This window comes from Polynucleobacter brandtiae (assembly GCF_002797575.1).
GTDB classification, from domain to species: domain Bacteria; phylum Pseudomonadota; class Gammaproteobacteria; order Burkholderiales; family Burkholderiaceae; genus Polynucleobacter; species Polynucleobacter brandtiae.
Genome location: NZ_PGTX01000002.1, coordinates 56,431 through 110,389, shown reverse-complemented (window position 1 = coordinate 110,389; position 53,959 = coordinate 56,431). Strand labels below are relative to the sequence as shown.

General features: G+C 44.1%; 72 protein-coding genes and 1 tRNA gene (2 of these 73 running past the window's edge). 55 read left to right on the top strand and 18 right to left on the bottom strand.

Annotated features, from left to right (window positions below):
- Together B0G85_RS04605 and B0G85_RS04600 are read right to left on the bottom strand one after the other, a co-directional pair.
- On the bottom strand, positions 1-758 hold the 5' portion of the coding sequence (locus B0G85_RS04605) for a type II toxin-antitoxin system HipA family toxin (protein WP_100379292.1). 469 nt of this gene lie to the left of the window's left edge; 758 of the gene's 1,227 nt are visible here — the first part of the coding sequence; it begins with the start codon at positions 756-758; its stop codon lies off the left edge, out of view.
- Positions 755-1,096, bottom strand: coding sequence for a helix-turn-helix transcriptional regulator (locus tag B0G85_RS04600; RefSeq protein WP_100379291.1), 342 nt, complete (start codon positions 1,094-1,096; stop codon positions 755-757). Before B0G85_RS04600 ends, B0G85_RS04605 begins: the two co-directional genes overlap by 4 nt.
- Positions 1,097-1,370: 274 nt before the next feature.
- Between B0G85_RS04600 and B0G85_RS10250 the strand changes: the two genes are divergently transcribed.
- On the top strand, positions 1,371-1,526 hold the full coding sequence (locus tag B0G85_RS10250) for a hypothetical protein (protein ID WP_157799287.1): 156 nt from the start codon (positions 1,371-1,373) through the stop codon (positions 1,524-1,526).
- 66 nt (positions 1,527-1,592) lie between these two features.
- Here the strand turns inward: B0G85_RS10250 and B0G85_RS04595 are convergent.
- Positions 1,593-1,682: transfer RNA gene (locus B0G85_RS04595), tRNA-Ser, on the bottom strand.
- Between the two features lie 72 nt (positions 1,683-1,754).
- Between B0G85_RS04595 and xerD the strand changes: the two genes are divergently transcribed.
- The 11 genes from xerD (at position 1,755) to B0G85_RS04540 (ending at position 10,477) form a co-directional block, all read left to right on the top strand.
- Complete coding sequence (xerD, locus tag B0G85_RS04590) at positions 1,755-2,672, top strand: site-specific tyrosine recombinase XerD (protein WP_100379290.1); 918 nt, start codon at positions 1,755-1,757, stop codon at positions 2,670-2,672.
- A gap of 44 nt (positions 2,673-2,716) precedes the next feature.
- Positions 2,717-3,385, top strand: a complete 669-nt coding sequence (gene plsY / locus B0G85_RS04585; protein WP_100379289.1) for a glycerol-3-phosphate 1-O-acyltransferase PlsY — start codon at positions 2,717-2,719, stop codon at positions 3,383-3,385.
- Between the two features lie 44 nt (positions 3,386-3,429).
- Positions 3,430-3,801, top strand: coding sequence for an MAPEG family protein (locus B0G85_RS04580; RefSeq protein WP_100379288.1), 372 nt, complete (start codon positions 3,430-3,432; stop codon positions 3,799-3,801).
- A gap of 147 nt (positions 3,802-3,948) precedes the next feature.
- Positions 3,949-4,722, top strand: coding sequence for a GTP cyclohydrolase I (gene folE / locus B0G85_RS04575; protein WP_198508728.1), 774 nt, complete (start codon positions 3,949-3,951; stop codon positions 4,720-4,722).
- 26 nt (positions 4,723-4,748) lie between these two features.
- Positions 4,749-5,006 (top strand): hypothetical protein, encoded by a 258-nt coding sequence (locus tag B0G85_RS04570; RefSeq protein ID WP_232725944.1) that lies wholly within the window; start codon positions 4,749-4,751, stop codon positions 5,004-5,006.
- A gap of 153 nt (positions 5,007-5,159) precedes the next feature.
- Positions 5,160-5,471, top strand: coding sequence for a high-potential iron-sulfur protein (locus B0G85_RS04565; protein ID WP_100379287.1), 312 nt, complete (start codon positions 5,160-5,162; stop codon positions 5,469-5,471).
- A 255-nt stretch (positions 5,472-5,726) separates the two neighbouring features.
- The gene (gene pyrR / locus B0G85_RS04560) at positions 5,727-6,233 is read left to right on the top strand and encodes a bifunctional pyr operon transcriptional regulator/uracil phosphoribosyltransferase PyrR (RefSeq protein WP_100379286.1); all 507 of its coding nucleotides are present in this window, start codon (positions 5,727-5,729) and stop codon (positions 6,231-6,233) included.
- Complete coding sequence (locus B0G85_RS04555; RefSeq protein WP_100379285.1) at positions 6,230-7,198, top strand: aspartate carbamoyltransferase catalytic subunit; 969 nt, start codon at positions 6,230-6,232, stop codon at positions 7,196-7,198. The genes pyrR and B0G85_RS04555 overlap by 4 nt, the downstream gene beginning before the upstream one ends.
- A gap of 101 nt (positions 7,199-7,299) precedes the next feature.
- Positions 7,300-8,637, top strand: coding sequence for a glycosyltransferase (locus B0G85_RS04550; protein ID WP_100379284.1), 1,338 nt, complete (start codon positions 7,300-7,302; stop codon positions 8,635-8,637).
- Positions 8,634-9,536 (top strand): DUF6492 family protein, encoded by a 903-nt coding sequence (locus B0G85_RS04545; RefSeq protein ID WP_100379283.1) that lies wholly within the window; start codon positions 8,634-8,636, stop codon positions 9,534-9,536. The genes B0G85_RS04550 and B0G85_RS04545 overlap by 4 nt, the downstream gene beginning before the upstream one ends.
- 14 nt (positions 9,537-9,550) lie before the next feature.
- Positions 9,551-10,477, top strand: coding sequence for a glycosyltransferase family 2 protein (locus tag B0G85_RS04540; RefSeq protein ID WP_100379282.1), 927 nt, complete (start codon positions 9,551-9,553; stop codon positions 10,475-10,477).
- On the opposite strand, the gene B0G85_RS04535 is transcribed toward B0G85_RS04540, so the two are convergent.
- A complete protein-coding gene (locus tag B0G85_RS04535) occupies positions 10,474-11,364 on the bottom strand; it encodes an alpha-1,2-fucosyltransferase (RefSeq protein ID WP_100379281.1) in 891 nt (296 codons plus the stop codon). The genes B0G85_RS04540 and B0G85_RS04535 overlap by 4 nt on opposite strands.
- A 69-nt stretch (positions 11,365-11,433) precedes the next feature.
- On the opposite strand from B0G85_RS04535, the gene B0G85_RS04530 reads away from it, so the two are divergent.
- From B0G85_RS04530 to B0G85_RS04475, 12 genes are all read left to right on the top strand, one after another.
- A complete protein-coding gene (locus B0G85_RS04530; protein ID WP_100379280.1) occupies positions 11,434-12,492 on the top strand; it encodes a glycosyltransferase family 10 domain-containing protein in 1,059 nt (352 codons plus the stop codon).
- Positions 12,493-12,545: 53 nt separating this feature from the next.
- Complete coding sequence (rfbB, locus tag B0G85_RS04525; RefSeq protein ID WP_100379279.1) at positions 12,546-13,604, top strand: dTDP-glucose 4,6-dehydratase; 1,059 nt, start codon at positions 12,546-12,548, stop codon at positions 13,602-13,604.
- Positions 13,604-14,542: a dTDP-4-dehydrorhamnose reductase gene (gene rfbD, locus B0G85_RS04520; protein WP_369405930.1), complete on the top strand. Its 939-nt coding sequence runs from the start codon at positions 13,604-13,606 to the stop codon at positions 14,540-14,542. The genes rfbB and rfbD overlap by 1 nt, the downstream gene beginning before the upstream one ends.
- Entirely contained in the window at positions 14,539-15,444 is a 906-nt protein-coding gene (gene rfbA, locus B0G85_RS04515; RefSeq protein WP_100379277.1) for a glucose-1-phosphate thymidylyltransferase RfbA, read from the top strand. Before rfbD ends, rfbA begins: the two co-directional genes overlap by 4 nt.
- A complete protein-coding gene (rfbC, locus tag B0G85_RS04510) occupies positions 15,444-16,016 on the top strand; it encodes a dTDP-4-dehydrorhamnose 3,5-epimerase (RefSeq protein ID WP_100379276.1) in 573 nt (190 codons plus the stop codon). Before rfbA ends, rfbC begins: the two co-directional genes overlap by 1 nt.
- 236 nt (positions 16,017-16,252) lie before the next feature.
- Complete coding sequence (locus B0G85_RS04505) at positions 16,253-16,477, top strand: hypothetical protein (RefSeq protein ID WP_232725942.1); 225 nt, start codon at positions 16,253-16,255, stop codon at positions 16,475-16,477.
- A 91-nt stretch (positions 16,478-16,568) separates the two neighbouring features.
- Positions 16,569-17,201, top strand: a complete 633-nt coding sequence (locus B0G85_RS04500; protein WP_100379274.1) for a PI-PLC domain-containing protein — start codon at positions 16,569-16,571, stop codon at positions 17,199-17,201.
- Positions 17,194-17,829 (top strand): HAD family hydrolase, encoded by a 636-nt coding sequence (locus B0G85_RS04495; protein WP_100379273.1) that lies wholly within the window; start codon positions 17,194-17,196, stop codon positions 17,827-17,829. Before B0G85_RS04500 ends, B0G85_RS04495 begins: the two co-directional genes overlap by 8 nt.
- Positions 17,823-18,551 carry a glycosyltransferase family 2 protein gene (locus tag B0G85_RS04490; RefSeq protein WP_100379272.1) on the top strand — a complete coding sequence of 243 codons (729 nt, stop codon included), beginning with the start codon at positions 17,823-17,825 and terminating at the stop codon, positions 18,549-18,551. The genes B0G85_RS04495 and B0G85_RS04490 overlap by 7 nt, the downstream gene beginning before the upstream one ends.
- Before the next feature lie 19 nt (positions 18,552-18,570).
- Positions 18,571-18,900 carry a hypothetical protein gene (locus B0G85_RS04485; protein WP_100379271.1) on the top strand — a complete coding sequence of 110 codons (330 nt, stop codon included), beginning with the start codon at positions 18,571-18,573 and terminating at the stop codon, positions 18,898-18,900.
- Positions 18,897-19,619 carry a glycosyltransferase family 2 protein gene (locus tag B0G85_RS04480; RefSeq protein ID WP_100379270.1) on the top strand — a complete coding sequence of 241 codons (723 nt, stop codon included), beginning with the start codon at positions 18,897-18,899 and terminating at the stop codon, positions 19,617-19,619. Before B0G85_RS04485 ends, B0G85_RS04480 begins: the two co-directional genes overlap by 4 nt.
- Positions 19,620-19,882: 263 nt before the next feature.
- Complete coding sequence (locus B0G85_RS04475) at positions 19,883-20,422, top strand: hypothetical protein (protein WP_157799285.1); 540 nt, start codon at positions 19,883-19,885, stop codon at positions 20,420-20,422.
- A gap of 27 nt (positions 20,423-20,449) precedes the next feature.
- Here the strand turns inward: B0G85_RS04475 and B0G85_RS04470 are convergent, their stop codons facing one another.
- Both B0G85_RS04470 and B0G85_RS04465 read right to left on the bottom strand, forming a co-directional pair.
- Positions 20,450-22,381 (bottom strand): acyltransferase family protein, encoded by a 1,932-nt coding sequence (locus B0G85_RS04470; protein ID WP_100379268.1) that lies wholly within the window; start codon positions 22,379-22,381, stop codon positions 20,450-20,452.
- A gap of 75 nt (positions 22,382-22,456) precedes the next feature.
- Positions 22,457-23,302 carry a WavE lipopolysaccharide synthesis family protein gene (locus tag B0G85_RS04465; protein WP_100379267.1) on the bottom strand — a complete coding sequence of 282 codons (846 nt, stop codon included), beginning with the start codon at positions 23,300-23,302 and terminating at the stop codon, positions 22,457-22,459.
- A 169-nt stretch (positions 23,303-23,471) separates the two neighbouring features.
- On the opposite strand from B0G85_RS04465, the gene B0G85_RS04460 reads away from it, so the two are divergent.
- From B0G85_RS04460 to B0G85_RS10425, 5 genes are all read left to right on the top strand, one after another.
- Entirely contained in the window at positions 23,472-24,854 is a 1,383-nt protein-coding gene (locus B0G85_RS04460) for an O-antigen ligase family protein (protein WP_157799283.1), read from the top strand.
- A 169-nt stretch (positions 24,855-25,023) separates the two neighbouring features.
- Complete coding sequence (locus B0G85_RS04455) at positions 25,024-26,211, top strand: hypothetical protein (RefSeq protein WP_100379265.1); 1,188 nt, start codon at positions 25,024-25,026, stop codon at positions 26,209-26,211.
- Between the two features lie 138 nt (positions 26,212-26,349).
- Entirely contained in the window at positions 26,350-26,628 is a 279-nt protein-coding gene (locus B0G85_RS04450; RefSeq protein WP_100379264.1) for a type II toxin-antitoxin system RelE/ParE family toxin, read from the top strand.
- A gap of 11 nt (positions 26,629-26,639) precedes the next feature.
- On the top strand, positions 26,640-26,963 hold the full coding sequence (locus B0G85_RS04445; RefSeq protein WP_100379263.1) for a HigA family addiction module antitoxin: 324 nt from the start codon (positions 26,640-26,642) through the stop codon (positions 26,961-26,963).
- A 471-nt stretch (positions 26,964-27,434) separates the two neighbouring features.
- Positions 27,435-27,566 (top strand): hypothetical protein, encoded by a 132-nt coding sequence (locus B0G85_RS10425; protein ID WP_255408130.1) that lies wholly within the window; start codon positions 27,435-27,437, stop codon positions 27,564-27,566.
- Positions 27,567-27,584: 18 nt separating this feature from the next.
- Here the strand turns inward: B0G85_RS10425 and B0G85_RS04440 are convergent, their stop codons facing one another.
- Both B0G85_RS04440 and B0G85_RS10325 read right to left on the bottom strand, forming a co-directional pair.
- The gene (locus B0G85_RS04440) at positions 27,585-28,682 is read right to left on the bottom strand and encodes an MraY family glycosyltransferase (RefSeq protein WP_100379262.1); all 1,098 of its coding nucleotides are present in this window, start codon (positions 28,680-28,682) and stop codon (positions 27,585-27,587) included.
- Positions 28,683-28,773: 91 nt separating this feature from the next.
- Complete coding sequence (locus B0G85_RS10325) at positions 28,774-29,073, bottom strand: calcium:cation antiporter family protein (RefSeq protein WP_198508727.1); 300 nt, start codon at positions 29,071-29,073, stop codon at positions 28,774-28,776.
- Positions 29,074-29,124: 51 nt separating this feature from the next.
- Between B0G85_RS10325 and B0G85_RS04430 the strand changes: the two genes are divergently transcribed.
- Positions 29,125-29,976: a DUF3108 domain-containing protein gene (locus B0G85_RS04430; protein WP_100379261.1), complete on the top strand. Its 852-nt coding sequence runs from the start codon at positions 29,125-29,127 to the stop codon at positions 29,974-29,976.
- 69 nt (positions 29,977-30,045) lie between these two features.
- Entirely contained in the window at positions 30,046-30,294 is a 249-nt protein-coding gene (locus B0G85_RS04425) for a hypothetical protein (RefSeq protein ID WP_100379260.1), read from the top strand.
- Positions 30,295-30,530: 236 nt separating this feature from the next.
- Here the strand turns inward: B0G85_RS04425 and B0G85_RS10370 are convergent, their stop codons facing one another.
- The 3 genes from B0G85_RS10370 to B0G85_RS04415 all read right to left on the bottom strand — a co-directional run bounded on the left by B0G85_RS10370 (position 30,531) and on the right by B0G85_RS04415 (position 33,035).
- On the bottom strand, positions 30,531-31,190 hold the full coding sequence (locus B0G85_RS10370) for a Fic family protein (protein WP_232725941.1): 660 nt from the start codon (positions 31,188-31,190) through the stop codon (positions 30,531-30,533).
- A gap of 78 nt (positions 31,191-31,268) precedes the next feature.
- A complete protein-coding gene (locus tag B0G85_RS10365) occupies positions 31,269-31,727 on the bottom strand; it encodes a Fic family protein (protein WP_232725940.1) in 459 nt (152 codons plus the stop codon).
- A gap of 279 nt (positions 31,728-32,006) precedes the next feature.
- The gene (locus B0G85_RS04415; RefSeq protein ID WP_100379259.1) at positions 32,007-33,035 is read right to left on the bottom strand and encodes a calcium:cation antiporter; all 1,029 of its coding nucleotides are present in this window, start codon (positions 33,033-33,035) and stop codon (positions 32,007-32,009) included.
- A 344-nt stretch (positions 33,036-33,379) separates the two neighbouring features.
- Here B0G85_RS04415 and B0G85_RS04410 point away from each other — a divergent pair, with 344 nt between their 5' ends.
- Positions 33,380-33,856, top strand: coding sequence for a helix-turn-helix domain-containing protein (locus tag B0G85_RS04410; RefSeq protein WP_100379258.1), 477 nt, complete (start codon positions 33,380-33,382; stop codon positions 33,854-33,856).
- Between the two features lie 57 nt (positions 33,857-33,913).
- On the opposite strand, the gene B0G85_RS04405 is transcribed toward B0G85_RS04410, so the two are convergent.
- The 4 genes from B0G85_RS04405 to B0G85_RS04390 are packed head-to-tail and all read right to left on the bottom strand — an operon-like array spanning position 33,914 to position 36,530.
- The gene (locus B0G85_RS04405) at positions 33,914-34,285 is read right to left on the bottom strand and encodes a hypothetical protein (protein ID WP_100379257.1); all 372 of its coding nucleotides are present in this window, start codon (positions 34,283-34,285) and stop codon (positions 33,914-33,916) included.
- 22 nt (positions 34,286-34,307) lie between these two features.
- Positions 34,308-34,535 (bottom strand): hypothetical protein, encoded by a 228-nt coding sequence (locus B0G85_RS04400; RefSeq protein WP_100379256.1) that lies wholly within the window; start codon positions 34,533-34,535, stop codon positions 34,308-34,310.
- Between the two features lie 5 nt (positions 34,536-34,540).
- Entirely contained in the window at positions 34,541-35,539 is a 999-nt protein-coding gene (locus tag B0G85_RS04395) for an amidohydrolase family protein (protein WP_100379255.1), read from the bottom strand.
- Entirely contained in the window at positions 35,517-36,530 is a 1,014-nt protein-coding gene (locus B0G85_RS04390; RefSeq protein WP_100379254.1) for a Bug family tripartite tricarboxylate transporter substrate binding protein, read from the bottom strand. The genes B0G85_RS04395 and B0G85_RS04390 overlap by 23 nt, the downstream gene beginning before the upstream one ends.
- A 279-nt stretch (positions 36,531-36,809) precedes the next feature.
- On the opposite strand from B0G85_RS04390, the gene B0G85_RS04385 reads away from it, so the two are divergent.
- The 10 genes from B0G85_RS04385 to vapB all read left to right on the top strand — a co-directional run bounded on the left by B0G85_RS04385 (position 36,810) and on the right by vapB (position 40,978).
- The gene (locus B0G85_RS04385; protein ID WP_100379253.1) at positions 36,810-37,313 is read left to right on the top strand and encodes a type IV toxin-antitoxin system AbiEi family antitoxin domain-containing protein; all 504 of its coding nucleotides are present in this window, start codon (positions 36,810-36,812) and stop codon (positions 37,311-37,313) included.
- 140 nt (positions 37,314-37,453) lie between these two features.
- On the top strand, positions 37,454-37,747 hold the full coding sequence (locus B0G85_RS04380; RefSeq protein ID WP_100379252.1) for a HigA family addiction module antitoxin: 294 nt from the start codon (positions 37,454-37,456) through the stop codon (positions 37,745-37,747).
- A 220-nt stretch (positions 37,748-37,967) separates the two neighbouring features.
- The gene (locus B0G85_RS04375; protein WP_198508726.1) at positions 37,968-38,309 is read left to right on the top strand and encodes a toxin-antitoxin system TumE family protein; all 342 of its coding nucleotides are present in this window, start codon (positions 37,968-37,970) and stop codon (positions 38,307-38,309) included.
- Positions 38,306-38,680 (top strand): HVO_A0114 family putative DNA-binding protein, encoded by a 375-nt coding sequence (locus B0G85_RS04370; RefSeq protein WP_100379251.1) that lies wholly within the window; start codon positions 38,306-38,308, stop codon positions 38,678-38,680. Before B0G85_RS04375 ends, B0G85_RS04370 begins: the two co-directional genes overlap by 4 nt.
- A gap of 60 nt (positions 38,681-38,740) precedes the next feature.
- On the top strand, positions 38,741-39,112 hold the full coding sequence (locus B0G85_RS04365; protein ID WP_100379250.1) for a hypothetical protein: 372 nt from the start codon (positions 38,741-38,743) through the stop codon (positions 39,110-39,112).
- Positions 39,084-39,443, top strand: coding sequence for a helix-turn-helix domain-containing protein (locus B0G85_RS04360; protein ID WP_100379249.1), 360 nt, complete (start codon positions 39,084-39,086; stop codon positions 39,441-39,443). The genes B0G85_RS04365 and B0G85_RS04360 overlap by 29 nt, the downstream gene beginning before the upstream one ends.
- A 6-nt stretch (positions 39,444-39,449) precedes the next feature.
- Positions 39,450-39,617 (top strand): hypothetical protein, encoded by a 168-nt coding sequence (locus B0G85_RS10245; protein WP_157799282.1) that lies wholly within the window; start codon positions 39,450-39,452, stop codon positions 39,615-39,617.
- 255 nt (positions 39,618-39,872) lie between these two features.
- Entirely contained in the window at positions 39,873-40,127 is a 255-nt protein-coding gene (locus B0G85_RS04355) for an AbrB/MazE/SpoVT family DNA-binding domain-containing protein (protein WP_100379248.1), read from the top strand.
- The gene (locus tag B0G85_RS04350; RefSeq protein ID WP_100379247.1) at positions 40,127-40,453 is read left to right on the top strand and encodes a type II toxin-antitoxin system PemK/MazF family toxin; all 327 of its coding nucleotides are present in this window, start codon (positions 40,127-40,129) and stop codon (positions 40,451-40,453) included. The genes B0G85_RS04355 and B0G85_RS04350 overlap by 1 nt, the downstream gene beginning before the upstream one ends.
- Before the next feature lie 285 nt (positions 40,454-40,738).
- Complete coding sequence (gene vapB, locus B0G85_RS04345) at positions 40,739-40,978, top strand: type II toxin-antitoxin system VapB family antitoxin (protein ID WP_100379246.1); 240 nt, start codon at positions 40,739-40,741, stop codon at positions 40,976-40,978.
- 201 nt (positions 40,979-41,179) lie between these two features.
- On the opposite strand, the gene B0G85_RS04340 is transcribed toward vapB, so the two are convergent.
- Both B0G85_RS04340 and B0G85_RS04335 read right to left on the bottom strand, forming a co-directional pair.
- Complete coding sequence (locus B0G85_RS04340; RefSeq protein ID WP_100379245.1) at positions 41,180-42,361, bottom strand: type II toxin-antitoxin system HipA family toxin; 1,182 nt, start codon at positions 42,359-42,361, stop codon at positions 41,180-41,182.
- A complete protein-coding gene (locus tag B0G85_RS04335) occupies positions 42,351-42,605 on the bottom strand; it encodes a helix-turn-helix domain-containing protein (protein WP_100379553.1) in 255 nt (84 codons plus the stop codon). The genes B0G85_RS04340 and B0G85_RS04335 overlap by 11 nt, the downstream gene beginning before the upstream one ends.
- A 575-nt stretch (positions 42,606-43,180) precedes the next feature.
- On the opposite strand from B0G85_RS04335, the gene B0G85_RS04330 reads away from it, so the two are divergent.
- From B0G85_RS04330 to B0G85_RS04300, 8 genes are all read left to right on the top strand, one after another.
- Positions 43,181-43,534, top strand: a complete 354-nt coding sequence (locus B0G85_RS04330) for a helix-turn-helix domain-containing transcriptional regulator (RefSeq protein WP_100379244.1) — start codon at positions 43,181-43,183, stop codon at positions 43,532-43,534.
- Positions 43,535-43,612: 78 nt separating this feature from the next.
- Entirely contained in the window at positions 43,613-43,831 is a 219-nt protein-coding gene (locus tag B0G85_RS04325) for a hypothetical protein (protein WP_500796510.1), read from the top strand.
- Positions 43,832-44,005: 174 nt separating this feature from the next.
- Positions 44,006-44,284: a type II toxin-antitoxin system RelE/ParE family toxin gene (locus B0G85_RS04320; protein ID WP_100379552.1), complete on the top strand. Its 279-nt coding sequence runs from the start codon at positions 44,006-44,008 to the stop codon at positions 44,282-44,284.
- Between the two features lie 11 nt (positions 44,285-44,295).
- A complete protein-coding gene (locus B0G85_RS04315; protein ID WP_100379242.1) occupies positions 44,296-44,619 on the top strand; it encodes a HigA family addiction module antitoxin in 324 nt (107 codons plus the stop codon).
- A gap of 572 nt (positions 44,620-45,191) precedes the next feature.
- Entirely contained in the window at positions 45,192-46,028 is an 837-nt protein-coding gene (pcaD, locus tag B0G85_RS04310) for a 3-oxoadipate enol-lactonase (protein WP_100379241.1), read from the top strand.
- 16 nt (positions 46,029-46,044) lie between these two features.
- Complete coding sequence (locus B0G85_RS04305) at positions 46,045-46,635, top strand: HdeD family acid-resistance protein (RefSeq protein WP_100379240.1); 591 nt, start codon at positions 46,045-46,047, stop codon at positions 46,633-46,635.
- Positions 46,636-46,672: 37 nt separating this feature from the next.
- Positions 46,673-46,846, top strand: a complete 174-nt coding sequence (locus tag B0G85_RS10240; RefSeq protein WP_157799281.1) for a hypothetical protein — start codon at positions 46,673-46,675, stop codon at positions 46,844-46,846.
- 126 nt (positions 46,847-46,972) lie between these two features.
- Positions 46,973-48,073 carry an acyltransferase family protein gene (locus B0G85_RS04300; protein ID WP_100379239.1) on the top strand — a complete coding sequence of 367 codons (1,101 nt, stop codon included), beginning with the start codon at positions 46,973-46,975 and terminating at the stop codon, positions 48,071-48,073.
- On the opposite strand, the gene yjgA is transcribed toward B0G85_RS04300, so the two are convergent.
- A complete protein-coding gene (gene yjgA, locus B0G85_RS04295; protein ID WP_100379238.1) occupies positions 48,070-48,597 on the bottom strand; it encodes a ribosome biogenesis factor YjgA in 528 nt (175 codons plus the stop codon). The two genes, B0G85_RS04300 and yjgA, sit on opposite strands and share 4 nt — an antisense overlap.
- A gap of 94 nt (positions 48,598-48,691) precedes the next feature.
- Between yjgA and B0G85_RS04290 the strand changes: the two genes are divergently transcribed.
- The 5 genes from B0G85_RS04290 to B0G85_RS04270 all read left to right on the top strand — a co-directional run.
- Positions 48,692-50,326 (top strand): GMC family oxidoreductase, encoded by a 1,635-nt coding sequence (locus tag B0G85_RS04290; protein ID WP_100379237.1) that lies wholly within the window; start codon positions 48,692-48,694, stop codon positions 50,324-50,326.
- Positions 50,319-51,227, top strand: a complete 909-nt coding sequence (locus B0G85_RS04285) for an EamA family transporter (RefSeq protein WP_100379236.1) — start codon at positions 50,319-50,321, stop codon at positions 51,225-51,227. The genes B0G85_RS04290 and B0G85_RS04285 overlap by 8 nt, the downstream gene beginning before the upstream one ends.
- Positions 51,228-51,371: 144 nt before the next feature.
- Positions 51,372-52,556 carry an ABC transporter substrate-binding protein gene (locus B0G85_RS04280; protein ID WP_100379235.1) on the top strand — a complete coding sequence of 395 codons (1,185 nt, stop codon included), beginning with the start codon at positions 51,372-51,374 and terminating at the stop codon, positions 52,554-52,556.
- 141 nt (positions 52,557-52,697) lie between these two features.
- Entirely contained in the window at positions 52,698-53,576 is an 879-nt protein-coding gene (locus B0G85_RS04275) for a branched-chain amino acid ABC transporter permease (protein ID WP_100379234.1), read from the top strand.
- A gap of 2 nt (positions 53,577-53,578) precedes the next feature.
- Positions 53,579-53,959 carry the start of a branched-chain amino acid ABC transporter ATP-binding protein/permease gene (locus tag B0G85_RS04270; RefSeq protein WP_100379233.1) on the top strand. Its footprint extends 1,548 nt past the window's final position, so 381 of the gene's 1,929 nt are visible here — the first part of the coding sequence; it begins with the start codon at positions 53,579-53,581; the stop codon falls past the right edge of the window.

Here is a 53,959-nt window from a genome sequence, read left to right as displayed (position 1 = left end):
CCGGCTAACGTATGAATCGGAACCCTAGACGTTCCACTGCGATCAAAGCGTTCTATTCCAAACCCAGCTAGTTGGGCATCTAAGTCAAAGTATTGGGTTTTTGGAATATCCAGCCCGCAGTACCGAGCTACTTGGGCATACACATCTTCTATTGCGCAAACTTCCTTGTGTTCATGCCTTGCCTGAAATTTAATGAGCCATGGCTTACCGGCGGCATTGTTAAGCGTAGAGATATTTTCTGTACTCTCTTCATAGTGAACCAGTGCCTTCGGCCTTGCTCCGTGTGGTGAACCACCAAGTAGTATCAACTGCGTGAGTGCCTCACTTTGATGCCCAGCTATTGCTTGCTCAGCTTCTTTTGCCAGATCCAACATCGCCCAAGCAGTTGGAGTACTTTGAGGTTCGGCTGACGGTGAAAATTGTAGTGCGCCCATTGCTCTACTTCCGATTAAAGCGAGGCGATCTAAGGGCGATATTTGGTGGCGGTGTATTCCTTGTTTGGTAAAGTAGCGATCCATTAAATACATACCCCATCCATCCGGTAATGCATCTGCTATGAACCCCGGAAGATGGTGTTGATGCGCTGGAAAATCCCCTAAAGCGCTTGCTTGTAGTTTTAAGAAACGTGGGGAGAATTCATCACCGCGTTCAATGGCTTGCGATGAATATTCAAACAATATTTGTTGACCATCATCAGCAAGTGTTCCTAGAGTCCAATGTTGCCCCCAGCCGGTAAAAATCACTTCGAGCTTTTTCATGTTGGCTCTATCGCAACAGTAGTCGTGGCTTTAGAGGATTTTCGCCTTGCTCTGAGGCGTGGCGTATGAAATGCTTTTTCCATGGCGGCAATGGATTGTGGTTTGATCAGAAATATATTTTGCAAATGGTTGCTCAGACCCAGCGCGAGGATAATTTTGGTGAATGTTTCCAAAGTGCATTGATACTTGGTTTCAACCAGCTTTATGGTGCCTAGATTGACTCCTGCGCGCAGGGCTAAGTCTGCTTGGGTGAGGCCTTGCAATAAGCGATTGGCCCTTAATCGGGCGATAAGCTCCACCCGAATATCTTTATCTGATGCAAAGCCAAAATCCAGCATTTTTTTCACTCACCGCTTAGTAGATATGAGCTTTTATTATAACAATGATGCCTTAAAATATCAATACAAAGACTATTTAAATATACTTTAAATGTACTTAATTAACTTAAAAATTATTTAAATAGACTTAAATTACTCTGTTTCTCATACCCTCCTGCGAGGGGATTCTGTATGAAAAAGTGTGCATATGTATAAAAAAGTTTCGTTGGCAACATAGCTGGATTTAAATATTTTTTTAATAGTTTTCCGCAAAAACCACATTAAGGCAAAGGCGATGCCTAGGTCTAAGCTTGCCGAGACTGCTAAACAACGCACTGCACTGTTGAGAGAGTTTAAGGCTGCTGACGTGAATGAGAAGCGCCATCGCAGATTACAGCTAGAAGACAAGTTAGCTAACCTACCCCTGACTCGGGAGAGGTTTGAAAAATAATTTTAGGTATGTTTTTGGTGTACTTGAAATCAGTAATCTAATTCAGCCATATTCCATATAGATCATTGGCGGAAGCGGTGAGATTCGAACTCACGATAGAGTTACCCCTATGCCTGCTTAGTAGGCAGGTGCCATCGGCCACTCGGCCACGCTTCCGTGCTGGTGATTTTACAGCTACTTTTTATGGCATTGCCTTTAAATCGATTCAGGCTGGGTTAGCATCTCATTATGAGCAATCAGAACATCCCGCCAACCAGTATGGAAGCCATCGAGCGTTTTTGCGATACCTGCTGGCTTGAAGATGGGTTGGCGCAAAATAGCTTATCTGCCTATAGGCGGGATCTACTGCTCCTGGCCCAGTGGCTTCACCTGGACTCCGGTGCCGATCTTTACGCCGCTGCTGAAAAAGACCTGACGGCTTATATTGCCCACAAAAGAGCTGATAAGGCGACTACGGCCAATCGTCGGTTGACGGTGTTTAAACGGTTCTATCGGCATGCATTACGGATGAACTTAGTCAAAAGTGATCCTTGCATCGGTTTGCGGGCCGCAAAACAGGCTTTGCGCTTCCCCAAAACCCTCAGTGAAGACCAAGTAACTGCCTTGCTCAATGCTCCCAATGTTGATACGCCCCTGGGCCTGCGAGATCGCACCATGCTGGAGTTAATGTATGCCAGCGGCCTGCGCGTTTCAGAAATTGTTGCTTTAAAAACCGTTGCCCTTGGCTTAAACGAGGGCATAGTGAGGGTGGTAAACGGCAAGGGGGGTAAGGAGCGTTTAGTACCTTTTGGTGGTGAGGCAGGGCAGTGGCTGGCGCGCTACTTGACTGATGCTAGAGCGCTACTGCTGGCAGGCAAGACATCCGATGCGGTTTTTATTGGCCGTCACACCGGTACAGGCTTAACCCGGCAGGCTTTTTGGGCCCTAATTAAGCGATACGCCACGCTAGCTGCCATACCGGTAATCTTATCGCCGCATACCCTGCGCCATGCGTTTGCAACCCATTTACTCAATCATGGGGCTGATTTACGGGTGGTGCAGTTGCTTTTAGGGCACGCAGATATTTCCACTACCCAGATTTACACCCATGTTGCTCGGGAGCGCCTCAAATCTATTCACCAGCAGCATCATCCTCGCGGCACTTGATAGCCTAGACTCATCAGTTGCTCATAAGTCATTAAAATAGCGTCATGGATCTACATTTCCCCTTCAGTTTGTTGCTTATTCCAGTGGCGTATTGCATTGGATCCGTTTCTTTTGCAGTGGTAGTGAGTAAATGCATGCGCTTACCAGACCCCCATTCTTATGGTTCTGGTAATCCTGGGGCCACTAATGTATTGCGAACGGGTAATAAGCTAGCGGCTGTTTTAACCTTAATTGGTGATGCTTTGAAGGGCTTTATTGCGGTGTTGGCAGCCAGAGCTATTCTGGGTGATACATCGCTGACCGCAAATACAGAGTCTTGGATCTTATGTGCCGTGGTCATGGCAGTATTTTTAGGCCATTTGTTTCCGGTGTTTCATGGGTTTCAGGGTGGGAAGGGTGTAGCGACTGCTTGCGGGATCTTATTTGGAGTAAATTGGATTTTAGGTTTGGCTACCCTGTGTACCTGGGTCATCGTTGCCACCTTTATGCGCTATTCCTCTTTAGCCGCACTAGCCGCCGCCGCCTTTGGACCAATCTATTTTGTTTTCCTGTTTGGCTTTCAGCCAATGGCGCTTGCATTGCTGGTAGTTTGTTTGCTCTTAACCTGGCGCCATCGGGGCAATATCCGGAATCTGATGAATGGGACTGAAAGCCGTATTGGCTCGGGATCAAACTCAAGCAGTCGCCCCAACAGCAAGTCTAGTGATCTGTGAATATAAAAATCAGCAACTTTAACAATTAAGCCCAAGGAATCTCTATGACTATCGCTTACGTTTGTGTTTTATTCATGGGCCTACTGCCGATTATTGCGGCAGGGATTGCTAAAAAAGGATTTGAAGGTTACGACAATGGCATGCCAAGACAGTGGCTAGCTAAGCAAACTGGTTACCGGGCCAGAGCCAACGCTGCTCAAGCCAATTTATTTGAGTCTCTTCCACTATTCTTTGCAGCAGTCATTATTGCCAGTATGGAGCAGGCTTCACAGCCCATGATTGATGCCTTAGCGCTTGGCTTTGTAGCGGCACGGATCGCCTACCTGATTTGCTATCTTGCTGACTGGCCTACTACCAGAACCATTGTGTGGCTTGTAGGATTGGTTTGTATTTTGGCGATTTTTTACCAGATTTAGCAACTAAATATATTATTTACCCAATAAATCCCTTTCAGAAATCTATTTATTTTTATGCCGATTGCAAAAAAAACGACGAATCAAAGTAGTAACAAGAAAGTAACTGCGAAAAAAGTAACTGCAAAGAAAGTAACTGCGAAGAAAGTAATGCCTAAAAAAATCATCACGAAGGCCGCTGGTACCATAGCCCCTGAAGCTAAAGCCCCAAGAGCCAAAGCCCCTAAGGCCAAAGTCACTGATGAGGCTGGCGTACCGCTGTCGGTAGTTATTCGTCGTCGCATTCAGGCGCAAAAGGCGCGTTTTCATGCGAATGACAATATTGCCCAATTTATACAGCCTGGTGAATTAGATCGCTTGGTAGATGAAGTCGCTGAAAAGATGCAGGCGGTATTAGAGAGCTTGGTGATTGATACCCAAAGTGATCACAATACCCAGGGCACTAGCCGCCGGGTAGCGAAGATGTATGTGCAAGAAGTCTTTAAAGGCCGTTTTGTAGAGCAGCCAACCCTCACCAAGTTCCCTAATGTCAGCCGCTTAAATGAATTGATGATTATTGGCCCTATTACAGTCCGCAGTGCCTGCTCCCATCATTTCTGTCCGATCATGGGGCGCGTTTGGATTGGCGTTTTACCTAGTAAAGAATCCGCACTCATTGGCCTATCGAAGTATTCCCGCTTAACGGAGTGGGTGATGTGTAGGCCACAGATTCAAGAAGAAGCTGTGGTGGAATTGGCTGACATGCTGGAAAAGAAAATTAAGCCTATTGGTGTGGCAATCGTGATGGATGCAGATCACTTTTGTATGCAGTGGCGCGGAGTAAAAGATCCGGATTCTAAAATGGTCAACAGCGTAATGCGCGGTGCTTTTTTGAAAGACTCTAATTTACGCCGAGAATTTCTCTCTTTGCTAGAGAAGCGCTAAGGTTCAGTCAGGCAAGATTAGATTCCATGTTGGGACTCTCTACACACCAACTGCTTCAAAAAAGGGCTTACCCCATTATTGGGTTGGCAATGTTGGCCATGTTGGCCATTTTTGCTTTGGCGGCTTGTACGTCTTACCCAGACGTCAACCAAGACCCAGCGAAGAATAATCGGCAGACTTTTCAGCGAGATGCCCTGGAGTGTGCTCAGGCTTATCCAGATGCAGGATCCGGGGTGCATGTGCGCCAACGGATTGATTGCATGAAGCTCAAGGGTTGGCGGTAATCGCATCTGAGCACCCTGTTTTTCGATTGAGAACAATTCTCAACTAAATAGTCAATTAAAACAATAGCTTATAAGGCCAATAGCAGACTAATTTACTCTGCTCTATGATCCATCTAGCTAAACATCTTGTTTAATTCACTCTCTGGAGATCGTATGAAAAATAGTCGTCGCCAATTCATGATTTTATCTGCTGCTGGTGCCTGCACATTGGCATTGAACGGCAAAGTTCAAGCCCAAGCTATGGTTGCAGAAACCGATCCACAAGCTGCTGCCCTAGGTTACAAAGCAGTTGCTACTACAGTTGATAAAGCAAAGTTTCCAAAGTATGCCGCTGGCCAGGTTTGTGGCAACTGCGCATTATTCCAAGGTAAGGCTGACGCCGCTGCTGGTGGTTGCTCTTTATTTGGTGCGAAGCAAGTGGCTGGTAAAGGCTGGTGCTCTGCTTACGCTAAGAAGGCAGGTTAAGAAGGCAGGTTAATAAGCCAAGTTAGCCCGATAAAAGCTCGAAACAAACAGCTGCCTAGTAATAGGCAGCTGTTTTGCATTGGTAGCTTGGAGCTTTTGGTCTTCAGTGGGCTAAAGGGTGGAAGCCTGCAGGCAGAGGTCAGGAATGAATCAGAAATGCGTCAGAAAATACGCACTCAGTAGGCTAAGGCCATAAAATAAGCCCAGTGTATAAAACCCAGTGTATTAAACCCAATCAGGAGCTAGGATAAGAAGATGGATGCCGAAGTACTCTATAAGAGGCTATTAGCCAATCTTCGTAGCGCCTTAGCCATCAATCCAGCGCTGGAGATTGCGGGGCTAGCGATTGGGGGTGCTTGGATTGCGGAGCGCCTAGCGATTGATCTAGGGCTTACTCATTACGGTGTGATTAATGTTGCTTTTCATCGGGATGACTATGCGGAAAAAGGCTTGGGTGCCATGCGCTCAGCCGAGGGAATGGCGACTCAGTTGCCTTTTGAGGTTACTGGTGCCCATATCGTTTTGATTGATGACGTGCTCCTTACCGGTAGAACCGTTCGTGCCGCTTTAAATGAGCTCTTTGACTTTGGTCGACCAGCCTCAGTGGATCTAATGGTTTTAGCCGATCGCGGTAAACGAGAATTGCCCATTACCGCCAGTTTTGTGGGTGAACATGTCGATCTCCCAGACCATCAAATATTGGCTTTGGAGAAAAATGCCCAAGGCCACTTTCAGTTTGTTGTGGAGGAGCGTTTGGTATGAGTACAGAAATTGCCCTCGTAAACCAATTTAACGCGGCGGGTGAGCTCACTCACTTACTTACCTTGGAAGGTTTGCCTAAAGAGCAGATTGTGCATATTTTGGATACGGCGCAGCAGTTTGTCAGCGTGACTGATCCTGGTCGTGAAGTAAAAAAAGTACCCCTTCTTCGAGGTAAAAGTGTTTTTAATCTCTTTTTTGAAAACTCTACCCGTACACGTACGACATTTGAGATTGCTGCTAAGCGCCTATCAGCCGATGTGATTAATTTGGATATTCAAACATCGTCTACTGCCAAAGGCGAGAGTCTGATTGATACGATTGATAATTTGATTGCGATGCAGGCCGACATCTTCGTGGTGCGCCACAGTGTTTCGCGGGCGCCTATGGAGATTGCTCATCACGTGCCGCCTTATGTGCATGTGATTAATGCGGGTGATGGGAGTCATCAACATCCTACGCAAGGTCTGCTTGACATGTACACCATGCGTCACTTTAAGCAAGACTTTACAAAGCTCAAAGTAGCGATCATTGGTGATGTGGTGCATAGCCGCGTTGCGAAATCCAATATCTCGGCCTTAATTGCGTTGGGCTGCCCGGATATTCGGGTAATTGGCCCAGAAAGCTTACTACCAAATGATCTCAATATGATGGGCGTTAAAGTCTTTCATAGCATGGAAGAGGGTTTGCGCGGTGTGGATGTCGTCATGACGCTACGCATCCAGAAAGAGCGTATGGAGGCCGGTAAGGTGCCTGAGGGGGCAGCGTTTTTTAAACAATTTGGGCTCACGCCAGAACGCTTAGCCCTAGCCCAGCCTGATGCAATTGTGATGCACCCAGGCCCGATGAACCGGGGCGTTGAGATTGATTCTGCCGTTGCAGATGGTGCGCAATCCGTTATCTTGAAGCAAGTGACTTTTGGTATTGCGGTGCGTATGGCGGTGATGTCTATTGTGGCTGCGAACTAGCTGATTGATTGAGCTAGCCAGCCAACTAAAAACCTACCAATATCAACCCACCAATAACAACCCACTACCACAACCCACTAACCATAGCCCACCCCGACATCATGCAAGAAAAGCGCTGGTTGATTCTGTCTCATGGATTTAACATGGATGGCAGGGCTGCGAGCCAAACCATTACCGATAAGATCCCCTATTTCGTAGAGGCGGGCATCACACCTATCGTGTTTAGCTCGATCACGGGTATTCAAGATCAGCACATTACCCATCGGCAATTTTTAGCCTGGGGGCCAGCTGCTTTCCGGTTTGATTTTCGGCATTGGATTGCCAACCAATATGGGCGCGGGTGGTTTTATAAACTGACTACGCGCACCGTGTCATTTTTGCTTGCTCCCTTTATTGCTTTAGAGAAACTCTTGCTGGGTTACTCCAGTCAATGGTCTTGGGCGATGCCTGCCTATCTGCATGGGCTACGAGCAATCCGCAATGGCAAGGTAGATTTAATTTACTCTACCGGCGGCGCTTGGTCTGCACACTTGGCCGCTTTATGGCTCAAGAAAAAAACGGGTCTACCTTGGATCGCAGAAATCCATGACCCGTTAGTTATTCGTAAGAGCCCTGAAGATCAAGGATTTGATCAGCCTCAGAATCGGGATGCCCGCTTTCGGCAGTATTTAGAAAAGCAACTCTGTCGATATGCAGATTTGGTATGGTGGTTTACTGATGGGGCAGTGCACTATGCCAAAGTGCGTAATCCTCTCCTGAATACGCCTGGGTACGCAAACGGACTCATGATTCTGCCTGGAGCAGAGCCTCCTGGCGGACTAATGCAAAAGCAAGAACATCAATACAGTAAGCATCTTCATTTGTGTCATTTTGGCTCATTGGCAAAAGATCGCTCACTCTCCACCATTGTTAAAGCCTTAAAGTCTTTAATCCAAAAATACCCTGAAGCTAAAGACTTGATCCGTATTCATGCATATGGAGCTCCTCTCGATCTATTGACCACGGAGGCTCTTGCCCGCCTTGATCTTGAGGATAGTTTGATAGCTCACGGCCGCCTTGAAAAGGATGCCATTAGCGGGAAGTCGGGGCGGGAGCGTGTAGTCGAAAAAATGCAAGAAGCGGATATTTTGATCCTGCTTCACGGTAATGATGAATGGTGCGCAGAATACATCCCTTCTAAGTTTTATGAATATCTTTGGACCGGACGTCCCATTTGGTGCATTACCCATCGCAATCCTCAGTTAAATCAAATGTTGCTCGATAGACAGTCCTATTTATGCAAACAGTGCGATGCAGACAGTATTGCAATAGCATTAGAAAACATTTGGTTAGATTGGTGTCAGAAGAATCTGAGGGATCCTATATGGGCCCCAATCGGCGTTGACAATGCCGTAAATGACATTCTGAAGTGTGTATCACTAATAGAGAAAAAGGCATGAGAGATCTCGTTTTATATTGCAAGTCTTATAAGAGGGATTTTTTGCGACTTAAGCGCCTCGCCTTGTCTGTTGAAAAGTTTAATGTCGAGCGCATCCCATTTTATGTGTCTACACCTGATGCTGATAAAGCGTTGTTTGATGAGGTTTTAGGAGATGAAGCTACTTTTATTTGGGTCTCAGACGAATCCATTGTTAGGGCCAATCCAAATGCCGACTTTATTTTGTATCAGTCTATGCTTGGCGGACTTTCGCAGCAAATTGTTAAATCTGAATTTTGGCGTCTTGGCATTTCTGAAAATTACGTGTGCTTGGATTCTGACAGCGTTTTTATTCGGGACTTTCGTTGTAGTGATTTTATTGGCAACAATGGTGAACCGTATACGGTAATCCACCAAAACAAAGATTTTTTTCAGATGGCCAGTAATCGTCGTCAATTGAAGGTTGAAAAAGATCTGCGGGCTGAGTCAGTAAAGGTGATGGATTTTTTCTCTCGCCAGGGACCCGTTTACTACTGTGCCCCTTCTCCCTTCATTTGGTCTTCAAAAGTCTGGAGATCATTGGATGAGAATCTGTTGATCCCTGCAGGAATCACTATTTGGGAATTTATTAAAAAAGACATGCCTGAGAGTTTGGTATATGGCGAGACTTTACTTAAATACCGTGCCATACGTTTACTTCCAATAGAGCCAATATTCAGGGTTTATCACTATGATTGGCAATACTATTTACTGCGAAGAATTGGAGAAACACAAGCTCGGTTGATTGACGGTTACTTGGGGGTTATTTATCAATCCACATGGCAAAGCGAAATGCATTTGGGCGGGGATGCTAAACCATTTTTTTCCAGAGCACTCAAAAAAATAAAGCGTATTTATCGTTACATGCAAAGCTTCACTTAACTCGATATTTAAATATGAATGCTCAGCCGTTGATCAGTGTTTTGATGCCAGCGTACAACTCTGAAAAGTATATCTCTGAAGCTATTGATAGTATTTTGAATCAAACTTTTTCTGATTTTGAACTATGCATTATTAATGATGGATCTTCTGACGCTACCGGACGCATCATTGATAGCTATGAAGATCCTAGAATTATCAAAACACATCTTACAAAAAACCAAGGATTAGTAGCGGTTCGTAACGCCCTTATTAAGCAGGCTAGAGGGAAATATATTGCCTATTTAGATAATGATGATGTGGCCTTTCCTGATAGACTCGAAAAACAGTTCGCGTTTTTAGAGGCCGGCAAGGCAGATTTATGTAGTGGTGCACATCAAACTTATAACGAGGAAACTGGGCAAAGACGAAACTCTAAGCAGGCTTACTCTGATTCCGATATCAGAGCCCTCATCACGGTTTACTGCCCGCTTTGTAATCCTGCAGTGATGGGTAAAGCTGAAATTTTTAAAAAATTTCAGTATCAATCTGGGAATGACCATGCTGAGGATTACTCGCTATGGCAGGCTCTGGCTTTAGCGGGCTATAGGTTTGCAAACTTAAAAGATCAGTTAATTACTTATCGTATTCATCCAAAGCAAATTAGTCGTGTTCAAAACGCTAGTGCCATGAAAATATTCGATCGTTGCCGAGCAGACTATATAGCTCAGCTTGGAATAGACCCCTTACTTTCCCCAAGAAAAATGCCTATTTTGGAGAGATTACGCTTAGCCCCAAAATTTTTAGTTCAGCTCAATAAGAAAATACCGAATATTTCACTTTCTGCTAACTATCAAATTTACTCAAGATATCAATTTCGTGGAAATGGAATTTACACGCCATTTACTAGGCTTGAGCGATTCCTTGTTGCTTGCTATGCAACTTTGGTTGGGTATACAGCCTAAATTCTTAGCCAGGATGATGGCAGAAGATCATCCCAATGAGCTTGGTAATCTGTAGTCCAACTTTTGGGGCAGATGACGGTATTTATTTGATGATCTTCATGAGCTAGCCATGCTCCCCACCAACTTAGTGAGCTGTTGGCAATGAGATGTCTTTTGCACTGCGACATTAAATACAACTCCTGTGGCGCCGATTCTTTCTCTACCGAAACCTGAACGAATGAGCAGCGATCTTGAAAGGGCAGATATCTTTTAGCCCACTCAATGTCATCTGAGAAAACAAAAAAATGCATTGAAGGCCCCATCTCTATGAAGATTTGCATCCCTTTTTGATAGTACTCAAGCTCAAGACAACCATGAACTTTCGCTGCTGAGGCTAAATTGATGTAATCCCCACGACGTACGTGCACCATCACAGATTCTGTAGACTGAATTTTTTGTAAATATGCTTGGTACTCAAATGTAAGCGAATAATTGGGAGTCAACTCTTTTCGAAGTAAGTTTTTCAGTTTTTCAAAATACTTATAAGACTGCCAGTAACCTAGAAGGTACATTTCTTGATTTTTGTAGGGGCTGGCAGCAAACAGTTGGCGCTCGTAGCGATAAGGCCTCTTCTCTTTAAAGAAATAGGGATTAATGGGAAATAGCTGATGAATTAGCTTCCTTATTTTTTTCGGGGGAGTTATTAGGGGTGATCTATCTATGATGGATGCATCAATATTAAGCTCAGAGAGCTGCATTTTCCGACTGGTGACATCCTCATCGCTTTTGCCATACCAGGCAACGTCCAACGCTAATGATGCTTGATGATGGGTTGCTAACGCTCGAGCAGTAGCATACTGAAATAACTGATTCCCTAGTCCGCCCTGGAGCTGTACGATAATATTCATAAGTGATAATCAAAGCATTAATTCTATCCCCTTAAAAATAAACCGAGTGCGCTACTTAATGAATAAATTATGCTGATCGGGAGTATCTACGGGTGGGAGTTTGGAAAAGATGACCTTTTTGATCCTCGTAGTCAGCGGAATAGGGATGATTGCCTAGAGCCATTTAGAGTATTGCGCAACTATGCATCACTAAATGGGGTTGAGCTGCATACGTGCGATATGCTCAAAGAGAAAGGACTCGCAGCTGACTTTAATCTTTATGTTGAATCCATTCCCGTTGATGTGCTCGCTAAGGGAAAAAACTATCTCATCCTATTTGAGACGCCTCTGACAGTTCCCATTAATGCAGACCCTGAATACTTGAATTTATTTGATGGCATATTTACTTGGGATCTCAATCTTCTAGAGAGGCTTGACTTACGGGGATTTGATCATCGCAAATTTAAGGAAATAAGAATACCCAACCCTGTTCCTGAGGAGTTTTGGGATGAATTTGAGTTTGGCTACTCTACAAGACCAAATTTTTGTTGTTTGATTGGCAGCAATCGCCATGCTAATTCAGCCGATAGTAGGGAGTTGTACTCCGAGAGAGTCAAGGCAATTCGCTGGTTTGAGAAAAATGCTTTAGACCAGTTCTACCTGTATGGAAATGGTTGGACTGTGCCCCAAAAGCGATTCGGTAGGATGGGTAAATTAATCTATCGACTGCAAAAGATTCTCCCATTAATAAGCAATAGATTTAATTTTCCAAGCTATCAAGGTCCTGTTCAAAAAAAACGATCAGTTTTAGCGAAGACAAGATTTTGTATATGCTTTGAAAATGCCCGAGATATTCGCGGCTATTTAACTGAGAAAATATTTGATTCACTCCTTGCTGGCTGTATTCCGATTTATTGGGGAGAGCCAAATATAGACGAATACATCCCGCAAGCTTGCTACATCGATTTTAGAAAATTTCAGTCTTATGAGGCGCTTTATCAGTACCTCACTAATATGACAGAAATAGAATTTATTGGCATGCAACGTGCGGGAAGAGAGTTTATCAAGAGTGATAGCTTCTTGATTCATGGATCACAGATGTTCGCTCAAAAAATTATCAATGAAATTACTGGCGTGCTCAGTAACTAATATAGAATTTAAAGATATATTTCTTATTAATTAAGTCTCGATTTAGGGTTTTTATGATTTTAGTGACTGGTGGCGCAGGTTTTATTGGGGGTAACTTTGTACTAGATTGGTTAAAGATCCCGAGTAATGAGGCAGTTATTAATCTTGATAAGTTAACGTATGCGGGTAATTTAGCCACTTTGGAATCCTTGGAAGGTGATTCTCGCCACATATTTGTGCATGGGGATATCGGGGATAAGGATTTAATTGATCGGTTGTTAGTGCAGTATCAACCTCGCGCTATTGTCAATTTTGCTGCAGAAAGCCATGTTGACCGATCTATTCATGGTCCCGCTGAATTTATTCATACGAATATTGTGGGCACCTTTCATTTACTGGAGTCCGCTCTTGCGTATTGGAAGTCTTTAGAGGGTTCTGCAAAAGAGCAATTTCGCTTTCATCATGTCTCGACAGATGAGGTGTATGGGTCTCTGTCGTTAACGGATCCCGCTTTTACTGAAACACATGCCTATGAGCCCAATAGTCCATATTCAGCTTCCAAAGCAGCCTCCGATCATTTAGTGCGTGCTTGGTTTCATACCTACGGCTTTCCGGTGGTGACTACTAATTGCTCAAATAACTATGGCCCTTATCATTTTCCAGAAAAGTTAATCCCGCTGGTGATTCTCAATGCCTTAAATAGCAAGCCCTTGCCAATTTATGGCGATGGCCAGCAAATTCGAGATTGGCTCTTTGTGGGAGACCATTGTTCGGCTATTCGCGAAGTCTTAGCTAGAGGCAAATTAGGGGAGACCTACAATATCGGTGGTTGGAATGAAAAAGCCAATATTGATGTGGTGAGGACAATTTGTACTATTTTGGATGAACTAAAGCCCCGTGTTGATGGTAGATCGTATGCAGAGCAAATTACTTATGTGACAGATCGCCCAGGTCATGATCGTCGGTATGCAATTGATGCCGGAAAGATTGAGCGAGAGCTGGGTTGGAGACCTGCTGAAACGTTTGATAGTGGTATTAAAAAAACTATTGAATGGTATCTGGACAACCCAGCATGGATCGACGGGGTTGTTAGTGGATCTTATCGAGATTGGCTGAAAAAGCAGTATGACTAATTGATGAAAAAATAATGAAAGTGATCCTATTTGGTAAAGATGGTCAGTTAGGAAGGGCTTTTCAGGCCTTACTGAGTGAGCGCTTTGATGCTGAGCAGTTACTTTTTTTGGGGCGCGCCGAATGTGACCTTACGGATACCAAAAAAATTGAGTTTGCTTTAACGCAGTTTGAGCCAAAGATCATTATTAATGCTGCCGCTTATACCGCTGTCGATCAGGCCGAAAAAGACATGGAAGCTGCGCGCTCTCTAAATGAGCTTGCACCAGCCTGCATGGCAAGGTATGCGGCACACAATCAGGCCCAACTGCTGCACTTTTCAACCGATTATGTATTTGATGGCTCTAAAGTAGGTTGGTATGAAGAGTCTTATGCAGTAAATCCCCTGAGTGTGTATGGAAAAACTAAGCTAGCTGGAGAGCGGGCAATTATTAGTGCATTTGGTAATCAGCAATCAGAATATGGCGGTTATCAAATATTTCGTACTAGTTGGGTTTATGGAGATGGCGGAAACTTTATTCGTACTATTTTGAAGTTGGCTAAAGAGAGATCCCAGTTACGCATCATTGCCGATCAGTTTGGAGTGCCCACGAGCGCAGGGTGGCTCGCGGATATGAGTTTTGCTTTAGGCAGTAAGCCTTCTGATTCGGGTATCTACCACGCTGTACCCTCAGGGGATACTAGCTGGTATGGGCTAGCAGTGTTGGTTATTCAGTCAGCCTTAGACCTGGGAGTGCAACTAGCATGCAAGCCTGAAGATATAAAACCCATCCCGGCAACAGAGTATTCTTTGCCTGCGCCTCGGCCAGCCAATTCAAAAATGGCTACAGATAAGCTCAGACTTGCATTGGGTAAAGCCGGACAAGACTATGTATTCCCAGAGTGGCAAGGGCAAGTAAAAATGTATGTACAACATCTAGCGACACAAGGCTTAATATGAATCTTTTGAATAGCGGCCGTAAAGGCATCATCTTAGCGGGTGGCTCAGGCACGCGCCTTTATCCAGTAACACAGGCTGTGTCTAAGCAATTAATGCCAGTGTATGACAAGCCAATGGTCTATTACCCCTTAACAACCTTAATGTTGGCTGGTATTCGGGATATCTTGTTGATATCGACGCCACACGATACGCCACGGTTTACGGAACTTTTAGGTGATGGTTCGCAGTGGGGTTTAAATATCCAATATTGCGTGCAACCTTCACCAGATGGCTTGGCACAAGCATTCACTCTGGGAAAGACATTTGTTGGTAATAACCCAAGTGCATTGGTGCTGGGAGATAACATTTTTTATGGCCATGAGTTAGTTGGGCAGTTGAGTAGCGCAAATGACCGAAACAGTGGTGCAACAGTATTTGCTTATCACGTCAATGATCCAGAGCGCTATGGGGTAGTGGAGTTCGATCAGCATAACAAGGCGATTTCGCTTGAAGAAAAGCCTCAGAAACCCAAGAGTAATTACGCAGTGACCGGTCTTTACTTTTACGATAATCAAGTTTGCGACATCGCAGCGACTATTCAGCCTAGTGCTCGTGGAGAGCTAGAGATCACTGATGTGAATCGCGTCTACCTCGATCAAAATACCCTAAGCGTGGAGATTATGGGACGTGGCTATGCATGGCTGGATACGGGTACACACGATTCTTTACTCGATGCCGCGGGTTTTATTGCCACACTGCAAAAGCGCCAGGGCCTGATGGTGGCATGCCCAGAAGAAATTGCCTTTCGTCAAGGCTGGATCACTGCAGAGGTAGTACAAAAGGTAGCGGATCAGCTCAAGAAAAATAGTTACGGGCAGTATTTGAGCAAAATAGTGCATGAGTTTGGGAAAAAGGTAGCGTAATGACTGTAGAGTTTAATACTAAATTACAGATAGTTCCCACTGCTATTCCTGATGTTCTTATTATTGAGCCAAAGGTGTTTGGTGATAACCGCGGTTGGTTTACGGAATCCTTTAATGCCAATGATTTTGCAAAAGCTACTGGGTTAGATATCCAGTTTGTTCAAGATAATCATTCCTTTTCTAGGCAGTGGACGCTTCGGGGCTTACATTATCAGCTCAAGCATACCCAGGGAAAATTGGTTCGAGTGACTTCGGGAAGTGTGTTTGATGTAGCGGTAGATGTGAGAAAAGAATCTGAGACTTTTGGTAAATGGGTGGGTATAGAGCTCTCCGCCGAGAACCATAAACAATTATGGGTGCCGCCTGGCTTTGCCCATGGCTTTTTAGTGTTGTCTGAAACAGCTGAGTTTTTATATAAAACAACCGATTACTACGATCCCAGTAGCGAAGTTTGCCTCTCATGGCGTGATCCGAGTATTGCGATTGAGTGGCCATTGCCGCCAGGTATTTCGCCTAACTTGAATGCGAAGGATGTGGTTGGATTGGCTTGGGATTCAGCTATCAAGTTTTAAGGCTGCTTCTGTGTTCATTCATTACGTAAACTAGGGCTAGGTCGCACAAGGCACTGGCGATAACCCCTTGACAATCCGAAGCCATTTCCCCTCAATCCAGAATCATCTGATGTGGATGGGCGGTAACATCCTCCGAAGGATTGGTTTTTGATGAGATTATTCTCAGCGAGGATCCCGAGACAAGTAAAAACCCCATTGGTTATAAATCCATCATAAATAGGCAAGTTATTTCCACAATGAATAGCTTAAAGCATGCCGAAAATTTATTTTCGGTAAAGACCGGGGCGGATCAAAAGTCTGAGTTATCCTCAGTGAAGAATTTCGATATTAAAACTGACGACCAGTTGGGAGCGAGAATTCCTGAGCGCTTTATCTTAAACGGCGATATGAAAGGCATTTATAGCAGTAATGACTTCAAGAAAATATTTTTATACGGGAGAGGCATTAATGCCGCAATATAAATTTCCAAGAGAATCTGGTGGAGATACGCATTATCATCAGCAATAACCCTACTATCATTAATAAACCGAATAAAAAATAAGACCTCCCTGCATGCTAAAGATCATTGCTCACCGCGGAATGTGGGATCACCCAGCCGAAAAAAATACTCTAGCTTCTTTTGAGCGAGCATTAAAACACGGCTTCGGCATCGAAACGGATTTTCGAGACTATGGTGGTCAATTAGTGGTTAGCCATGACATCCCTGATCAAAATGCCGTTTCAGCAAAGACCTTTTTTGAACTATGTGATACCTTCCCGGTTGATGTGCCACATGCCTTGAATGTGAAATCAGATGGACTGCAAAAGTTGCTGAGTGCCCATTTGCAAGATTGGTCGGAAAAACGGTATTTCCTCTTTGATATGGCTGTGCCAGATATGCTGGGATACTTAAATATGCAATTAACTACATATGTACGGGTTAGTGAGTATGAGTCATATCATGACTATGGAGGCAGGGCTTCTGGAGTTTGGTTAGATGCATTTAAGGGCGATTGGTATAGAGATAAGGGCGTAGAGTTAAATCTTTTTAGTCAAAATCCAATTGCCATAGTTTCACCTGAGCTTCATGGAAGAGATCATCATCTTGATACATGGAACTGGATCAAAAATATCAACACCCCACAAAATCAGTTATTGCTGTGCACCGATTTACCCCTTCAGGCTCAAGAATTTTTCAATGAATAAAATTAAATGCATCGTATTTGACATGGACGGCGTACTGATTGATGCTCGTGATTGGCATTATGAGGCGCTTAATCAGGCTTTGAGAATTTTTGGTCATGAGATCTCCAGGCATGACCACTTAGTTACTTATGATGGTTTACCCACATTAAAGAAGTTGGAGATTCTGAGTTCGTATTCAAATCTACCTAAGCAACTTCACCCTTTTATCAATGAGTTAAAACAGATATTTACGCTCGATATTACATTGGCAAAATGTAGACCTACGTTTTGTCACGAATATGCATTAGCAAAACTCAAAACCAATGGCTATAAATTAGCCGTTTGCTCTAACTCGGTAAGGGATACGATCACCTCAATGCTGACAAAAGCAGGAATCATCAATTTGTTTGATTTTTATTTGTCAAATCAAGATGTTGGAAAGTCAAAGCCAGACCCTGAAATTTATACTAAAGCTATTGAACGTTTCGGTATTTCACCATCCGAATGCTTGGTGCTTGAGGACAATGTGAATGGCATCAAAGCTGCAACAGATGCTGGAGCTCATGTGATGCAAATACACCAAGTGACGGATGTTAACTACCTGAACATCGCCAACTTTATCAAAAAAATTGAAAGTGCAGCATGTTGAATATCTTGATGCCACTGAGTGGAGGCTCTAAATTTTTCGACCCCGTTGAATATTTCTATCCAAAAATGTTAATTGAAATTCAGGATAAACCAATGGTTCAGTTAGCCATAGAAAATCTACAGCAGATCGAACAAGAAAAACGATTCATCTTCATCATAAAAAAGAATGATGCCCTACAATTTCATTTAGCCGATACTTTACGCCTACTGGCCGGAAGCAATTGTGAGGTCATCATTCTGGATCGAGAGACACAAGGGGCTGCATGTAGCGCACTAATGGCGATCGATATTATCAATAACGATGAGTCTTTATTGATTGCAAATTTTGATCAAATATTTGACTGCGACCTCAATATTACGCTGGCCACGATTAATCATAAAAATGCAGATGCAGGATGTCTTGTATTTGATTCGACGCATCCACGCTGGTCTTTTGTCTTACTGGATGAATCTAGCTCTGTGATGGAGACGGCAGAAAAAAGGCCGCTAAGCCGAAATGCCATTGCAGGGTTTTACTACTTTAAACATGGCGCTTGCTTTGTTGCAGCAGCTCAGGAAATGATTCGTAAATCCTGCTCTGCATCAGATTCATTTTTTATTGCGCCTACGTTTAATGAGCTAATTCTAAAAAATAAGTCCATTCACGCCGTTGCTATACCAACTTCTCAGTATCACAGTTTTTATACTCCTCAAAAAATTGAAGAATATGAAAAAAGTCTATAAATCTCATTAGAGGCCACCATTGAAAAAGTTTTCGCTATCCGATATGACTAAGGGTTGGTTCGTTGGTGACTTCGCTCCAACAATTATCCCTACGCAAGACGTTGAGGTTGCTGTTAAGTATTACAAAAAAGGGGATAAAGAGGATCGGCATCATCATAAGCTTGCAAGTGAAGTCACAGTCATTGTTTCGGGTATGGTCAAGATGAACGATATTATGTATAAGGCCGGCGATATTATTTTGATTGAGCCGGGCGAGTCGACTGATTTTGAGGTTTTAGAGGATTCTGTTACTACCGTAGTCAAGTTTCCTGGAGCCCAAAACGATAAATATTTAGGCGATGCAATATGAATATTGTGATTCCGATGGCTGGCCTAGGCTCCCGTTTTGCCTCTGCTGGCTACAGCGATCCAAAGCCCTTCATTGATGTTGCTGGAAAGCCTATGATTGTTCGGGTGATGGAGAACTTGTCTCATCCCAACGCCCGTTTTATCTTATTGGCACGCGCAGAGCACATAGTCAACAATGCCAACGCAATTGCTAGAATTGAAGCAGAGTTTGACGTGGTTTTTGTCCCGATAGATAAGCTAACAGAGGGTACGGCCTGCACGGTACTTTATGCTCGCAATTATCTTGAGCTCGACTCTCCTGTAATCATCGCAAATTCTGATCAAATTATTGATAACTGTTTTGAGCAATATTTAGAAGACATTAGGGTTCGAGATCTAGATGGATCGATCTTAACATTCGTTGATCCTGAGAAGAATCCAAAATGGTCTTTTGCAAAACTCAATTCTAATGATCTCGTATCTGAAGTGCGAGAGAAAAAACCTATTTCTGAATATGCAACGGTTGGGATCTATTACTTTAAAAAAGCTGGGGAAATGGTAGATAACATTGTTCAGATGGTGATTGAAAATGATCGAACTAATAACGAATTTTATATTTGCCCTGTTTATAACTATCTTATTGCAGAACAAAAAAAGATCGGTATATTTAATATTGAGCAAAGCGCTATGCACGGCATTGGTACCCCAGAGGACTTGAATGCTTACCTGCGTTTAATTTAACGTATTACTAATGGTGTCATACGATGGGGTATTTTTCTAAGAAGTTAGAGCCACTAAAGTTAGCGTTCAAACATAAATTACGCTGGCGTTACACTCGCCGTGAGTGGTTTTTAGGTAGACATGCGTGCTTAGGTTACGACGTTCTTAAATTGATATCGGGCACGCCAAAAGAAGTCAACCTTCAAAAAGGTCGAGTTGACTTATTGTTGAACCTATTAAGAGATCCTAGATTAAAGCCTAAAGCGGTCTCTCTGCGCAGATTAATGTGTCGAGAAGATGTTCTGCCTTTAATAAAACAGCTTGAATTTTTTGACTGCCTCCCCAAAAAATCGCCAAAATTTATTTTGATGGATTCATTTTCTGAGTTAACAGATCAACTTTTTGAGAGTAGGCGTGATCAGTGGTTATTTGCTTGCGCATATGGCGATGTTAGCCATACAACTGAATTTGAATCTCAATTTAAATGTCATGGATTATTGCCAGTAGAAAGTTTGGAAAAACAGTATCTGGCACTTTTCAATGCTTTCGAGGCCCGCTGGGGGCTGGTGCCAATTTTATTCTTGCATTTTCCGATCGCCTTAGAGAAAAGGCAGCTTTACATCGATCGCCATCATGGGATAGTGGAGGTAATTCAAAAAATCTCTAAAAGCGTGAAAAATTTAACCCCCATACAGATTAATGAGGTCGAAATTGCATGGCCAGAACATGTTTCGGAAGAGCTAAAAAACTTTCCATATCACTATGACGTGAAAACCTATGAAAAATTTAAAGTTCAATTAGATGGTACGGGGTTGTTTCGTTAGTGTAATTTCTATCCTACGGATTGAGGCTTATTGAAAACGAATTAAATTATCTAATAGGGCTTGATTAATAAAAAAGATGGACCCCTCTTTTGACAGGTGACTGGTATCTAGCCCTATAGGGATCAGGGTTTTTTTCGAAGTAGAAAGCAGGCATCCCTCGCTGTTGCAAAGAATGTCGGTTGGCGATACAAAAGTAATGTTGCTTTCTTGTGCAAAATCTTTCAACTTTTTATTAATCTCTAGTGATTCTGTATTGAAGCGTTGGAATGTTCTGTTTTTAAGGTTCGACTCAAATAAGGCAGAGGCTAACCTAGGTTGATCAATGTAAAAAATAGGAAAATTGCCTATCAGAATGATGTTGTTTACCCCAAGAGCCCTTAGCGACAGAATCGTCTCTTCAATTTTTCGCATTGTCAGCAGGTTAAATTGGTTCACGCCATCGTATTGCAGCCAATCTGCGGCAAGAATGACCGTGCTTGGCTTGTAAGTTTTGATTTCTTTAAAAGTGCGCAGATTATTTTGTTCGCAATTTTCGTTTGCTTGCGTTGCATCCGAACGCTCTTGGCGGGGGAGAAAATGAAGAATTGGCGGGCATGCGGGTAATGAGCCGTCATACAGTGCAATGCTCTTTTCTTTTAGCTGTGCAAGTAAGCCGGCATTTAAATGGGCAGCATGAGAGTCGCCCCATAAAAAAATGGGTTTATTCGGGCCACTCTGCATTACTGATTTATCACAAATAATTCGGTCTGCCTGATTTAGGAGGCTAAAGCAGTGGGTTTGACCGTAAGCATGCTCAATTTTAAAATTGAACTTTTCTTGGGCAATCGCTCTAAAAGGCATCCCCTCTCGGTCATAGCAATTCCAGCCGATGAAGCCTATTGCAATTAATCCAATCATTAAGCTTGATAATTTCCACGGATTTTTGTCATGACGAAACTGACGTTCAATGAAATAAAAAGTACACCAGGCTAACAAGATGGATAGGGCAATCAAAAGAACATAGGCGATAGCGCTAACTTCATGAAACGAGTACAGTCTGTAAAACGTAAAGATAGGCCAATGCCAGAGGTACAGCGGAAAGCTAATTAAACCAAACCAAACAAGCAGTGGGTGTGCGAGTAATTTTTGGTTAATCCAAGCTTGGGGCCCACCAACGATGATAAATGCAGCACCCAGAGTCGGTAGCAGTGCCCACCATCCCGGAAACAGGCTCCCTTTATTAATCACTGCCATGCTAACGAAGATGAGCACTAGCCCTAGGGTTGAAATCACTCCTCTAGATAATGGAAGTCGGGATATAAATTCTTTGTGATGGATGCTTGTATGGGCGATAACTGCACCTATCAACAACTCCCAGAATCGGCTCAAAGGTAAATAGAAAGCAGAAATTGGATCGCTGCTGGTTAACAAGAGATTAACGATAAAGGATGCACCTAACATCCAAACAACCACCTGAATTAAATGCAGTCGAGCCTTATAAGCAAGCAGTAGTATGAGTGGCCAAACAATATAGAACTGCTCTTCGATACCTAGGCTCCATAAATGGAGCAGTGGCTTGGATTCTGCGCTAGCATCAAAATAGCCGCTCTCACGCCAAAGCAATAGGTTAGATAAAAAGCTAGATCCTCCCGCGATATGTTTACCTAGCTGTTGATACTCGCTGGGCACCAATAAAAACCAGCCGAGGGCATGACAAAAAATTAGAACAACAATGAGTGCTGGAAAAATGCGACGAATTCTGCGGGTATAAAAATCTGCAAAGCTAAAAGTATGATTTTGGATATTTTGAAAAATAATAGTGGAAATGAGGTATCCAGAAATAACAAAAAAGATATCTACCCCGATGAAACCCCCTGGAAGTAAATGCGGGAATCCATGAAAAATAACAACCGAAAGAACCGCTATAGCCCTTAGCCCATCGATATCGGGCCGGTATTTCGGGTGTAAGGGTAAGGTCATTTTTTGGTGGGGATAAAGTCAATTGTGGCCATTATGGCAAAGTGACAGGCTGCTTCATTGGTTATCTATCGGAGATCAAATCACCGTAGCGGAATAATTTTTTAGCCATAGTTGATTTTGCAACTTGAGTTCCGCTTTTATTTTCATTTTTGAAATCTTTCTTCTGATGCGACCCTTGATGCCTCCAATTGGTCGGCCGTAAGAATGAACAGTTGCATTTTGTTTCATCCAGTTTGTTTCTGTCCACCATGGGTGCTCCCATGCTTGGCCAATACTTCTAAACCCAGCCTTGGGTCCGAACCACAAAATTCCCAGCTTACGATAGTCAATTAAGCGGAGTCGTTTCTCGGCAAGTACTTTATGCCTTAGGTCAAGGCCCAGCTGATTTCGTACTCGGGATTGGTAGATTGCATAGAGCTCAGCTTCAGCGCAATAAAAATCTCGCAGATCGTCCCCCTGCGCTAGCTCATGCAGAGGCTTTGTAAACTCAGGGGGAACATTGTATTGATGCGAGTAATCAAAGCCCTCCTCCCCCCAAAGTCGTTCCATCTCATCAATGTGCCCAAATGCAAATAGGTCGGGAATAGTCGATAAATAATCGGGATTAATGGAGATGTTCCGAAAGGCAGGCATAACCAGGCGTGATTTTGCATCTTTAGGAGGCTGATAGTCTGACCAGGCTAGCAGTTGCTCTACATCTAACTGGGTAGCGAGCATATCTGTGCGCCATTTGAGGATGTAGTCGCACCCTGCATGGCGAGCCATTTCAATGCCCCGTGCAGTTGATTTACGCTGATAGTTACGGCTACTAAATCCCGCGATTGCTGGTTTTGCGCTTTTTATCGTTATAAATTGACCGCTAGGGATGGATTTCTCGTCTTCCCAAGTCGATAAGATCGTCAGTTCAAAGTGCTTGGACATCTCCCTAAGAACCAAATCAGATCCTCGGCGGATGTCACCCTGGATTACACAAGCAATTTTCATGGTTTGATAAGGTCTTTGGCTGCCATAGGAGTATTTTAAGTCGAACCTCTTTTGAGCATCCTATAAACTGCCTGTAATGATGCTAAATAACCGGCGTGAAAAAGTAATGTCCAATCAAACAGCGTACCGACCCCTGCAATGGGCGCTGATAGTGCTAAGCTCAGTGTTGGTCTGCATCTGGGCAATGCAGCATACGATTGCTCTGAGAAATTCCCTGCTAGGTGTTGGCGCCATCCTGGGGCTCTTTTATGGCTTTGTCTTCTTTCAGGCTTCAGCACGAACCTATCCCCTTAAAACCTATCTAGCCCCTGCAATGTTGGGGGCTGTATTGGTTTGGGTACTCGCCCATTACCTATGGCTTAGCCAAGCCCCCATCGTGCAATACCAAGAGCTGACCAGCACATGGCTGCGCTGCCTTTTGGCCGCCATCATGGGGTTCGCGACCGGGCTAGCCATTACTCGGTGCCCGTCATCAATCAAATGGCTTTGGCTTGGCTTATTCGCGGGATTTGTGGTGCTGTACTCGCAATACCTGCCACGTTTTTGGAGTAGCGGGGTTCTTTTTCAGCCAGACTACTTTAACTACATTTTTTTTGGAAAGCATAACGTAGTGATGGTGGGCACTCTTCTCATAGCGGGGCTGCTAGCTGGTATCGGAAATGTCCTAGTGGGCAAGTTGTCTCCAAAGCATCGCTATGCCACTCTTATGATCAGCTTCTTAGTAATATCAGCCGTGCTGTTTGCTTATGTTTTCCTCTTTGATACTCGTAACGGCATTGGGCTAGCCGTGATTTTGCTGGTCTTTGCCTGCGTAACCAGTTTCTTGCCTGCGCTGGTAAAGCAGCAAGGCCTGACAAGCAAAGGGCTTTTAATCCTTTTCATGGGCCTTCTTGTGGGGTTGACTCTCTATTTTTCGTACCGCCAAACGCAATTAAATCAGGGCTGGAACAACTCCTTGGAGGATGCGCAGATTGCAATACAAATCGACCGCTATCCCAACTGGCAAAACCCTTCTTTAATGGGTTACCCAAAAACGCCATCGGGTAGGCAAGTCACTATTAACACCTATGAGCGAGTGGCATGGGCAACCGCGGCTCTGCGACTGATTTACGAGGAACCCCTCGGGAATGGTGTCTTGCACCGTTCACTAGGTCGATCTTTAGAAAAGCGCTACCCGCAAATAGCGGCTAACCCTAATTTTGCAGCCGCTTCGCACAGCGCTTGGTTAGACCTAGGTCTCTCACTGGGAGTGCCGGGATTAGCGCTGTTGATTGGGTCGATCTTGCTGCTTTTCAAAAGATCATGGGGGGCGTCTTCCCCATTTGCCCGGGAGGGGGTAATGCTTAGCGTAGCTTTATTGCTTCTATATACGGTTGCTGAGCTTATTGGTCAGCACGGCCTAGAATCCCTCTTTTTCTGGGTTGCACTTTTATCAGGACTGCAGTTTTGGGGACTAGTTAGAGCTGATCAGCGACCTCTTGATGGTTGAGGGATCATATTTGCCCGACGACCTAAGTTTAAGCTTTTAGTTTTAATAAGTATGAGTGATTTAGTTCTTATAAAAGTTTTAATTAATTGTGATATTGTTAACTAGGTTAACTTGATGCCATTAAGAATTTCAGGGTAAATGGTTTTTAAACAAATAAGTCACCAAATAAATGAATCAGATCCAATCCCAATCTCAAACTAAAGAGGAGCTTAGGCCTCAAGAGTCAGAAATCTCCCTCCTGGATATCGTCGATTTCACTCAGGGCGCCTGGAAAAAGCTTGTGACTGCAGCGGTATTCGGATTGGTTTTGGGCCTGGCGTGTTGGTTTTTCTTGGTCGGCTACAGCGCGCAGCTGGTGCTGCTGAACAACAACAACAACAACAACTATGCCTTGGATATCGTGTCCTGGCGTACGGTGCAAAAAAGCCTTCCTAATTTGGCATCCCAAGCGGTCGAGGATGATGGATTGAGCGGCGCTAATCTTGCGCAATATCTAGCGATGAGCGATGAGGCATGGTGGCAAAAAAATGTGATTCCCACCTATGCGCTCTCTAAGGCGGATACTAAGGACCTAGCCGCCATTGGCAAAGATTTGGATGGCGCCGCTACCACGATCCTTAGTCTAACCATCGATGCTAGTGGCGCTACTAAAGCCGAGGCTATCGAGGCGGTCAAGTTTGTAGCCAATTTTTTACGTACCGGTTCAGCCTATCTTCAGCTCAAAGGGCTCATAAACGGTTACGAGAGCGACTCGGTGGCCCAAGTAGCTGAGCTCAATAAGCGAATTACGACCACCCAAATTGAGTTGCAGTACCTAAGTGAGCGAGCGAAGAATTTAGATCAGCTGCGCACCCGATTCCCCCAAAGTGGGACAGCGAACCAACAGGTGGTCGAAGCCAAAGACTCCGGTGCCAAGTACCTTCCTATTTCCACTCAGATCGTGGCGGTTAATAGTGATATCAATGCCTCTAAGGAGTCTCTCGAGCGCACCAAAAAACGGCTCTCCCAAATCAGTGTCCTCAATAGATTTTTGGAACAGGCATTACCCCTGATGGATCAAAGTCAGGATGGGTTGGTGCTCGCCAAACAGTTGCTCGATTTGCAGGAGTCGGTACTGAACAAAGTGGGGGCTGGGGATGATAATGCCTTGGAGGTCTTACAGGGCTTGCGTAGCCAGCTGCTTACTATCCAAACCCGGTTTACCAAGAGCCTAGAGAGCAATACCAGTCCTACCGCCAAAAAACGCGGCATGATTAAGGCGGCGGCTGGAGGACTAGCGGCCGCATTCTTTCTGATGCTTTTGGCGCTCCTGGGCCAACGGGTATGGCTTAATGTCAAAAGTAGGAGTATTAAATGAGGGTTCCGTGCCTTGGATTAAGCAAAAGCACCAGTCTGGTTATGAGACTGATATCGGGCAGTATCGAGACAGAGTCATAATGTAATGAATACCTTGACATTGTAATTAAGTACATTACAATGATAAAAAAGGAATTGCATGATCGTATCGTTTCGTCATAAAGGGCTAGAGAGCTTTTTTATCAAGGGTAGCTACAAGGCTATTCCTGCACAGTTTGGTGCCAGAATCGAGCGAATATTAGATCGTTTAGATTCAGCGATCATGCCCGAAGATATGGATTTACCGGGATTGAAGTTTCATGAATTAAAAGGAAAGCGAAGAGGCGTTTATTCGGTTACTGCATCCGGAAATTGGCGAATAACTTTTCAATTTGATGGCGATAGTGCTATCGAAGTAGACTTGGAGGATTATCACTAGTGAAGAAAATAATGAGAAGCTTGAGAAACCCAAGCCGTAGACCCACTCATCCAGGTGCTATTTTGCGCGAGGATGTCTTGCCTGAGCTTGGTATTACCCAGGCGATTTTTGCTAACTATTTAGGCGTGAGTCGTTTAACTGTTTCAGAAATACTCCACGAAAAAAGAGGTATCAGTGCCGAGATGGCTGTAAGACTCTCCAAGGTAATTGGTGGAACGCCCGAGAGCTGGTTGCATATGCAAGAAGCAGTTGATTTATGGGAAGTTGAGCAGAAGTTTAAGAGTAATCCAGCTATGGCCCCAATGGCGATGAAGCCTTTGCTGGCAGCAACCTAATGCCCCATAAGTTACAAGACCAGATATGCGATTTAGGTGAGAAATGAAGCAAGGGTTATGAATCCTATGGCGGGACGGTATTGCTTCTCATATCAGATGCTAGATAAGACTTGATTTTAAGATTTGGAATGATTGCTCCATGGGAGACTGAGGAGCTAAAGCTTGCTGAAAAATAGGTTGATGTAAATTTTCTCAGAGCATCTTTGTTGGCAGTCTATACAGCTCTGGTAGTCGCTGAGTACTCGGATAAAGAGTACTGGGCGAGGTATGGCTATACACATAAAAATATTAAAAAAGTCCCCAGGAGAGTTTAAGATTTTATACCTGCATTAAATGCAGGCCCGAGACGAAGCATTAGCATCCACAATATTTCCACGTCAGAAACTTCACACATTCAAATCTGATCCTACCTATCGCTTTTGAACTCCAAACCATTTAGCCTGGCTTTTTAATTCATTAAAAGGTGATAAGATGCCATCGATTGAATATGTTCACAAGCGTGTGAAGTTATTTCGGATTGAGATGAGTTTTCTCATTGTCGCCAGTTTGGTAGTAATCATTTTAGTTTGGCAAATCTTGAGTGTGCTCAAGATCATTAAATGAAAGACTTGCTCTTTTCTTTTAATATAGACGCATCCATTTCGGCGTTCTAAAACAAACGATCTGGCGATAGAGCCAAATATAGGTGACTGCAAATAGAACGCAGCAAGCGACCAAAATGGGGGTAGATTGCCACCATAAAATCGCCGGAACAATCGCAAGCCCTGTGAGGGTCCATAAATAGGGTGATGTTTTGGCGTTAGCATCAAACCAGTCCCGCCGCGTAGCAATATGCGAGGGATTCAGAATACGTCTAAAAATCAAAGTATGAAAATGAATGCCATCTGGCTGCCCTGGACTTTTTCCTTGGTGCATCTTTCTGCGATAGATCGTAAAGAGCGTTTCGAAAATGGGATAAGCATTAATCAGCAGAGCAAACCAAGGTGAGATATTGGGGTGGCGAGCAATCAGTAAAACAGAAATTGCAGCAATCCAAAAGCCAATGAGGTATGCACCGCCATCTCCTAAAAATATCAAACCGCGGGGATAGTTCCAGATAAAGAATCCCAAAATAGCGCTCGCCATCATAAAGGATAGGGTCATGATGGTGATATCAGCCAAGGTATGCCCCATGTAACCTAGTGCAATCAAGGTAATCATGGCAACCATACTTGATAGGCCATTAAAGCCATCAATGATGTTGTAAGCATTGGCCAGTCCGGTAATAGCAAAAATAGTGAAAAGAGTGCTCACTACAGAAAATGACAGTAAATAATCAACCACCGGAATATCCAAGTGGGTAATCAAGGCATTTAACAGTTGCGTCACCAAGAGGGCCCCAAATGCAGTAAAGAGTAGGCGCATTCTGACCGAGATTTTTTTCGTGAGATCTTCAGCAAGACCAATGGTAAACACGGGGATAGCGCAAATGAAAAGCACGATTTCTAGTGAGATGACTGGGTTAACCTCTGTAGAAGCAGAATAGGCACGCAAGGTAATCGCGATAAATATTCCCAAGGCAATGCTGATACCCCCGATGCGGGGTACTGACACTAGATGAAACTTTTGAGGCCCGGATAAATCGGAATCCCCAGAGATATGTTGATGTAAATTCTTAAAACGAATAACCAGCAGTGTGGCTATAAAGGAGGCAAAGAAGGCAGTAAGCAAACTGATCATAATTTTTATTATAGATTATAATCACGTCATTCCTTCCTCATGAATACCCTATGGCTCATGCGTGCCAAACTCCGTTAACCCAGTTTTCTCTTTAAGGCACCAAACTTAAAAATAAGCTCACAAAGAGGATAATCAAGTTCATCATCCCTTGCGATAGGGAAGCACTAGCAAGAAAAGCCATGATGCTTAAGGCAACCATAAAGATACAGATCCCAATGGCTTGGTTAATCACAATCATGACGGTCGCAAATACAGCATCCCGAGCAATAAACTCCGATCTTTCATGACCCGTCAGCATCAGGGAAATAATCAGCGCTACTTCAATGATGGTGACACTAATCGAAAGCACCAGGGTTCCGTAAGCCTCACCGGTTTTATGGCTAAATAACACTTAAATTACTTATAATGAATATTAATTCAGAATCGCTCTTTAAGGTCACAAATGAATATGCATCTATTCAATCTGAGTACCGCCGGCAACTTCCTTTTTAGGAGTCTTTTTGGCCTCCTAGCCTTGGGCGCACTTTCCAGTGCAATAGGGGCTCAGACACCCTCGACTGCTATTAATACCCAATTTGAATACGACCTCAAAGTCACCGTGGATGCATCTAAGCGTTCTGCTTATTTGGCTCGTACTAAAGAAGAACCCAGTCCTTATGAATCCGTCTATAAGATCGTGAGTGGCTCTATGGCGGTTGCTACCGTGGTTGATCAAGTCAAGATGGATAGCACTAAGTATCACATTAGCTCAAAAGGAACCTTATTAGCAGGGATGTCTACTGCATTAGGGGGTCAGAACTTGATTCGAGATTCAGTAGGGTCAATGAGTGCCACAGGTATGTTGACTAATACCTATCAAGAGAAGCGCGGTAATACGGATTTACTCCTGGCTAAGGTAGAAGCTCCCAAGAACATCGTGAATTTTTATAAAGTCTCTTCACGTACACCACCAGTGGGTACAGCACCCTACACTGGTCGTTTACTGGATATGCTGACTGTAGGCTATCAATTTATAGGCCGTGAACTGCCTATGAAGTCAGTAGTTCTGCCTGTTACGGATGGCCGCTCCATTAAAAATTACACCTTAGTACGTGGCGAGCCTTGGGACTTTCCTTTTGATGGCGGAAAAATAAAGGCAGTACGGTATTACAAGACCACGTCTAAGGATGACAATGCCACCTTTGAAATCTGGTTTTCTGAAAAAGACCACATACCATTGCGATCAGTGATTGGTCTGAGTGATCAGTATGGCGCCACTATTAAGCTAGATCTAAAAAAGATGCCCAAGCTTTAGAGATATTCTTAAGTATTTTTATGGAGATGTACCCTTGCCATTGCGGTGGTCATCTGAGGAGCAAGCGTGATGAATAGTAAAAAGATCATCGTTTTAATTGGTGTGCTGCTTTTACTATTTGTAATGATTAAGATATTTATTGATCAGCTATGCTCGCCGACACCTCAAAATATAGTGAGCACTGCTGTATCTGATGCTGTATCCAATTCAGTTAGTGTTGCAGGCTCTAATAAAGAAACTGGCGTGCCAGACCCCTTCTCTTGGGAACCCCTTGCCCGTCAGATCATCTTGTTTCTCTCAAAAGCCTGCACGCGTTAATACCCAAAAGTTGCTTTCCTCAATTTCGCACTATAAATCTGTGGTGCCGCAAGATCGGGCCATAAACATCGATAGGTCCTACCTCGTTATTTGCAATCTAGACTGCATATGGTTAGGCATGTAATAGCAGTAAGAATGAGGGCTTACTAAACATAGTGACTACGTAAGATATACCGCTAAATGTGGTGTCGATTTGACAGATTGAGGATCCATGTCCTACCTCCTCTCTTAAGTTCTTACTGCGACTGTGTAGATGCTTCGGGATACAGATTGGGCAATAAAAACTGCAATGCATCTAAGGGGAAGGCAAGCTGCACAGGGGCAACATGACTTTTACTCGTCACTAACCCCGATTTAATCAAATTCGATAGCAAGGACTGAGCTGTTCTTTCTTGTAATCCAGTCATTTGCTGGAATTCCCCCCGAGTAATCGGCCCCGCCAGAAATAAATGGTACAAAGGCAAGATAGCTTCTCTGCGAATCGCCTTGTCCATCTCGGATCGATAGGAAATAAGTGCGGTGATACGTGATTTCATTTGATGGAGATCAAGCATTTGGCCCATAAACCCCACCTGATCTTCTGCGATGGAAATAAACCAACTACACCACTGGCGTAAGGTTGCCTCACTGAGATTGCCGCGGCCATCTAAATCACCTTGCCGAAGGGAGTATGCCGCAGTAAGTTGAGCGTAATAAGTATCTCGGTGTCTGGCTAAGCCTCGGTTCATAGACCATAAGCCTTTACTGAGTGGCCACAGTGCGCGATGTGTTTGCAATCGTACTGTGCGACCATTGCCGTCTAAAAAAGGATGGACCCATGCTGCTCGGTGATGCTGGCAGGCAGCATAGATCAACTGTTCACCCAAAGGTACTGGCCTCGTATAAATTCTATCCATTGCCCTAAAAAAGTCCGGAATGCTTGATCACAAAGGTGGCTCATGCCTTCCAACCACTACCTGCTCTTGACGGATCATTCAAGGCTCAACAATACGATGATCTTTTGTGATTCGATCCAATGGGCTTAAGCGACCATATAGCGCAGCATGTGCTTTTAATAGGGTGGCTGAGTTGAGTGGAGATTGCTCAGGATGAATAAGCACGTTCTCTAGCTCACGCTCAGTATCAATATGGGCTAAAGCAATCCGTTGCAGCTGGGCAATGTCCGGTTTTTGTGAGAAGTCTTGGTGCAGCGCTCTTTCTATATTTGTAGGATGGGTACTTTGACCCTCAATACGATTTGAGTAGTATGAATTCATGGAGCGCACGAGCTCCCTTAGGCTGGCGATATTGACGGGGTGCGCTCCACTACTGAGTTGTATGGATTGTTGTGCTACCGCATCAGCGCGCTCACGAAACAATCCAAGCTCCTTTTGGGGTAGAAGGGGCTCAAATTGATGCGGACTGGTATATTGAAATGCTTTATTTTTTGACATTTTTGCTGGTATGTTTACTAGTTTAGTAATTAAATAAAACCATATTAAACAATAGCTTATATCGTTTATGGAAAAATTAAAATAAATATTTTGCCGGTTGTTTTACCGGTAGTGTTACAGCTTATATCGCTGGTTAATGTGCAGATTTTCTTATTGCTTGTTTCAGTGCTTACCTCAGTGCCTACCTCAGCACCTACCCCGCAGGCTTAAGATGCTTCAAATAAAGTAAGCCTATCGAGTTTTCGGCCTGTCTACAAGCCCATTCCTGACAAGCTTGCGCTAAGGCACCAAACTCAAAAACAAATAAGCAAAGAAAAGAATCAGATGCACCAGCCCTTGTAGCAAGGTAGTTCTTCCAATCGCTAAGGTCAGGGCTCCAATACACAGTGAGAGATACATCAGCACCATGTTTAAATTACTGATACCTAAACTCAAGGGTAGCTTAAAGTAAATCGCAATTACAGCCACTACCGGAATAGATAAGCCAATACTCGCTAAGCCAGAGCCTAGGGCCAAGTTCAAACTACTTTGCAAGCGATTGGCTCTAGCGGCTCTAACGGCAGCATAGCCTTCAGGCAACAGCACCAACAGGGCAATCGCAATACCCACAATCGTTTTAGGAGCACCCACAGCATTAACCCCTGTCTCAATGGCTGGACTTAAGGCCTTGGCAAGCCCCACTACGGCAATGAGTGAGATGAGCAGCAATACACCACTAACAGCCGTCTTCAAATTACTGGGCTTATCTGCATGAATGCTGCTGTCGTTCAGTTGTTCTTTAGCCAGAGGGAGGTAGTAATCCCGATGCGTGACCGTCTGAAAGAAGATAAAGGAGGCATACAAAGCAAACGCAGCAATACCCACAAACGCCAACTGACTTTGGGTAAAGTCAGGACCTGCTGTACTAACGGTAAAGACCGGTAACACTAAAATAAAGGTCGCCAAAGCAGTGAGCACCGCTAACGCAGAATTGGTACCTTCATTACGGAAAGTCATTTCATAATGTTTGAGACCACCAACAAAGATGCATAAGCCAATAACCCCATTGATGACGATCATGACGGTGGCAAAAATGGCATCCCGAGCAATGAATTCGGATCCTTCGTGGCCGGTTAGCATCATCGAGACAATCAGCGCTACTTCAATAATAGTGACGCTGATAGCGAGGACTAGTGTTCCATAGGGTTCACCCGTTTTGTGGGCAATCACTTCAGCGTAATGGACTGCTGCTAAGACAGCGCCAATCAACATGATTGCCATCAGGCTGATAAACCATGCTTGGCTCAGTAATTCATTTAAAAGGGTCATGGGAATCTAAAGGGGCTGTAAGGGGTACATAAGAGGCATATAAGAAGCATGTAAGAAGCATGCAAGAGACATAAATACATCTTGGTTGAGATAGGCCCTAAGCTTATACGAGAATGATTTAATGAAGGTGCCGTAAGACTTACCATCATCGACATCGTACTCAAAATAATTGACAGCGGAGGCTTTACTTAAGAGATCCTCAATTTGAGTCCATATTTGAGGGCTCTCACAGACATGCGGCTATTTTGGTACCGTGAATTATGGTGCTGTGACTTATAGATGGTAGTGAATATTTGTATCTCAAAGTATACAAAAATACTATTTTGTATATAATAAGAAACATTATGAGCAATTTATCCCCAAGTCAACCAATAGATTTAGGTGCAAAAATCACTGCCCAAAGGAAGGCTTTGGGTGTGCGAGCACAGTCTACTGCTGGGGCTGCCGGGATTTCTAGAATTACCCTCCATCGAATCGAGAGGGGTGAAACTTCGGTTAGCTTGGGGGCTTATCTAAAGGTCTGCAAGGTGCTCGGCCTTCATCTGGATATTGTGGCTGAGGGTAGTGGGCAATCTCTTCAAGGCGCCCAAGCAAAAAATCAAGCACGCATTGAGGGCTCACACATCCGCATTGGGGACTATCCTCAACTTACGGCCTTAGCTTGGCAGTTAGATATTGATGCGCTCCTTTCGGATGAAGAAGCTATAGGAATCTACGAGCGTAACCAGCGTTTTTTAGATAAAACTCAAATAGATAATCCAGAAAGAGATTTAATGCAAAGACTCATTACCGAAAAGGCGATGGAGAACTTGCTTGATTAAGCGCGGGCATCATCAAAAAATCACCCGCGGGGTTATCTCGAGGATAAGTAAAGAACTCTAGAGCTGAAATTCTCGATAGTGTCTATACAAGTTAGCAATTGAGGCAAAACCGAGTACCACAATAAGTACGGCACATAAGTAGTCTATGGTGAGGTAGGCAAAGGCACCTGTCTGTATTGCAACTGCTGCTGCAATAAAAGAGGCGATAGCCCCAAGAACCACTAACTTGAAGTTCGGAATAAAAGCACCCAGGGTGATGGCAACAAACAGCAAAATCAGATCCGATACTAATTGGTCTGCAGTCTGAAAAACACTGTTCGTAAACTCAGGGTTGGTGATTTTTCCAACCAATGCGAGGACAACGATGCCTGCTAACACCACAAAGTTGAGTTTTGCCTTGTTCAGAATGGTCTTGAGTTGCTCGTTCATGCTGGATCTTAATCGTTTGTGTTTAGTAAGTTGGACTACCACTGAATACTAAGCTCATGCCTATCCAAAGCACGATAAAAGCTATCAAAATAGTAAAGCCCAGTTTCTTGAGGAAGTACTCGAGAGTATCCATATAGGCCTCATCATTTTTGCCAAAGTATTGGTCAAAGCGTTTCCATACAAGGCGCCCCACCACGATGGGGAGCAGCATCGCAACAATGCCCAGAACAACAGTAAGAGTGGTATCCATTTTTTTTAACTTATTAATGAGTTATTTTGCTTTGTCACAGCAGGGAAGTCATAAAGCATACAGGGGTTGTCTACCAAGATGGCATTTTTAAGGGTGTCATCGGCTACCCAGGCACCCAAAAGGTCGCAGAGATCGGCATCATGGGGCATTGTTTTTTTCACCATGACATGGGGCCAGTCACTACCCCAGACTAATCTTTGTGGATTGGCGTTGATGACCGCATCATTGAGCGCGCGCATATCCGTATATGGGAAGTCACCATCACAAATACGATAGGGGCCGGTCATTTTGACCCAGGCCTTATGATCGCGCAGTAAATTTAATAGACCCTGAAAGCCTGGATCTGTAACCCCATGTTTGGCATGGGAATAACCAAAGTGACCAAAGACCAAATCCACCGGAAAGTGGGCAAGTATCTTATCCAGTTCAGGATATTCATTCACATGCATGAGCAGTTCAAGATGCCAGCCAAAGGGTTTAATACGGTGGGCTAGGGCAGTGAGTTGATCTAAAGGCAAACCCACTGTGGTGTCGGCTACATCGACTACATTGCAACGAATACCCCTTACCCCAGCCTGGTGCATGCGCTCTAGTTCGGTATCACTTATTGCTTCTGGATTGCTATCAATCACCGCAACCCCACGCAATTGTTGTGGGGTGGAGCTTGAAGCAAGGGTGTCGGCTAGCGCCGCCATCAGGGCACGGTTATCAGTGCCATACACACTGGGTTGAACCAATACGGCACGATCTATTCCTAACATCGTGAGCAGAGACTGGTATTGCGCTAGCGTTGCATCGGGTGGCGTATAGATACGCTGATCCGCATACGGAAAGACTTCAGCTGGCCCACATACATGGGCATGGCAGTCTACAGAGCCGCGAGGTAAAGCAATCCGAGGAGCTCGGATAGCGGGATCAGGGGCTTGGCACAGTGGTGCTTTACTTGCTACCTTACTGAGCGGTGCTTCACTGAGCAGTTCTTTACTGAGGTTCAATGTTGGCATCTTTAGCAATTTTTTGATACTTAACCATCTCTTCGCGCACAAACTTCGCAAATTCTGCGGGGCTCATTGGCGTGGCTTTAATACCTTTGGTTTCATAAGCGGTTTTGACTTCAGGATCAAGCATGGCTTTATTAATATCAGTATTGATTTTTTTCACAATCGCGGGAGCAGTAGCGGCGGGTGCCCACACGCCAAACCAGAGTCCGATCTCAAAAGTAGGGTAACCCTGTTCTGCAACACTGGCAATTTCCGGGACAGCCGCATTACGCGTTTTACTAGTCACACCTAGAGCGCGTACTTTGCCGCCCCGGAGTTGACCAATGGCGGTATCTAGTGGTGCCATATAAAAAGCTGTGCGACCAGCCATCGTGTCTTGAATGGCTTCTGGTGATCCTTTGTAAGGTACATGAGTCAGTTTGATGCCCATGATTTGATTGAAATACTCTGCTGCTAAATGGGTAGAACTGCCCACACCGGCAGAAGCAAAGGTAATTTCACCTGGTTTGGATTTGGCGGCAATGACCAGCTCGCGGATCGACTGATAAGGCCCATCAGCAGCGGTGATGATGACATACGGGGTTTGACCTAAGATCGCTACATCCGTCAAGCTTTTGAGTGGATCGTATGGCAGTTTTTTATAAATGGCTGGATTAGCCGCATAGGAAGCGGATTGCACCAACAAGGTGTAGCCATCAGGTTCAGCATTGACAACAACACCAGTTCCAATCAAGCCCCCTGCGCCAGGTCGATTTTCAATAATGACGGGCTGCTTCCAAGTTTCAGTGAGATTCTTAGCTACTACACGACCAGCAATATCAGCACCAGAACCCGTTGTGAGGGGCACAATCATTTTGACGGTTCTGTTGGGGTAGCCTTGGGCATTAGCGGGGCTGGCTGCTGTCAATGCAAGAGCTGCTGTGACTACAGTAACCGATAGCGCGCAAGATAAACGGACATGTAGTGACGGGTTCAATTGTTGTTGCTGGCTCATGGTGTCTCCTCAGTGGTAGCGATCAGGCATTAATAGGGTTATCAATAAGAGCATAGATAAGAACGTCAACATTAACACTAACAATAATAGCTTTTCCATCGTTTTTTATCGGTACTCCTCAGTCATACCTTGAGCTTAATAAAAAGGCATGTTTAGTCGTTGACTTAAGCACGCTAGAGTCATGTATCGAATCTCAATTTCAGATTAATAGGCCGGCATATAGTAATTCTTTAAGTAATTGATATTGCTATATATTTATAGATTTAGTAAAATAACCAAATGGATATCAAAGGACGCATCTTACAATCCCTTCGCCCGCGTCGAGATGGGCTTTTATTGCGCTCTGATGTCAAGTCGTTTGGGAGTCCCAGCCAAGTTTCTGCCGCCCTGCATTCCTTAGTAGAGGGTGGTCAAATTGAGAGGTTGGATCGAGGTATTTACGCCAAGCCCGCTATGGTCATGCAATTGGGTAAGGAGTCTTTGCTAGAAAGCGCTGCATTCAAGGTGGAGAGATTGCGCTCCCAACTAGTACATCGCAATAAGCGAGTACGTTTGACGTTGACTGCTCAGTACGTCAGAAATTTGGCAAAAAGCAAGGGCGTCCTCTTTAATCCAATCTACGTTGATCGTTGGGCGAGTTCGGTTACTAAGTTGGCGGGCGATGAAGTGAAGAGTGATCCTACCGACGATTTGTTGGTTGCCCTGACGCGCTCAGGAAAAATGACACCCAAAGATATGGTGGCTTTGGTCATTAAACACCATAAAGATCTCAAGCGTGTTTGATCCATTTGGTGATTATGTTTCGCGTGGCTATAAGCTTGTAGAGCAAAATATAAGTTCATTTACGAAAAGTTTGTAATGATAAATATGATGTCGAGTTGGTGGATTATCAAGATTATTACTAGGAGACTAGGGGAAATGAGATGAATATGCACAATCCAGCGCATCCAGGTGAGGTGCTAAGAGAGTGGTTACCAGAAGGCATGAGAATTGAGCAGGCTGCAGAACAGTTGCATATTTCTCGCACTACCTTATCGAAAGTACTGAATGCTAAATCAGGCCTAACTGCTGTAATGGCCTTAAGGCTTGCCGCATGGTTAGGAACCTCTCCTGATTTATGGCTGGGCATGCAGTTGCAGTGGGATTTACGACAAGCCAGAAAACTACGGTTACCTAAAATTAAACCAATTAAGCGAGAGTCTTCTTCAGTCGTCTAGAGGGATTGGATGCGCTGCTTTAAAATCCAAGGCCGCACCACATTGACTTGCAAATTCTGAACATATCGATATATTTTTTAGGGCCAGCTTTATTGTGAATAGGTGCTCGAGATGTGGTTTTTAGCACTTACTGAAGTGTAAATAGGCTCTCTAATGTTATGTATCACCCTTCAAAAATTCAGGTATGCAATACAGTAGCATATCTGATAAAATATAAGCAATGACTAAAAAATCCAAGCTTAAGATCGAAGTTCAGTTAGAGAGGGAAACTTTCAAGCTAAAGGCAAGTCAGGGTGGTGGGATTTTAAGTTTTGAAGTTTGGGGATATGTTCAAGACGCTAAGACGATAGTGACAAGGTACAACTTGGCTTATATCAATCCACTGATTTGCCAAAGAGATAACGGGCGAGTATTGGGATTTGATAATGCACATGACTATCACCACAGGCACTATATGGGTAAAGTAGCCCCTATCGAGTTTATAAACTATGAGCAAACGCTAGAACAGTTTCAAGAAGAGTGGCAGGAAATCGTTAAAGGATTAAAAAAGGTGAAAAAATGACTAAAGTAATTATTCGCACTGATAAAGTTGATGGCTTTTTTGATCGTGCGCGGAAAGCCGCACAAAAAGCAGATCGTGGTGAATCATTTAAGAAGTCTGCAACTTTCTCATTTGAGGATCCTCAAGAGATGTTTATGGTTCTCTCAGAAGCGCGCAGGCGTCTGTTGTTAGAGGTCATGGATGAGCCAAAAACGATTACTCAACTTACAGTTAGCCTACATCGTGAGCGTTCTGCTATCACTAAGGACATTGGACTCTTGGAGAGATTAGGATTGCTTGTTTCTCAAAAGAGATCAAATCCTGGGCATGGTATTGAGAAACTAGTGAGAACTGTTGCGCCAAAAATAGAGATGATTGCAACTTTAGGCTAATTTCTTTTGATGTGGCTTAGTAATTTGTGCCTATGTTTTTATTGATTGCTCAGAAAGATTATGGATTGGTTGCAAGTTATCGAGAGTCTAAAGTTAGCGTTAGATTTGACTGATCTGGGAATTAAGGTGAGAGACTACTTTCTTATAAATCAAGCGGAATTGAAAGACCCTGATGTGCAGGAAGTCATTCAAAACCTTCCTTTTAATGCATCTCCTGATGAGATCATCAGCACACTTATACCTTTATATGAAGAGAAAGCTCATTTGCACTTTAAGGCAGGCAATAACAACGGAGGCGACTTGTATATTCATAATGTTCAGGTTGAGGCTGGTCCAGGGCAGGGAATTCGTGTGAGTGGTGGTGATGGAGGTCCATTGGGAAGAGGTGGGAATAGGAGAGATCATGAAAGAATTAAAACCCATTCGCAATGAATCAGAGTATGAAGATGCTCTTGCAGAGGCATCCGTTTATTTTGATAAAGAGCCTGCATTGGGTACAAAAAAAGCAGATCGTTTTGAAATTTTACTCATGCTCATTGATTCTTATGAGGCTAAACATCATGTGATCTCTCCTGCAGATCCAGTGGAGGACATTCGATTTCGCATGGAGCAAGCTAACTTAAAGCCAAAAGATTTAAAGCCGATGATTGGCGAACTCAATCGCGTATATGAGGTACTTGCTAAAAAGAGAAGTCTGACTTTGCCCATGATCCGTCGCCTACATAATGGCTTAGGTATACCTGCTGAGAGCTTAATAGCCTAAAAACTAATGGGAATTAGCCTACATCGTGAGCGTTCTGCTATTACTAAGGACATTAGACTCTTGGAGAGATTGGGATTGCTTGTTTCTCAAAAGAGGTCAAATCCTGGGCATGGTGTTGAGAAGCTAGTTAGAGCAGTTGCTCCAAAGATTGAAATAATTGCGACCTTAGATTAATTTCCTTTTGAAGGGTAGTTAGGATTTTATATTCGATGAAAAATGAATAATCTAAATCAGATTTCTGCCGAGTCGTTTTTCTCCATAAGTCTTAATAAGTCTCAATAAGACTAGAGCAAATAAGAAATGGCATACACCAAGGCTAAGCTCGCTAACACCATTGAATATATGTCTCCATTAGGTTATACATTTGTATAATAATTTACAATAGGGTTAAATTAGTGTTATATTAATGTATAACTTAAGGAAAAGAAAATGCTTACCAATTTGAGAAAAGTAGGCGGTTCGGTGATGATGGCGGTTTCGCCTGCATTTTTAGAGGAGCTCAAAATCGGCTCGGGCTCAATGGTTGATGTTGCTCTACTAGAGGGGCGCTTAGTAGTAAAGCCAGTTACCAAACCCAAATATAAATTAGCCGATTTATTAGCCAGGTGCGATGAGAAAGCCAAAATGCCTAAAGAGGATAAGCGCTGGCTTGAGCTGGCACCTGTTGGTAATGAGATTTTGTAATGAATCGCGGTGATATTTATTTGGTTTCTCTGGATCCCGCTTCTGGTTATGGGCAAAAGGGAATGCGTCCTGTGATCGTAGTTTCGCCAGGACCTTTTAATAAGTTAACAAAGACACCAATGGTAATACCCATCACAACAGGTGGAAATTTTGCAAGGATAGCTGGATTTACAGTCGATCTAGTGGGTACTAAAACCGTGGGTGTTGCCCGATGTGATCAACTCAGGGTGCTGGACTTAGTGTCAAGAAAAGCAAAAAAAATAGAAAGTGTGCCAGTTGACGTGATGGATGAGGTATTGGCTAAATTGGCCACCTTGATTTCATAAGAATCATTGTTCAGGATTTGACATAGTGATTGCAACAGTGAATGAAGATGGGCTATCTCAGTTGATTCTATTGCTAGCGATCTCGTAAAAGTTAATTTCGGTTGTGGCGGATCGGCTCTATTAAGAATGATTGGTATCAGTAGGGTTGTTTTCAATCTGTACTGAATGGGGATGTTTACTCAATGTATCAGATGCTGGATCGATGCAAATTGTTGGTATTAAGCAATGCTTACCGACATTTTGCGACTGGCTATATATTTATGCTGTGTACATAGGGAGCAAGCGATGACTATAGTGATTACCATCGTGTTTACTAACAATCGAAGCCAGACAGTCAGACTGTCCGCACAAGCCCGCTTGCCCGACAAGGTGAGAAAGGTCACCATTCGTATTCGAGGTCGCGAACGGATCATTACGCCAATTGAAAATACCTGGGATCACTTTTTCTTAAATGGTCCGGCAGTATCTGGTGACTTTTTGAGTGAACGCGGAGTACAAAAGCGATTTGAGAGAGAAAGCTTGTAATGCTGAAGTATTTGTTAGATTTATACAAAGACTGCTCCATAGTGACCATTCTAGTCGGCTCGTAACAGATAATTTCACCACTGTTCACCAATCATGGCTGGTAGCTAGTGGCTCGTAGCTAGGTATTCGATTTCGATTTTCATGCTTGATTAAAGCTTTGTAATCGTCAATTCGGGCGCTTGAGCTCCGAATGATGCACAGCTAGAGAGAGGTTCCCCATACTTTGCCCAGCTTGGTGATGAGTTCACTATGCATGCGATCGGAGTGCTCTTTCATCACCTCCAATTTCATCTCCTCAATACGGGTAATGACATCTTGTGGATGGGTCAGCATACAAGTGGTTTTGCCAAATTCAATCAACTGCGCAGTACTAGGATAACTCTTGGTTTTAAACATATTTAAAGCCATCGTATTGTCAACTTTAGTTGCCCCTGTCTTTGGGTTCTGTATTTCATAAATAGAAGTTGTCACAACATCGTATAGTGGAGAGAGCATGACTTCATCACCCGGCGTTTCATAGAGCAGCGAAAAGTTCTTCAGGTGGGCATCGCCATTGCGTAAGAGAACAGACAAAGCAATGTATTCAAAAAATCGTCTCTTGCTTTCAGGGGCGTTGGATTTGCAAAAAATATCAATCGCTTTAGCGATACCCTCGTAACTTCCTTGATATTTTTTCTCCGTGGTTTTCCCCATGAGCACAGCCATATCTTCTAGACCAAGATGCTTATCGCTAGCGTTGATATCAAAACGCTTCATGATAAAAAGCTCGCCATTTTCCGACAGCTCAAAATCTGGCACTGTAATGCCAGAGCGACGCGCTACTTCCATACACATAAATTCATTTTGAGCTAAATATGGATAGTCATCGCCAGAGGCTTTGATGATGTATTGATCAGTAGATACAGTCTTTCGATCGCTAACAGGAGCAATCACCTTGGGCTGGAATCCAGAAATTCCCGAGTCAAAATAGCTGTTTACTAAAAATGCAAATAACTCTTCAGAAGCGCTAGATGACAAAATTTCTTCTTTAGAGATGATTGCTTTAGTGGTTTTTAACTTTTCATCACTGGGATCTAGATACTGCAAGCGTCCAATTTGATTTTCCCCCGTAAGCTTGAGGAGCATCATGTCATCTAAATAGAGTGACTTTGAGAAGCGTGCTTTTAAATATTCCAGCAAATAGCCCTCGGGCTTATTCATTTGGAATATGGAAAATAGGCCGCCACTGGCGTAACTCTCAGATCGAATAGGTAACACTAGCGAGGCCTCTGCCCGGCGATCGGTAGTTTGGTAATTAAAGGCAAAACGGGACTCTTTACTGAGTATTCCGGAGTGGCCTTGGGGCGTATTAATAAGGAGTTTTTGAATACGATCAGATTTCACTGAAGGCTTCCTTTAGCTGGTCGTAATCGAGGCGGGCATCATTGATGCTCAAGCACTTGCCTAGTGCGCTGATTGTTTGCAGCAGGGTATGGGCACTAATGTTTTCGCCCGCTTCCAACTGAATGATGGTTTCTCTGCGAAGGCCTGCCTTTTTGGCCAGATCTGCCTGAGTAAAGCCTAGCGCCTTACGTTCGGAGCGCATAGCCTGTGCTAACTCTCGAAGAGTAAATATATTGTTATTCATAAGCAACATAATATCATTTATTACTATAAAAAGTTATTTATAAGTAACAATATACTCTTCAAAAGAAGGGGCAGACTCGAGTTATTTAGTCTGAATCACTATTGTTTTTTGAGCATATTCTTAATTCACCAGATCTAAATAAGCAACAAGGTTAACCGGTTAGATTCTGATTAAGTCTGAGATGTGGTTTCAGCACTTACTGAGGTGTAGGTAGGCTCGCTAATACTATGGATGGAGTTGGGATTTAAAAAATTACTTGCCATAAGTAACTTATATGTTACCATTAGTGATGCCTAAAATAAACGAATTTACAGAGTACCTTGATGCAAATGGCACATAACCTTTCGCAAAATAGTTTGACGCTTTGGATCCTGTTGCAACTGCAAAGGTTCAGGTGTACCTAGCTCGAGTGGAGATGGGTTATTTGAAATGACGATTGATTTTTGTCCCGGGTATCGCGTGTATTTTCGTCAAGAGAAGGGGCAGCAAAAGGCCATTGATGGAGCAAAGCTTGCTTGGAAAGTGTATGAGTGGGACAGAAAACAAAGTGCTCGAAAAGAGAAGAGGAAATAATAATGTCATTAACGAAATTATTTAAAGATACAGTCAAGGCTCGCATTGAGCGTGATCCTGCTTTTGCAGCGGCCTTATTCCAAGAGGCGCTTTCCGCCTTTTTTGAAGGTGACACCGCACTTGGAAAAAGCTTACTTCGAGACTTGGTAAATTCAACGATCGGTTTTGAGGGCCTAGCCCAAGAAATGAATAAGCCAAGTAAAAGCCTTCATCGCATGCTTGCTCCTTCTGGGAATCCCACCATGGAGAACTTTTTTCAAGTGATCCACGTAATTCAAAAAAATGAAGGGATCAATGTTCAATTAAATGCATTGGCGAAAAAGAAGTCAAAAGTGCGCCAGAGGGCGCTCGCTTAAATATGGACATCAATCATCACGGAAGCGATCAACAATAAACAACTGATTGAGCTTGCCTATGCTCAAGAAGTTCGGTTGGTGAAGCCGCATGTTCTTGGTTGCAAAAATACTAAATTAGAGCTGCTGGCGTGGCAATTAAAAAATAGCTCTGAAGTAGCGTTAACAAATGACTGGCGTACTTTTGAGCTGCAAAAAATTACTAATATTGTTGTCAAAACTCAAACATTTTTAGGTATGAGGGCTACCAAGTCTAACGCTCATCCTGGTTGGACTCAAATCATCGCAAAGATAAGTTAGAAAAAGATTGCGCCTCTTAAATAGGATTGGTCGATTCCCTGCGCCCGCTATGTGGTTTTAGTATTTACTGAAATGTAAATAATCATTCTAATACTATGTATCGGGACCTATTCGTAATGTAATGAATGTCTTGACATTGTAATTAAGTACATTACAATGATAAAAAAGGTAGCCATGATCACATCGTTTGCTCATAAAGGGCTAGAGAGCTTTTTTATCAAGGGTAGCTATAAGGCTATTCCTGCGCAGTTTGGTACCAGAATCGAGCGAATTTTAGATCGTTTAGATTCGGCGATCATGCACGAAGATATGGATTTACCGGGATTTAAGTTTCATGAATTAAAAGGAAAGCGAAGAGGCGTTTATTCGGTTACTGTATCCGGAAATTGGCGAATAACTTTTCAATTTGATGGCGATAGTGCTGTCGAAGTGGATTTGGAGGATTATCACTAGTGAAGAAAATAATGAGAAGTTTAAGAAATCCAAGCCGAAGACCGACTCATCCAGGCGCCATTTTACGCGAGGATGTCTTGCCTGAACTTGGTATTACTCAGGCGACTTTTGCTAACCATTTAGGTGTGAGTCGTTTAACTGTTTCAGAGATCCTTCATGAAAAAAGAGGCATTAGTGCTGAGATGGCGGTAAGACTCTCCAAGGTAATTGGCGGGACGCCCGAGAGCTGGTTGCATATGCAAGAAGCGGTTGATTTATGGGAAGTTGAGCAAAAGTTTAGGAGTAATCCAGCTATGGCCCCAATGGCGATGAAGCCTTTGCTGGCAGCAGCCTAATGCCCCATAATTTACAAGACCAGATATGCGATTTAGGCGAGAAATGAAGCAAGGGTTATGAATCCTATGGCGGGACGATATTGCTCCTCATATCCGATGCCAGAAAAGATTTAATTTCAAGATTTTGAATGATTGCTCCATGGGAGATTGAGGAGCTAAAGCTTACTGAAAAATATGTTGTAGTAAATTTCTCAGGGCATCTCTGTTGGCAGTCTATACGGCACTAACAGTCGCCGAGTACTTGGATGAAGGTTGCTGGGCGGGGTATAGCTATACACATAAAAATATTCAAAAAGTCCCCAGAAGAATTTAAATTAGCACAACAATACAATGAGAATATTAATAAGACTCAAAGGAAGATGATGTCAATTTATTTTTTTAATCTGGTAATAAAGATGGGTCACTGATTTTGAGTACACAGACGCAAAGAAAACTTTTTTCAAGTGATTCAGGTAATTCAAAAGAATGAAGGGATCAATCATCACGTAAGCGATCCACAATAAATAATTTATTTTGCTTGCATACAATTCACTAGGCAATCACCGATATACATTTTAAAAAGATAGAGACACATGAACCCATCAATTCAAACAAACGAGCATTCCCACGCACAGCAAACGATTCAGGCCAATGGCATCGATATCGCCTTTCGTTTTGACGGCCCCGAAGGAGCTCCTGTCATCTTGATGGCAAATAGCTTGATGTCAGACTACAGCATGTGGGACTGGAATGTGCCAGCGTTAACAGATCGTTACCGTGTTCTGCGCTTTGATAAGCGCGGCCATGGTGGATCCGAAACAACCCCAGCCCCCTATAACATGGGGCAATTAGCAGACGATGCCGTTGCTTTATTAGATGCCCTCAAGATTGATCAAGTGCACTTTATTGGCTTATCGATGGGCGGCATGATTGGTCAACAATTGGGCGCTCGGTATCCAGAGCGTATCCGCTCATTATCTTTATGCGACACCGCAAGCGAAATGCCTCCACGTAGTTTGTGGGAAGATCGTTTTGCACTAGCGCGCAAAGAGGGTATTTCAGGCTTAGTCACCGGTACGATTGGGCGCTGGTTTACGGCGCCATTTATTGAGCGTGCCCCTCAGGATATTGAGAAGGTGCGTCAAATGATTTTGGGTACAGGACTTGAGGGTTACTTAGGTTGTGCCAGCGCAGTGCGCGATATGGCACAAACCACCATGCTTTTGAAGATCAAAGCACTTACTTTGATTGTGACTGGTCGCCAAGATCCCGCTTGCACCGTAGACCAAGCGATTGTGCTCAATCGCATGATTGATGGCTCTCAGCTGGTGATTTTGGAGGATGCTGCCCATTTATCGAATATTGAGCAGCCAACGGCATTTAATCGTACTATTCGCGATTTTATTGATACAGTAGACGATTCTCTATAAGAAATGCGCATTGACCATGTCTGAAAACAACACCGATCTATCTGCAACACAACTCATGGCAATTCGGAGTGCTGTTTTAGGCGCTGCCGCTAAAGTGCCTGGAGCACTCATTGGCATGGATGTTCTATTCATTGTTTTAGGCATGATCGGTGTCGCTGGTCAAACCCTGTTCTCTTTTGTGAGCATCAATATCGTCGGGGCATTCTTAATCCTGGCTGGGGCATTACAGGCTAGTCATGCTATGAAATCCCATGGCTGGAAGAGTGTTGGCATTCAGATGGTTTTGGCGGTGATGTACCTTGTTGCTGGTTTATTTACTTGGCTATTTCCGATTCCTTCTTTAGAGGTCATCACATTGTGGTTAGCGGCTATTTTCTTCGTTACGGGTGGACTTCGTTTGCTGTCGGCATTTCAGCATCGGCATTTTCAGGAATGGTTTTGGCTGTTGCTGTCATCGGCAATTTCTATCTTGATGGGCGTGCTCATCATGAATGGCTATCCACAGAGTAGTCTGTGGTTACCAGGATTGCTCATTGCCATTGAATTACTGCTACAAGGCTGGTCATTGCTATTCCTAGGTTTAGCTGCGCGCTCGATTACGAAATAATATTGAAGTAACCCATTAAAAGAGAAGCAACTTAAGTATGAAAAAAACCGACCTCTACAAAAACCTCGGCTTAGCCACTGCCCAGCGTATGAAAAATGCTGCAAAGGTGCCTAAGCCCGGCACGGCGGAAGAAGTAGCCAAGGCGAAGAAAGATTTAGCCAGCACAAATCCTTTGCTGGCCTCCCTTATGGGTAAGACCAAATCGAAGTAGTTGGTGGTTGGTCATGCGCGGCGATATAAATCCCGCCCAGGCAATTTCAGGCAATGTCAGGCCATCCCAGGCAGTTGCTACGCTTCTCTTATTTACCTTCCCCCTTTGAAATACTGAAATTAAGCTTTGCAGTCAAAAAACCATTTCTTACTCATTGATTTTTTAAAGCTTTTTGCCGCTTTACTCATCATCCTGCACCATTTCTCAAGTTATGGGCAGTTGGCAGAAGATGCGAAGAGCTTACTGCCGGGCTTGATGGGCTTCTTGTTCGATTACGGGCGTTATGCAGTCCAAATCTTTCTGGTGATGGGCGGTTATTTGGCTGCTCAGTCTTTGAGCTCTCAAACCAATTTAAGAAATCCCCGAGCGCTATTGAAATTGATCTTCAATCGCTATCTGCGTTTATTTACGCCCTACCTAGTGGCATTACTGTTGACGATTTGCTGTGCCTGGATAGCGCGATTTTGGGTTCAGGATGAATTTGTAGGTGAGTCAGAAACCTTGGGGCAATTGCTGGCGCATCTATTTTTCTTGCAGGGTATCTTGGGCCTAGACTCGATATCGGCTGGGGCCTGGTACGTCGCTATTGATTGGCAACTATTTTCTATACTAGCGATTCTGATGGGGCTCTTGCCCAATTCTCGTTCTTTGATTTGGGTGGCCACTGGGTTGGCTGTCACCTCACTGCTGTATTTCAATCGCCATAGTGAGTATGAGAATTACTTCATCTACTTTATTGGCTCTTACGGTTTAGGCGTATTGGCATACCTAGCCAAAAATCAGGGTGACGCAGTGGGCAGTCCTACCGTGGATACCATCGTGACTTGCCTAGCGCAGGGATTGTTCGGTTTGATTGGGGTAGTCATTCTGATCTCCAGTTTGCAAGACCTTTGGATTCGGAATTGCTTAGCCTATTTCGTAGCGCTCGCTTTGATCATATGGGGTAGCAGGGCTTACAAAGATGAAAAGCATGCCCGATTTCATACTGCAGTGCTCACTATTTTGTGGGGTAGCCGTAGGTCCTACTGTGCTTTTTTAGTGCACTTTGCATTCATCCTGTTGGCTAACACTATTTATATTGCCTGGGGAATGCATACTCATCATGATGGTCTAGTTGCACTCACTCTGATGCTAGTGGCAGTGGTGCTAAGTTGGGTTGCTGCAAATTATCTCTATCAATTAGTAGAAATACCGTCTCGTAAACTCAAGCTCAAGCTCAAGCTTTAGATACCCATATCTTTTAGAACGCGAAAGATCTCGCGATACGCCTTAGGCGGTTTGCTCATTTCTTTTTCCTTACGCGCATTACGAATAAGTGTGCGCATATTCTGAATATCCATATCTGGATATTGCGCAATCATGGCAGTAAAGGCCTCATCATTGGCAATCAACTTGTTGCGATAGGATTCTAAAAAATGCAGTTTGGCAGTTTCCGCCTTACTGACCCCCTGGATCGCATCCAATCTTTTCTGAATAGTCTCTAGCTCTTCTTCATCTAAAAAGCGCATGAGCTTTCCAAGATACTGTTTATGACGACGAATGGCTTCAAAACTCTTAATCTTGGGTGTTTCAGCAATAGCTACTTTGATCGCCTCATCCATCGGAACGCTTTTGAGTGCATCGCTACTAAGGGCGGCCAGAACCTCAGCTAATTTCTGGCGCTCCGTCATTTGACGCTTCAGTTCAGACTTACTGGGACCTGTATCCAGATCTTCTTTTTTTGGGGTCCGGTTCTTCTCGTTAACGTGCATGTGACCATTTTAAACGGATATGAGTCTTATCCCCTGTTTCCGACCTCGTAAATGATTGATACTATGGTTCTTATGATCATTTCATCTTAAGCATATGACACAAGCATTGCCCCCTCAATCCTACGACTACATCATTATTGGTGCGGGAAGCGCTGGCTGTATGCTCGCCAAGCGTCTGACTGAGAACCCTGCCAAGCGGGTGCTCTTGATTGAGGCGGGTAAAAACGACAATTACATCTGGATCCATATTCCGGTGGGTTATTTATATTGCATCGATAACCCTCGAGCGGATTGGCGTTTTAAGACCGCAGCTGAAAAAGGACTGAATGGCCGATCGTTGCTCTATCCCCGTGGTCGAGTACTGGGTGGATGCTCATCGATCAACGGCATGATTTATATGCGAGGTCAGGAGGGGGATTACGCCTCTTGGGTTCAGGCAACCGGCGATGCGTCTTGGTCTTGGAAAAATGCCTTGCGTCGCTACAAGGAATTCGAGGACTATCATGGCGCAGCGAATGCGTGGCATGGCAAAGGTGGTGAATGGACTGTATCGAAGCAACGTTTGCGTTGGCCGGTCATGGATGTCTTTAGGCAGGCGGCAATAGAGGCGGGTATTCCTGCATCAGACGACTTTAACCAAGGCGACAACTTTGGGGTTGGATACTTTGATGTCAGTCAGCGTAAAGGCTGGCGACTCAATACTGCAAAGGCATTTTTGCGAGATGCGGCTAAGCGGCCTAACCTCACGGTGATTACCGAAGCCATCGTGAATAAGCTGTTGATTGATCCGGCCAGTAAAAACTGTTATGGCGTGGAATACATTCACGATGGAAAAACGATTACGACCCATTGCGATATTGCGCATCAAGGTGAGGTGATTTTGAGTGCAGGCGCGATTGGTAGTGTGCAAATTTTAGAGCGTTCGGGAATAGGTTCTGCAGCGCACCTTCAGGAATTGGGGATTCCGGTAGTGGCTGACTTACCCGGTGTGGGTGAAAACTTACAAGACCATTTGCAATTGCGCATGATCTATAAAGTCAGCGGTATCAAAACACTGAATACCAAAGCCAATTCTCTGTGGGGAAAATTGCTGATTGGGCTGGAATACATTCTCAAGCGTTCTGGCCCAATGTCGATGGCGCCATCACAGCTAGGGGCCTTTGCTTATAGCTCGCCTGATCAGCCATCCGCGAATGTGGAATACCACGTACAACCTTTATCCCTAGAAAAGTTTGGCGAAGACTTACATGCCTTTAATGCCATCACTGCAAGCGTCTGTAATGTACGTCCCAGCTCGCGAGGCAGCGTCCACATTAGCTCCTTAGACCCAGAGGCTCCACCAACCATTGCGCCCAACTATTTATCGACTGCAGATGACCGACAGGTAGCTGCTGACTCTTTAAGACTCACACGAAAGATTATCCAGAGCGCTGCACTAGAGCCTTACTCGCCAGAGGAATATAAGCCTGGTCAGCAGTATCAAACGGATGAAGAGTTGATCAAGGCTGCTGGTGATATTGGCACTACGATTTTTCATCCGGTCGGTACTTGTAAGATGGGGCGCGATGATGACCCGATGGCCGTACTGGATTCTGAACTACGGGTGCGCGGTATGCATCATTTGCGGGTTGTCGATGCTTCCGCAATGCCAACGATTACCTCGGGCAATACAGCAGCGCCGACTATGATGATTGCACAACGCGCCGCAGAATTACTAACTGGTGAATAATTCGGCACGTCAACAACTACCAGCAAGCCATCTGCTACTTGCTTTAGCAATTGTGGCGGTTTGGGGTACTAATTTTGTTGTGATTAAAAATTGCCTTGCTGCGTTTCCGCCATTTTATTTTGCTGCATTACGATATTTATTTGCCTTACTGCCCCTGGTATTTTTTCTGCCAAAGCCAAAGGTGTCATGGGCTAACTTAGGTATTTATGGCTTAGCGACTGGGGTGGGGCAGTTTGGGGTGATGTATTACGCCATTCACAATGACATTTCGCCTGGTTTGGCATCTTTAGTCATTCAAACCCAAGTATTTTTTACCATTGGTTTTGCCATGTTTTTCGCTAAAGAAGGCTTGAAACGTTACCAAGCAGTTGCAGTGGGCGTGTCATTTATCGGTTTGGTCATCATTGCCATGCATACCGATGCCACCACCACCTTCCTGGGCTTGGCCTTAGTCGTCTTTGCGGGCCTCTCCTGGGGCATTGCCAATACTGTGAGTCGCCGAGCGGGCTCTATTAATATGTTGGCCTACGTGGTCTGGGCTAGCGCCTTTTCCATTCCTCCCTTAGTGTTAATAGCACTGATGTTCGAGGGTGGAGCCGAGCATTTATGGGAAGTCACTTTGGCAGCATCTTGGGGGGCTTGGATCGGAGTCTTATGGCAATCCTGGGGAAACACACTGTTTGGTTATGCGGCCTGGGGCTGGCTTCTTTCAAAGCATCCCGCAGCCTTAGTCGCACCCGCTCCCCTACTGGTACCCATTTTTGGAATGGGGGCATCCGCTTTTTTCTTGGGCGAGGCTTTGCCAGGCTGGAAGCTGATGGCCGCTGGATTGGTCATTGCTGGCTTGATTGTTAACCTCTTTTGGCCCGCACTTGAGGCTCAGTTTCGCAGGCACCCTTGAGCACTTTATCTTGAGGTACTAGTGTAAAACCCTAATTCAAAAGACTATTTTTGCCTTTGAATTAACGTTAAGATAATCGTTGGATAGAAGTTGTACATAAAATTAGTACTTAATTAATTAGCCCTTTTCAGTCATGGAGACTTTATGAATATTCGTCATCACATCTTTGCAGTAGCTGCTATTGCAATGCTTTCAACCGGTGCTTACGCAGCGGATATTAAATTTGGTGTTGCAGGACCCTTTACCGGCGGCTCAGCTTCCATGGGCGTGAGTATGCGTGACGGTGTGCGTTTAGCTGCTAAAGAGATCAATGCTGCTGGCGGCGTTAACGGTAACAAGATCGTTCTCGTTGAGCGCGATGATGAGGCAAAAAATGAGCGCGGTGTGCAAATTGCTCAAGAGCTGATCAATAACGAGAAAGTAGTGGCAACCTTAGGTTATATCAATACTGGTGTTGCCTTGGCTTCCCAGCGTTTCTATCAAGAAGCCAAGATTCCTGTCATGAACAACGTTGCTACAGGAACTTTGATTACTAAACAGTTTCCTAATGCACCTGAAAACTATGTTTTCCGTAACGCTGCCCCAGACGTCATTCAGGCTCCGATGATTGCTAAAGAAGCGGTCGAAAAGCGTGGCTTGAAGCGCGTTGCGATTTTGGCTGACTCTACAAACTACGGTCAGTTAGGCCGTGAAGACTTAGAAAAAGCATTGAAGACTTATGGCGTTACTCCAGTAGCAACGGAAAAATTCAACTTAGGTGACGTGGATATGACTTCCCAGTTACTCAAAGCCAAAAACGCCGGTGCTGACGTAGTTTTGACATACGCAATTGGGCCTGAGTTGGCACAAATTGCAAATGGTATGGCTAAATTAGGCTGGAAGAAGCCAATGATTGGTAGTTGGACGTTGTCTATGGCCAGCTTTATTGATACTGCTGGTAAGAACGGTAACGGCGCAACTATGCCAGAAACGTTTATTCAGTCACCTGCAACAACGCCTAAGCGTAAGGTGTTTGTCGATACTTACCTCAAAGAGTTCAAGCCAAAGAACGGCATCATCGCCTCTCCAGTATCCGCAGCCCAAGGTTACGACTCTGTGTACTTGTTAGCCGCTGCCATCAAGCAAGCAAACAGTACTGAGGGACCAAAGATCTTGGCAGCATTGCAAGATCTAAAGACTCCAGTAGATGGCGTTGTGATGACTTACAACAAACCATTTAGTGCAACAGATCACGAAGCGATCAAGGCAAAAGACGTGGTGATGGGTGTCGTTGAAAATGGACGCGTTGAGTTCTTAAACGCAGAAGACGCTACAGCTAAAAAGAAGTAATCAGCGTAACTTATGGGGGTTTACCCTATAAGTTTATATTTAGCTGAAGATCTATCAAAACGCCGCCTATAAAGCGGCGTTTTGCTTACAATGTTGAATTCTTCAATAAAACAGTTTTAAGTATTTTTTTAGGTCAATCATATGGACATGTTTGCTCAAATCCTCTCTAGCGGTATCGCAGTAGGGATGATCTACGCGGTAATCGCTTTCGGTTTCCAGCTTACCTTTGCTACTTCAGGTACCCTGAACTTCGGTCAAGGTGAGGCGCTGATGCTAGGTGCTTTAGTTGGACTGACTTGCGTTGAAACCTTTGGCATGAACTACTGGGTCATGTTGCCTGTAGTCTGCTTATTCGGCATGGTGCAAGGTGGTTTTGTTGAATTAATTGGTGTGCGTCCAGCTATCAAAATTAAATCTGAGTTTGGTTGGATTATGTCCACCATTGCTCTTGGTATTATTTTCAAGAATTTTGCAGAGAACATTTGGGGTCGTGATGCATTGCCATTCCCATCCCCTTTGCCAATGGAACCTATGGAGTTTTTAGGCGCCAATATTTTGCCAATGGAAATCTTAGTTGTCGTAGGTGCTTTGGTGATGATGTTATTGGTTGAATTTTTTAACCGCAAAACTATTTACGGTAAAGCAGTAGTAGCGACGGCAAATGACCGCGATGCTGCAGGCTTGATGGGTATTAATACCAGTCTAGTGATTACCTTCTCTTATGCCTTGTCATCTCTGACAGCGGCATTCGCAGGTGTGTTGATTGCACCATTAACATTGACTGGCGCAGCGATGGGCGGCGCCTTAGGCCTCAAGGCTTTCGCGGTTGCCATTATCGGTGGCCTATCGAGCGGTATGGGAATCATCGTCGGCGGATTGATTCTGGGGATTGTGGAAACAGCAACGGGTTTCTATATCTCCACCGGCTATAAAGATGTTCCAGGTTTGATCTTGCTCTTGCTTGTATTGATGTACAAGCCTTCAGGTCTATTTGGTAAATCTGCGATCAAGAAAGTTTAATAATGAAATTGAAGTCTCTAATCCCCTTATTTATTGCTATCGTCGGGCTAGTCTGCTTACCCCTCTTTATTCATAACCCGTATTACATTCACCTAGTTGAAACCATTCTGATTTACACCATCTTGTTATATGGTTTAGATATTGTTGTTGGTTACGTTGGGCAGGTGTCTTTAGGGCATGCTGCCTTATTCGGAATTGGCTCTTATACGGCAGGTGTCTTGTACTTTCATTTGGGTTTACCTATTTGGGCAACGATTCCAGCATCCATTATCGTAACGGCGATTTTTGGTGGCATTCTTGCGCTACCGGCACTCAAGGTGATTGGCCCTTATTTGGCTATGGTGACATTAGCCTTTGGAACCATCGCGCAGATCTTGATTAAT

Coding starts and splice junctions, on each gene's coding strand:
- B0G85_RS04380 (WP_100379252.1), top strand. CDS start 37,454: ATGAATATGCACAATCCAGCGCATCCAGGTGAGGTGCTAAGAGAGTGG.
- B0G85_RS04495 (WP_100379273.1), top strand. CDS start 17,194: ATGAATAAAATTAAATGCATCGTATTTGACATGGACGGCGTACTGATT.
- B0G85_RS04505 (WP_232725942.1), top strand. CDS start 16,253: ATGAATAGCTTAAAGCATGCCGAAAATTTATTTTCGGTAAAGACCGGG.
- B0G85_RS04600 (WP_100379291.1), bottom strand. CDS start 1,096: ATGCTGGATTTTGGCTTTGCATCAGATAAAGATATTCGGGTGGAGCTT.
- B0G85_RS04370 (WP_100379251.1), top strand. CDS start 38,306: ATGACTAAAGTAATTATTCGCACTGATAAAGTTGATGGCTTTTTTGAT.
- B0G85_RS04405 (WP_100379257.1), bottom strand. CDS start 34,285: ATGAACGAGCAACTCAAGACCATTCTGAACAAGGCAAAACTCAACTTT.
- B0G85_RS04445 (WP_100379263.1), top strand. CDS start 26,640: ATGAGAAGCTTGAGAAACCCAAGCCGTAGACCCACTCATCCAGGTGCT.
- B0G85_RS04410 (WP_100379258.1), top strand. CDS start 33,380: ATGAGCAATTTATCCCCAAGTCAACCAATAGATTTAGGTGCAAAAATC.
- B0G85_RS04530 (WP_100379280.1), top strand. CDS start 11,434: ATGCTGATCGGGAGTATCTACGGGTGGGAGTTTGGAAAAGATGACCTT.
- rfbC (WP_100379276.1), top strand. CDS start 15,444: ATGACTGTAGAGTTTAATACTAAATTACAGATAGTTCCCACTGCTATT.
- B0G85_RS04430 (WP_100379261.1), top strand. CDS start 29,125: ATGAATATGCATCTATTCAATCTGAGTACCGCCGGCAACTTCCTTTTT.
- B0G85_RS04330 (WP_100379244.1), top strand. CDS start 43,181: ATGTCATTAACGAAATTATTTAAAGATACAGTCAAGGCTCGCATTGAG.
- B0G85_RS04385 (WP_100379253.1), top strand. CDS start 36,810: ATGGATATCAAAGGACGCATCTTACAATCCCTTCGCCCGCGTCGAGAT.
- B0G85_RS04320 (WP_100379552.1), top strand. CDS start 44,006: ATGATCACATCGTTTGCTCATAAAGGGCTAGAGAGCTTTTTTATCAAG.
- B0G85_RS04570 (WP_232725944.1), top strand. CDS start 4,749: ATGTTGGGACTCTCTACACACCAACTGCTTCAAAAAAGGGCTTACCCC.
- B0G85_RS04400 (WP_100379256.1), bottom strand. CDS start 34,535: ATGGATACCACTCTTACTGTTGTTCTGGGCATTGTTGCGATGCTGCTC.
- folE (WP_198508728.1), top strand. CDS start 3,949: ATGCCTAAAAAAATCATCACGAAGGCCGCTGGTACCATAGCCCCTGAA.
- vapB (WP_100379246.1), top strand. CDS start 40,739: ATGACTATAGTGATTACCATCGTGTTTACTAACAATCGAAGCCAGACA.
- plsY (WP_100379289.1), top strand. CDS start 2,717: ATGGATCTACATTTCCCCTTCAGTTTGTTGCTTATTCCAGTGGCGTAT.
- B0G85_RS10370 (WP_232725941.1), bottom strand. CDS start 31,190: ATGGATAGAATTTATACGAGGCCAGTACCTTTGGGTGAACAGTTGATC.
- rfbA (WP_100379277.1), top strand. CDS start 14,539: ATGAATCTTTTGAATAGCGGCCGTAAAGGCATCATCTTAGCGGGTGGC.
- B0G85_RS04480 (WP_100379270.1), top strand. CDS start 18,897: ATGAATATTGTGATTCCGATGGCTGGCCTAGGCTCCCGTTTTGCCTCT.
- xerD (WP_100379290.1), top strand. CDS start 1,755: ATGAGCAATCAGAACATCCCGCCAACCAGTATGGAAGCCATCGAGCGT.
- B0G85_RS10245 (WP_157799282.1), top strand. CDS start 39,450: ATGGGAATTAGCCTACATCGTGAGCGTTCTGCTATTACTAAGGACATT.
- B0G85_RS04375 (WP_198508726.1), top strand. CDS start 37,968: ATGACTAAAAAATCCAAGCTTAAGATCGAAGTTCAGTTAGAGAGGGAA.
- pcaD (WP_100379241.1), top strand. CDS start 45,192: ATGAACCCATCAATTCAAACAAACGAGCATTCCCACGCACAGCAAACG.
- B0G85_RS04290 (WP_100379237.1), top strand. CDS start 48,692: ATGACACAAGCATTGCCCCCTCAATCCTACGACTACATCATTATTGGT.
- B0G85_RS04415 (WP_100379259.1), bottom strand. CDS start 33,035: ATGACCCTTTTAAATGAATTACTGAGCCAAGCATGGTTTATCAGCCTG.
- B0G85_RS10425 (WP_255408130.1), top strand. CDS start 27,435: ATGCCATCGATTGAATATGTTCACAAGCGTGTGAAGTTATTTCGGATT.
- B0G85_RS04455 (WP_100379265.1), top strand. CDS start 25,024: ATGAATCAGATCCAATCCCAATCTCAAACTAAAGAGGAGCTTAGGCCT.
- B0G85_RS04280 (WP_100379235.1), top strand. CDS start 51,372: ATGAATATTCGTCATCACATCTTTGCAGTAGCTGCTATTGCAATGCTT.
- B0G85_RS04550 (WP_100379284.1), top strand. CDS start 7,300: ATGCAAGAAAAGCGCTGGTTGATTCTGTCTCATGGATTTAACATGGAT.
- B0G85_RS10240 (WP_157799281.1), top strand. CDS start 46,673: ATGAAAAAAACCGACCTCTACAAAAACCTCGGCTTAGCCACTGCCCAG.
- B0G85_RS04360 (WP_100379249.1), top strand. CDS start 39,084: ATGAAAGAATTAAAACCCATTCGCAATGAATCAGAGTATGAAGATGCT.
- B0G85_RS04350 (WP_100379247.1), top strand. CDS start 40,127: ATGAATCGCGGTGATATTTATTTGGTTTCTCTGGATCCCGCTTCTGGT.
- B0G85_RS04545 (WP_100379283.1), top strand. CDS start 8,634: ATGAGAGATCTCGTTTTATATTGCAAGTCTTATAAGAGGGATTTTTTG.
- B0G85_RS04470 (WP_100379268.1), bottom strand. CDS start 22,381: ATGACCTTACCCTTACACCCGAAATACCGGCCCGATATCGATGGGCTA.
- pyrR (WP_100379286.1), top strand. CDS start 5,727: ATGGATGCCGAAGTACTCTATAAGAGGCTATTAGCCAATCTTCGTAGC.
- B0G85_RS04490 (WP_100379272.1), top strand. CDS start 17,823: ATGTTGAATATCTTGATGCCACTGAGTGGAGGCTCTAAATTTTTCGAC.
- yjgA (WP_100379238.1), bottom strand. CDS start 48,597: ATGCACGTTAACGAGAAGAACCGGACCCCAAAAAAAGAAGATCTGGAT.
- B0G85_RS04580 (WP_100379288.1), top strand. CDS start 3,430: ATGACTATCGCTTACGTTTGTGTTTTATTCATGGGCCTACTGCCGATT.
- B0G85_RS04475 (WP_157799285.1), top strand. CDS start 19,883: ATGTGTCGAGAAGATGTTCTGCCTTTAATAAAACAGCTTGAATTTTTT.
- B0G85_RS04555 (WP_100379285.1), top strand. CDS start 6,230: ATGAGTACAGAAATTGCCCTCGTAAACCAATTTAACGCGGCGGGTGAG.
- B0G85_RS04390 (WP_100379254.1), bottom strand. CDS start 36,530: ATGAGCCAGCAACAACAATTGAACCCGTCACTACATGTCCGTTTATCT.
- B0G85_RS04465 (WP_100379267.1), bottom strand. CDS start 23,302: ATGTCCAAGCACTTTGAACTGACGATCTTATCGACTTGGGAAGACGAG.
- B0G85_RS04500 (WP_100379274.1), top strand. CDS start 16,569: ATGCTAAAGATCATTGCTCACCGCGGAATGTGGGATCACCCAGCCGAA.
- B0G85_RS04315 (WP_100379242.1), top strand. CDS start 44,296: ATGAGAAGTTTAAGAAATCCAAGCCGAAGACCGACTCATCCAGGCGCC.
- rfbB (WP_100379279.1), top strand. CDS start 12,546: ATGATTTTAGTGACTGGTGGCGCAGGTTTTATTGGGGGTAACTTTGTA.
- B0G85_RS04335 (WP_100379553.1), bottom strand. CDS start 42,605: ATGAATAACAATATATTTACTCTTCGAGAGTTAGCACAGGCTATGCGC.
- B0G85_RS04365 (WP_100379250.1), top strand. CDS start 38,741: ATGGATTGGTTGCAAGTTATCGAGAGTCTAAAGTTAGCGTTAGATTTG.
- B0G85_RS04395 (WP_100379255.1), bottom strand. CDS start 35,539: ATGCCAACATTGAACCTCAGTAAAGAACTGCTCAGTGAAGCACCGCTC.
- B0G85_RS04460 (WP_157799283.1), top strand. CDS start 23,472: ATGTCCAATCAAACAGCGTACCGACCCCTGCAATGGGCGCTGATAGTG.
- B0G85_RS10365 (WP_232725940.1), bottom strand. CDS start 31,727: ATGTCAAAAAATAAAGCATTTCAATATACCAGTCCGCATCAATTTGAG.
- B0G85_RS04355 (WP_100379248.1), top strand. CDS start 39,873: ATGCTTACCAATTTGAGAAAAGTAGGCGGTTCGGTGATGATGGCGGTT.
- B0G85_RS04535 (WP_100379281.1), bottom strand. CDS start 11,364: ATGAATATTATCGTACAGCTCCAGGGCGGACTAGGGAATCAGTTATTT.
- B0G85_RS10250 (WP_157799287.1), top strand. CDS start 1,371: ATGCCTAGGTCTAAGCTTGCCGAGACTGCTAAACAACGCACTGCACTG.
- B0G85_RS04275 (WP_100379234.1), top strand. CDS start 52,698: ATGGACATGTTTGCTCAAATCCTCTCTAGCGGTATCGCAGTAGGGATG.
- B0G85_RS04450 (WP_100379264.1), top strand. CDS start 26,350: ATGATCGTATCGTTTCGTCATAAAGGGCTAGAGAGCTTTTTTATCAAG.
- B0G85_RS04565 (WP_100379287.1), top strand. CDS start 5,160: ATGAAAAATAGTCGTCGCCAATTCATGATTTTATCTGCTGCTGGTGCC.
- B0G85_RS04540 (WP_100379282.1), top strand. CDS start 9,551: ATGAATGCTCAGCCGTTGATCAGTGTTTTGATGCCAGCGTACAACTCT.
- B0G85_RS04440 (WP_100379262.1), bottom strand. CDS start 28,682: ATGATCAGTTTGCTTACTGCCTTCTTTGCCTCCTTTATAGCCACACTG.
- B0G85_RS04305 (WP_100379240.1), top strand. CDS start 46,045: ATGTCTGAAAACAACACCGATCTATCTGCAACACAACTCATGGCAATT.
- B0G85_RS04425 (WP_100379260.1), top strand. CDS start 30,046: ATGAATAGTAAAAAGATCATCGTTTTAATTGGTGTGCTGCTTTTACTA.